Source organism: Alicyclobacillus sendaiensis NBRC 100866, from assembly GCF_001552675.1.
Classification (GTDB): domain Bacteria; phylum Bacillota; class Bacilli; order Alicyclobacillales; family Alicyclobacillaceae; genus Alicyclobacillus; species Alicyclobacillus sendaiensis.
Genome location: NZ_BCRQ01000003.1, coordinates 1 through 57,671, shown reverse-complemented (window position 1 = coordinate 57,671; position 57,671 = coordinate 1). Strand labels below are relative to the sequence as shown.

Annotated in this window: 49 protein-coding genes and 1 pseudogene (1 of these 50 running past the window's edge); 36 read left to right on the top strand and 14 right to left on the bottom strand. The window is 64.9% G+C overall.

The window, feature by feature from the left end; translation table 11 throughout:
- The 3 genes from AS26_RS01275 to AS26_RS01265 all read left to right on the top strand — a co-directional run.
- Positions 1-768: the 3' portion of a M14 family metallopeptidase gene (locus AS26_RS01275; protein ID WP_245629541.1), read on the top strand. It extends 915 nt beyond the left edge of the window; 768 of the gene's 1,683 nt are visible here — the last part of the coding sequence; the start codon falls outside the window, past its left edge; it ends in the stop codon at positions 766-768.
- A gap of 487 nt (positions 769-1,255) precedes the next feature.
- Entirely contained in the window at positions 1,256-2,449 is a 1,194-nt protein-coding gene (locus AS26_RS01270) for a glycosyltransferase family 4 protein (RefSeq protein ID WP_062305494.1), read from the top strand.
- Positions 2,430-3,641: a hypothetical protein gene (locus AS26_RS01265; RefSeq protein WP_062305493.1), complete on the top strand. Its 1,212-nt coding sequence runs from the start codon at positions 2,430-2,432 to the stop codon at positions 3,639-3,641. The genes AS26_RS01270 and AS26_RS01265 overlap by 20 nt, the downstream gene beginning before the upstream one ends.
- 19 nt (positions 3,642-3,660) lie before the next feature.
- On the opposite strand, the gene AS26_RS01260 is transcribed toward AS26_RS01265, so the two are convergent.
- Positions 3,661-4,125 carry a hypothetical protein gene (locus AS26_RS01260; protein WP_062305532.1) on the bottom strand — a complete coding sequence of 155 codons (465 nt, stop codon included), beginning with the start codon at positions 4,123-4,125 and terminating at the stop codon, positions 3,661-3,663.
- A gap of 156 nt (positions 4,126-4,281) precedes the next feature.
- Between AS26_RS01260 and AS26_RS01255 the strand changes: the two genes are divergently transcribed.
- The 4 genes from AS26_RS01255 to AS26_RS01240 all read left to right on the top strand — a co-directional run bounded on the left by AS26_RS01255 (position 4,282) and on the right by AS26_RS01240 (position 9,859).
- Positions 4,282-5,130, top strand: a complete 849-nt coding sequence (locus AS26_RS01255; RefSeq protein WP_062305492.1) for an NAD-dependent epimerase/dehydratase family protein — start codon at positions 4,282-4,284, stop codon at positions 5,128-5,130.
- Between the two features lie 84 nt (positions 5,131-5,214).
- Positions 5,215-7,419 (top strand): alpha-galactosidase, encoded by a 2,205-nt coding sequence (locus tag AS26_RS01250; RefSeq protein ID WP_062305490.1) that lies wholly within the window; start codon positions 5,215-5,217, stop codon positions 7,417-7,419.
- Positions 7,416-8,540: a Gfo/Idh/MocA family protein gene (locus tag AS26_RS01245; RefSeq protein WP_062305489.1), complete on the top strand. Its 1,125-nt coding sequence runs from the start codon at positions 7,416-7,418 to the stop codon at positions 8,538-8,540. Before AS26_RS01250 ends, AS26_RS01245 begins: the two co-directional genes overlap by 4 nt.
- Positions 8,537-9,859: a sedoheptulokinase gene (locus AS26_RS01240; RefSeq protein WP_062305487.1), complete on the top strand. Its 1,323-nt coding sequence runs from the start codon at positions 8,537-8,539 to the stop codon at positions 9,857-9,859. The genes AS26_RS01245 and AS26_RS01240 overlap by 4 nt, the downstream gene beginning before the upstream one ends.
- Positions 9,860-9,926: 67 nt before the next feature.
- On the opposite strand, the gene AS26_RS01235 is transcribed toward AS26_RS01240, so the two are convergent.
- Both AS26_RS01235 and AS26_RS01230 read right to left on the bottom strand, forming a co-directional pair.
- Positions 9,927-10,883, bottom strand: coding sequence for a glycoside hydrolase family 113 (locus AS26_RS01235; protein WP_062305485.1), 957 nt, complete (start codon positions 10,881-10,883; stop codon positions 9,927-9,929).
- A 23-nt stretch (positions 10,884-10,906) separates the two neighbouring features.
- On the bottom strand, positions 10,907-11,365 hold the full coding sequence (locus tag AS26_RS01230; protein WP_062305484.1) for a VOC family protein: 459 nt from the start codon (positions 11,363-11,365) through the stop codon (positions 10,907-10,909).
- Positions 11,366-11,536: 171 nt separating this feature from the next.
- On the opposite strand from AS26_RS01230, the gene AS26_RS01225 reads away from it, so the two are divergent.
- Positions 11,537-19,690 (top strand): GH36-type glycosyl hydrolase domain-containing protein, encoded by an 8,154-nt coding sequence (locus tag AS26_RS01225; RefSeq protein ID WP_062305482.1) that lies wholly within the window; start codon positions 11,537-11,539, stop codon positions 19,688-19,690.
- 142 nt (positions 19,691-19,832) lie between these two features.
- Positions 19,833-21,203, top strand: coding sequence for an MFS transporter (locus AS26_RS01220; RefSeq protein WP_062305480.1), 1,371 nt, complete (start codon positions 19,833-19,835; stop codon positions 21,201-21,203).
- A 97-nt stretch (positions 21,204-21,300) separates the two neighbouring features.
- On the opposite strand, the gene AS26_RS01215 is transcribed toward AS26_RS01220, so the two are convergent.
- On the bottom strand, positions 21,301-22,683 hold the full coding sequence (locus AS26_RS01215; RefSeq protein WP_245629540.1) for an MFS transporter: 1,383 nt from the start codon (positions 22,681-22,683) through the stop codon (positions 21,301-21,303).
- Positions 22,684-22,893: 210 nt separating this feature from the next.
- Here AS26_RS01215 and mmgD point away from each other — a divergent pair, with 210 nt between their 5' ends.
- The 4 genes from mmgD (at position 22,894) to ilvA (ending at position 27,752) form a co-directional block, all read left to right on the top strand.
- The gene (gene mmgD, locus AS26_RS01210) at positions 22,894-24,006 is read left to right on the top strand and encodes a citrate synthase (RefSeq protein ID WP_062305477.1); all 1,113 of its coding nucleotides are present in this window, start codon (positions 22,894-22,896) and stop codon (positions 24,004-24,006) included.
- Between the two features lie 89 nt (positions 24,007-24,095).
- Complete coding sequence (locus AS26_RS01205; protein WP_062305475.1) at positions 24,096-25,541, top strand: bifunctional 2-methylcitrate dehydratase/aconitate hydratase; 1,446 nt, start codon at positions 24,096-24,098, stop codon at positions 25,539-25,541.
- Positions 25,542-25,556: 15 nt separating this feature from the next.
- On the top strand, positions 25,557-26,477 hold the full coding sequence (gene prpB, locus AS26_RS01200) for a methylisocitrate lyase (RefSeq protein ID WP_062305473.1): 921 nt from the start codon (positions 25,557-25,559) through the stop codon (positions 26,475-26,477).
- Positions 26,478-26,528: 51 nt separating this feature from the next.
- A complete protein-coding gene (gene ilvA, locus AS26_RS01195) occupies positions 26,529-27,752 on the top strand; it encodes a threonine ammonia-lyase (protein WP_062305472.1) in 1,224 nt (407 codons plus the stop codon).
- 405 nt (positions 27,753-28,157) lie between these two features.
- On the opposite strand, the gene AS26_RS01190 is transcribed toward ilvA, so the two are convergent.
- Positions 28,158-28,754 (bottom strand): hypothetical protein, encoded by a 597-nt coding sequence (locus AS26_RS01190; RefSeq protein WP_245629539.1) that lies wholly within the window; start codon positions 28,752-28,754, stop codon positions 28,158-28,160.
- A gap of 225 nt (positions 28,755-28,979) precedes the next feature.
- Between AS26_RS01190 and AS26_RS01185 the strand changes: the two genes are divergently transcribed.
- Complete coding sequence (locus tag AS26_RS01185; protein WP_062305468.1) at positions 28,980-31,010, top strand: ATP-dependent Clp protease ATP-binding subunit; 2,031 nt, start codon at positions 28,980-28,982, stop codon at positions 31,008-31,010.
- A gap of 73 nt (positions 31,011-31,083) precedes the next feature.
- Here AS26_RS01185 and AS26_RS01180 read toward each other — a convergent pair whose 3' ends face one another.
- Complete coding sequence (locus AS26_RS01180; protein WP_062305467.1) at positions 31,084-31,434, bottom strand: hypothetical protein; 351 nt, start codon at positions 31,432-31,434, stop codon at positions 31,084-31,086.
- 379 nt (positions 31,435-31,813) lie between these two features.
- Between AS26_RS01180 and AS26_RS01175 the strand changes: the two genes are divergently transcribed.
- Positions 31,814-33,094: a hypothetical protein gene (locus AS26_RS01175; RefSeq protein WP_373278127.1), complete on the top strand. Its 1,281-nt coding sequence runs from the start codon at positions 31,814-31,816 to the stop codon at positions 33,092-33,094.
- On the opposite strand, the gene AS26_RS01170 is transcribed toward AS26_RS01175, so the two are convergent.
- A complete protein-coding gene (locus AS26_RS01170; RefSeq protein ID WP_062305463.1) occupies positions 33,073-33,846 on the bottom strand; it encodes a Crp/Fnr family transcriptional regulator in 774 nt (257 codons plus the stop codon). The two genes, AS26_RS01175 and AS26_RS01170, sit on opposite strands and share 22 nt — an antisense overlap.
- Before the next feature lie 222 nt (positions 33,847-34,068).
- Here AS26_RS01170 and AS26_RS01165 point away from each other — a divergent pair, with 222 nt between their 5' ends.
- The 13 genes and pseudogenes from AS26_RS01165 (at position 34,069) to AS26_RS01105 (ending at position 44,815) form a co-directional block, all read left to right on the top strand.
- Positions 34,069-34,941 carry a polysaccharide deacetylase family protein gene (locus AS26_RS01165; protein WP_062305462.1) on the top strand — a complete coding sequence of 291 codons (873 nt, stop codon included), beginning with the start codon at positions 34,069-34,071 and terminating at the stop codon, positions 34,939-34,941.
- A gap of 36 nt (positions 34,942-34,977) precedes the next feature.
- Entirely contained in the window at positions 34,978-35,535 is a 558-nt protein-coding gene (locus AS26_RS01160; protein WP_062305460.1) for a tetratricopeptide repeat protein, read from the top strand.
- 178 nt (positions 35,536-35,713) lie between these two features.
- Positions 35,714-36,322: a TetR/AcrR family transcriptional regulator gene (locus AS26_RS01155; protein ID WP_062305458.1), complete on the top strand. Its 609-nt coding sequence runs from the start codon at positions 35,714-35,716 to the stop codon at positions 36,320-36,322.
- A 43-nt stretch (positions 36,323-36,365) separates the two neighbouring features.
- Complete coding sequence (gene paaA / locus AS26_RS01150; RefSeq protein ID WP_062305457.1) at positions 36,366-37,301, top strand: 1,2-phenylacetyl-CoA epoxidase subunit PaaA; 936 nt, start codon at positions 36,366-36,368, stop codon at positions 37,299-37,301.
- 11 nt (positions 37,302-37,312) lie between these two features.
- Entirely contained in the window at positions 37,313-37,690 is a 378-nt protein-coding gene (locus tag AS26_RS01145; RefSeq protein WP_062305530.1) for a phenylacetic acid degradation protein, read from the top strand.
- 5 nt (positions 37,691-37,695) lie between these two features.
- Positions 37,696-38,484 (top strand): 1,2-phenylacetyl-CoA epoxidase subunit PaaC, encoded by a 789-nt coding sequence (gene paaC / locus AS26_RS01140; RefSeq protein WP_062305455.1) that lies wholly within the window; start codon positions 37,696-37,698, stop codon positions 38,482-38,484.
- A gap of 12 nt (positions 38,485-38,496) precedes the next feature.
- Positions 38,497-38,961: a 1,2-phenylacetyl-CoA epoxidase subunit PaaD gene (gene paaD, locus AS26_RS01135; RefSeq protein WP_062305453.1), complete on the top strand. Its 465-nt coding sequence runs from the start codon at positions 38,497-38,499 to the stop codon at positions 38,959-38,961.
- Between the two features lie 75 nt (positions 38,962-39,036).
- Positions 39,037-40,379, top strand: a pseudogene (locus tag AS26_RS01130) (phenylacetate--CoA ligase family protein).
- Between the two features lie 54 nt (positions 40,380-40,433).
- Entirely contained in the window at positions 40,434-40,742 is a 309-nt protein-coding gene (locus tag AS26_RS01125; protein ID WP_062305452.1) for an EthD family reductase, read from the top strand.
- A gap of 23 nt (positions 40,743-40,765) precedes the next feature.
- The gene (locus tag AS26_RS01120; RefSeq protein WP_062305529.1) at positions 40,766-41,158 is read left to right on the top strand and encodes a thioesterase family protein; all 393 of its coding nucleotides are present in this window, start codon (positions 40,766-40,768) and stop codon (positions 41,156-41,158) included.
- 182 nt (positions 41,159-41,340) lie between these two features.
- Positions 41,341-42,114 (top strand): enoyl-CoA hydratase-related protein, encoded by a 774-nt coding sequence (locus tag AS26_RS01115; RefSeq protein ID WP_062305450.1) that lies wholly within the window; start codon positions 41,341-41,343, stop codon positions 42,112-42,114.
- A gap of 42 nt (positions 42,115-42,156) precedes the next feature.
- The gene (locus AS26_RS01110) at positions 42,157-43,353 is read left to right on the top strand and encodes a thiolase family protein (RefSeq protein WP_062305449.1); all 1,197 of its coding nucleotides are present in this window, start codon (positions 42,157-42,159) and stop codon (positions 43,351-43,353) included.
- Between the two features lie 160 nt (positions 43,354-43,513).
- Positions 43,514-44,815, top strand: a complete 1,302-nt coding sequence (locus AS26_RS01105) for a DNA recombination protein RmuC (RefSeq protein ID WP_062305447.1) — start codon at positions 43,514-43,516, stop codon at positions 44,813-44,815.
- A gap of 38 nt (positions 44,816-44,853) precedes the next feature.
- Here the strand turns inward: AS26_RS01105 and AS26_RS01100 are convergent, their stop codons facing one another.
- From AS26_RS01100 to AS26_RS01090, 3 genes are all read right to left on the bottom strand, one after another.
- Entirely contained in the window at positions 44,854-45,054 is a 201-nt protein-coding gene (locus AS26_RS01100) for a YjzC family protein (protein WP_083515940.1), read from the bottom strand.
- 63 nt (positions 45,055-45,117) lie between these two features.
- Complete coding sequence (locus AS26_RS01095) at positions 45,118-45,792, bottom strand: LrgB family protein (protein ID WP_062305441.1); 675 nt, start codon at positions 45,790-45,792, stop codon at positions 45,118-45,120.
- Positions 45,789-46,229, bottom strand: coding sequence for a CidA/LrgA family protein (locus AS26_RS01090; RefSeq protein ID WP_083515939.1), 441 nt, complete (start codon positions 46,227-46,229; stop codon positions 45,789-45,791). Before AS26_RS01090 ends, AS26_RS01095 begins: the two co-directional genes overlap by 4 nt.
- Positions 46,230-46,352: 123 nt before the next feature.
- Between AS26_RS01090 and AS26_RS01085 the strand changes: the two genes are divergently transcribed.
- On the top strand, positions 46,353-47,249 hold the full coding sequence (locus AS26_RS01085; protein WP_062305438.1) for a LysR family transcriptional regulator: 897 nt from the start codon (positions 46,353-46,355) through the stop codon (positions 47,247-47,249).
- 12 nt (positions 47,250-47,261) lie between these two features.
- On the opposite strand, the gene AS26_RS01080 is transcribed toward AS26_RS01085, so the two are convergent.
- Positions 47,262-47,738 carry a PaaI family thioesterase gene (locus tag AS26_RS01080; protein ID WP_062305436.1) on the bottom strand — a complete coding sequence of 159 codons (477 nt, stop codon included), beginning with the start codon at positions 47,736-47,738 and terminating at the stop codon, positions 47,262-47,264.
- Between the two features lies 1 nt (position 47,739).
- Positions 47,740-48,393 (bottom strand): FMN-binding negative transcriptional regulator, encoded by a 654-nt coding sequence (locus AS26_RS01075; RefSeq protein ID WP_062305435.1) that lies wholly within the window; start codon positions 48,391-48,393, stop codon positions 47,740-47,742.
- A gap of 179 nt (positions 48,394-48,572) precedes the next feature.
- On the opposite strand from AS26_RS01075, the gene AS26_RS01070 reads away from it, so the two are divergent.
- The 7 genes from AS26_RS01070 to AS26_RS01040 all read left to right on the top strand — a co-directional run bounded on the left by AS26_RS01070 (position 48,573) and on the right by AS26_RS01040 (position 56,013).
- Complete coding sequence (locus AS26_RS01070; protein ID WP_169793461.1) at positions 48,573-49,412, top strand: aminotransferase class I/II-fold pyridoxal phosphate-dependent enzyme; 840 nt, start codon at positions 48,573-48,575, stop codon at positions 49,410-49,412.
- Positions 49,413-49,424: 12 nt separating this feature from the next.
- Entirely contained in the window at positions 49,425-50,537 is a 1,113-nt protein-coding gene (gene pdhA, locus AS26_RS01065; protein ID WP_062305433.1) for a pyruvate dehydrogenase (acetyl-transferring) E1 component subunit alpha, read from the top strand.
- Positions 50,534-51,517 (top strand): alpha-ketoacid dehydrogenase subunit beta, encoded by a 984-nt coding sequence (locus tag AS26_RS01060; RefSeq protein WP_062305431.1) that lies wholly within the window; start codon positions 50,534-50,536, stop codon positions 51,515-51,517. Before pdhA ends, AS26_RS01060 begins: the two co-directional genes overlap by 4 nt.
- 13 nt (positions 51,518-51,530) lie before the next feature.
- A complete protein-coding gene (locus tag AS26_RS01055; RefSeq protein WP_062305429.1) occupies positions 51,531-52,889 on the top strand; it encodes a dihydrolipoamide acetyltransferase family protein in 1,359 nt (452 codons plus the stop codon).
- Positions 52,890-52,901: 12 nt separating this feature from the next.
- The gene (locus AS26_RS01050; protein ID WP_062305427.1) at positions 52,902-53,669 is read left to right on the top strand and encodes an enoyl-CoA hydratase-related protein; all 768 of its coding nucleotides are present in this window, start codon (positions 52,902-52,904) and stop codon (positions 53,667-53,669) included.
- Positions 53,670-53,820: 151 nt separating this feature from the next.
- A complete protein-coding gene (gene rarD, locus AS26_RS01045; protein ID WP_062305426.1) occupies positions 53,821-54,744 on the top strand; it encodes an EamA family transporter RarD in 924 nt (307 codons plus the stop codon).
- 18 nt (positions 54,745-54,762) lie between these two features.
- Positions 54,763-56,013 (top strand): MFS transporter, encoded by a 1,251-nt coding sequence (locus tag AS26_RS01040; RefSeq protein WP_245629544.1) that lies wholly within the window; start codon positions 54,763-54,765, stop codon positions 56,011-56,013.
- A 36-nt stretch (positions 56,014-56,049) separates the two neighbouring features.
- Here the strand turns inward: AS26_RS01040 and AS26_RS01035 are convergent, their stop codons facing one another.
- Both AS26_RS01035 and AS26_RS01030 read right to left on the bottom strand, forming a co-directional pair.
- On the bottom strand, positions 56,050-56,451 hold the full coding sequence (locus AS26_RS01035; protein WP_062305424.1) for a (R)-mandelonitrile lyase: 402 nt from the start codon (positions 56,449-56,451) through the stop codon (positions 56,050-56,052).
- A 19-nt stretch (positions 56,452-56,470) separates the two neighbouring features.
- Positions 56,471-57,493 (bottom strand): zinc-dependent alcohol dehydrogenase family protein, encoded by a 1,023-nt coding sequence (locus AS26_RS01030; protein WP_062305422.1) that lies wholly within the window; start codon positions 57,491-57,493, stop codon positions 56,471-56,473.
- Between the last annotated feature and the right edge of the window lie 178 nt (positions 57,494-57,671).

Genomic DNA, 57,671 nt, shown 5'->3' with positions numbered 1-57,671 from the left:
TTCTCGGGCTCCAACTACGAGAAGTTCGCGACCGGCCACGAGACGGTTTTGATGCCCGGTGCAGCGGACGACTGGATGTACGACCACCTGGGCGTGCTGAGCTTCACGGTGGAGCTCTGGGATCTGCGCCGCCGGGCGGGAGCGCGAGGATATGGCGAGATCGGCATGCGCAAAATGCTTGCGCTCACCGCGGAGGAGCGGCTGGAGGACGAGCGCAAGGTCATTGACTACGTGGCTCGCGAGTTTCCGGAGGCGTACACGCCGTGGACGCCGTTTGACCACCCCGACTTCGGGCGCGTCGAGATCGGCGGGATGGATCCGAAGTTTGTGGTTCAGAATCCGCCGCCCGCTCTGCTTGAGGAAGAGTGCGATCGCGTCGCCAGGTTCCTCACGAGGCTGGGGCTTTCGACGGCGCGCCTGGTGGTGGCGGGCCTGTCCGTCGAACCGGTGGCGGAAGGCGTGTACCGCGTCGTCGCGGAGGTGGCGAACGCGGGCTTTTTGCCGACGACGAGCACGAAGAAGGGGCGCGATCTCGCGCTCGGCGGCATCCGGGCCGAACTGCACGGGGCATCGGAGGTCCTGGCTGGCACGTCGCCGTGTGAGCTCTGTCACCTGGATGGCTATGGGTTTCACGGCGCGTGGCGGCTTCCCGTTCATCAGCGCGCGCACGTGGAGTGGGTGATTCGTGGCGCGCCTGGCGATCTCGTCGAGGTCCAGTTCCACGCTCCGCGCGCCGGGCGCGCGGCGGCGAGCGCCGCGCTGCCGTGACGGGTGAGCCGCGCGATGTCGAATGGAATCTATATGCTTCTCTTGGCGCGGAATGGAGCGGTTTGCGCCGGCGAGCCGCTCCGTTCTGCAATTCTAGTGGATATTTCCTATGGATTCTGATAAAATGAAGGAAGAGGTAGGGAGAAAACCGATGTGCGGTTGGGCCCTGCTGAAAACGTGGAGTGGGTATGCCAGAATGCGCCGTGCGGCGAGCCGCGTACGGGCTGGCTCGATGATGCGGCAAACGTGGGGGGTGGGAGCGGCGTTGCGACAAGTGGTCAGTGGGATTACAATATTAGCAGCCGACTTCAACGAGTGCTAACAGGGTGTTGCCCTCTCGTACTCCATGACGTTCCACCGCGGTGTGTCCGTGATCTGCTCTCCCTGCGCTTCTTTTACACATCCTAGTCGCAGGTACTCGCGCACAGTCACTTGTCGGAATTCGTCGCGAATTGGAGCCAGACAGCACACAGGAGGTGGCGCGTGCATGACGTTGGAAATCGGATATGTCAGCACCTATGTCCCCCGCAAATGCGGACTTGCCACATACACCCACCATTTGCGCCAGAGCGTTCGCCGTGCGGCGGGATCGTCCGCGGCCGACCAGGTCATCGCCATGTTGGGCCCGGATGAGGACGTGAAGAACTACAACCGCTCGTACTGGTTTTTGCGCCGCGACGAGCGCCGGGATTACGCGCGCATCGCTCGGCGGGTGAACGAAAGCCGAATCGGTGTCGTCTCGCTGCAGCACGAGTTCGGCATCTTTGGCGGCGAAGCAGGGGCGTACATCCTCGACTTCATCGACGCGCTTCACAAACCGCTCGTGACGACATTTCACACCGTATTTCGAAAGCCCATGTCGCCGTATCGAGAAGTGCAGAAGGAAATTGCCGAGCGAAGCGACCGCATCGTCGTGATGAATCGCCAGGCCATCGAGTATCTCGTCGAAGCATTCGGCATCTCGCCGTCGAAAATCCATTATCTCCCTCACGGGACCCCGGTGCGGTCCGTGACGCCGCGCGCCGAGTTGCGCAAGCGGTTTGGTTGGCAGGACCGGGCCGTGATCGTCACATTTGGGCTCTTGGGTCCGAGCAAGGGCATTGAGTTCATGTTGGATGCGATGCCGGACATCGTGCGCGAGGTTCCGAACGCGCTCTATGTCATTGCCGGCCAAACTCACCCAGAAATTGTCAAGCGCGAAGGTGAGGCGTACCGCGAATCGCTGGTTCGGCGGATTCACGCGCTCGGCATCGACGATCACGTCGTCATGCTGAACCGATACATGTCCGAGGCGGACATCGTGGATCTCATCACGGCGGCGGATCTCTACGTGACGCCGTATCCGAATATGGAGCAGATCACGAGCGGGACGTTGGCCTACGCGGTCGGCATGGGGCAGGTCGTGCTGACGACGCCGTACGCGTACGCGCGCGACCTGCTCAAGGACGTGCCGGAGCTGCTCGTGCCGTATGGGGACACGCGCGCGTGGGCGGAGCGGGCCGTGGAGGTCCTGACGAATCCCGAGAAGCGCGCGAAGTACGCCGAGCGGATCTCGGCCATTGGCGCAGACATGACGTGGCCGCGCGTGGGCGAGCGCCATTGGCAGTTGTTCCACGATGTCGCCCTGCAGGCTCGCCGTCGCGCATCGGGGGTGAAGGGATTTGCGGTCATCGCACACTGATGGGCTGCCGGTTTCCCTGGATCACCTGCGCAGGATGACCGACGACACAGGGCTCATTGAGCACGCGATTGGCCGCATTCCTCGCCGCCAGGAAGGATACTCCACGGACGACAACGCGCGGGCTCTCTGGCTCGCGTACGAGTGGCTCCACTACGCCCGCGAGCGGGGCCTGGAGGCGGAGGCGGCCGATCTCGCGCGGCTCATCGACATCTACTTCGCGTTCTTGGCCTGGGTTCAGAAGCCAGACGGCTGGTTCCACAACAATGTGTCGTATGATCGCCGCTTTGAGCTGGAGTTGCCGTCGGACGACTGTCAGGGGCGCTCCGTATACGCGCTCGCGGCAGGGATGTGCGAGGAGCGAGATCCGGCGCGCCTGACGGCCTACGCGCAAGTGCTTCGCAGGGGACTCGAGGCGGCTTTCGGCCTGACGCACACGCGCGGCGTCGCCCACGTGGTGGCAGCAGCTGCAAGGCTGTTGCGCCACGCCGAGGCCGCGGAGCTTTCCGAAGGCGCGGCGCCCGAGTTCTGGGCCTTTGTGCGTCAGCGCCTGCCGGGCGTCATGGAACGCGGTGCGCGCGATCTCGTGTCGAGGTTCGAAGTGCACGCCCGCGCCGATTGGCCTTGGTTTGAGGAGCGCATGACGTACGACAACGCAGTCATGCCGTGGGCGCTCTTCGAGGCCTATGCGATCACCGGCGAGGCCCGATGGAGAGACGTCGCGGAAACCTCGCTGCACGGACTCCTCGCCCGCATGCGCGCGCCCGAGGGGTGGCTTCGGCCCATCGGCAACCGCGGCTTCGCGGCGCCCGGGTTCACAGCCGTGTGGGACCAGCAGCCGCTCGAGATCGCGGGGCTCGCCGTGGCGTGCGAGTCGGCCTGGCGGGCGACGGGCGACGCGGCTTATCGGCGGCTTGTGGCCGAGTGCCAGCGCTGGTTTTACGGTGAGAACGACAAAGGGGTGCCCATGGCCGATCCGGCCGACGGCAGTTGCTGCGACGGCCTGACGCCGCAGGGGCCCAACCTGAACCGCGGTGCGGAGTCCACGTGGTCGTACCTGATCACCGAGATTCACGTCGAGCGGACATTTGCCGGGGATCTCGACGCCGCACGCGCGTTTGGCGCGTGGGTGGGCGTTCCGCGCCACGCCCTCGCCTCCGCGCGGGACAGACGGGCGTTTGGCGGTCACCGGTGACATGGCGCGCCGGCCGGCCTCACAGCGGAGCGAGGCCGGCGTTTCCATTATCCTTCATGCGCTGATACCAGCCCAGAAAAGCGTTCTCGACGGCGGTTCGCATCTTGGGCTCGGAAAACTCGCCGTGGTAGAGCTTCTCCTCGTCCCGCCAATCGGCCCAGAGGCCGTTTTCATCTGGGGCCTGCGTCCAAAAGTCGTCCTTCGCTCGAACGTCGAACACCCCGTTCTTGTATTTCGCCACCACTTTGAAGCGCGGGCTGTAGAAGTGCGAGTTGAGAAAGGCCACCACGAGCTCGACAGACTCGGTGGTCACGACCTTCGCCTCGAGGGCGGAATCGCCTTCGTGAATGGCCTTGGCGATGTCGTTGAACAGCCGAACGGCCTCTTCTTTGCATTCGGTGTCGCTCATCACGACGTGCGTCTTGACGTTTGTCTCGTCCCCGCGCTCGCGGATGCGCGTCATCTCACGGTGAAACGCGTCCATCCCATCGCACTCCTTCCGCACGCTCTTGAACACATCCTCTCCTCGATTGGGCGTTTCATGCGCGTCCGCGCGTCCACACTTGGTGTACAATGAAGGCGTTGTCATTCGCTTTGCAGACATGATGGCATTTCAGTCGTGAACAGGAGGTATGTCCCCATGCGCGTGGTCATCACCGGAGGAAGCGGCCTGCTCGGCCCATGGGTCATTCGCGAGTTTTTGAGCGCGGGCTACGACGTGTTGAACGTCGATACGCGCCCGCCCGCAGAGGAGCTGTGCCCCACGCTCCTCGCCGACCTCACGGACCTTGGCGATTGTTATCAGGTCCTTCAGGGCGCCGACGCCTTGGTCCACCTCGCCGCACTGCCGCGCGTCGGCATCCGCACGGATGCGGCCACGTTCGCCCTCAACACCGTGTCGACGTACAACGTGCTCGAGGCGGCGGGATCGCTCGGCATTCGGAAGGCCGTCATCACGTCCAGTGAATCTTCGTATGGACTCGTGTTCGCCAAACATCCGTTTGCGCCGAAGTACGTGCCTGTCGACGAGGAGCATCCTCAGCTCCCACAGGACGCCTATGGCCTGTCGAAGGTGGTCAACGAGCTGACCGCGGAGACGCTCCACCGGCGCTACGGCATGCAGATTGTGTCGTTCCGGCTCGGCAACGTCATTGCGCCAGAGATGTACAGAAACTTTCCTGACTTCATCAAAAAGCCGGAGGTGCGCAAGAATATCCTCTGGTCGTACATCGATGCGCGCGACGCGGCGGTGGCGTACCGGCTGGCCGTGGAGAAGGACGGCCTCGGATGCGTCAAGCTCAACATCGCCGCCGATTGGACCAGCATGGATTTGACGAACGGCGAACTGCTCGCGGCGTGCTACCCCGAGGTCACCGACATTCGCGTAAATCCAAACGGCTACGAGACCCTCCTCGCCAACCGCAAGGCGAAGGAGATGCTTGGCTGGCAACCCATCTACCACTGGCGGGATGAGGTCGCAAAGCTGTGAGGGGCCATCCCGCCCACCGCAAGCATGCGCCCCACGGCATGCCCACAGGGCTAGGCTGTTTCGACGTGGAAAGGAAGACCTTCGATGCCCATCCTCTTTGACGCGAATGAGCGCCTGTTTCACCTGACGACGCCGAGATCGAGCTACGCCATGCGCGTCCGTCAGGACGGACTCCTGGAACACCTCTACTGGGGCGCAAGGCTCAACGACGCCTTGGATCTGCTCCGCCTCGCCCGCGCGAGCGAGCGGCTCGACGCGCGTCCGGCGCACATGCGCGCCGCCGACGTCGGCTCGCTTCGGCTCGAGTACCCCGCGTATGGGACGGGTGATCACCGCGATCCCGCCTACGAGGTCCTGCAGCCTTCGGGCAGCCATGCGTCCCAGCTCGTGTACGAGTCGCACCGGATCCTGCCTGGCAAGCCGCCCCTTCCGGGCCTGCCCTCGTTTTACGTCGAATCCGATTTCGAAGCCGACACGCTCGAGATTTCCTTGGTCGATCCCGCCATCTCGCTGCGCGTCATCCTCTCCTACACCGTCTACCGCGACTTCGATCTCCTCTGCCGGCACGCGCGCTTCGAGAACGCCGGGGCAGAGGTGCTCGTCCTGCGCCGGGCGCTTTCCGCGTCGGTCGATCTCGACCTCAAGCACGCGGATTTCGTCCAACTGTCCGGCGCCTGGATCCGGGAGCGGTTCATCGAGCGGACGCCGGTGTCACCCGGGCGGCACGAGATCATGAGCCGCGCCGGCTTAAGCGGGCACAAGCACAATCCCTTCTTCGCCCTGGCGGCGCCCGGTGCGAGCGAATCGAGCGGCGAGGTTCGCGCGTTCGCCCTCGTGTACAGCGGCAATTTTCTCGGCGCGTGCGAGATGGAGCCGATGCGGCAGAGCGTGCGGGCGCAAATCGGCATTCATCCCGCCGACTTCTCCTGGCGCCTCGAGCCCGGCGAGCGGTTCGTCGCGCCCGAGGCCGCGCTCGTCTACTCGGACGAGGGTTTCGGCGCCATGTCGCGCACGTTTCACCGCGCCATACGAAAGCGGTTGTGCCGAGGGACGCATCGCGACGCCGTTCGCCCCGTGCTCCTCAACAGCTGGGAAGCGACGTATTTCCAGTTTGACGAGGGCGATCTCGTCGAGATCGCAGAGCAGGCGCGCGATCTCGGCGTGGAGCTGTTCGTGCTCGACGACGGCTGGTTCGGCCAGCGCGACGATGACACCACGTCGCTCGGCGACTGGTGGCCGCACCCGCGCAAGCTGCCGGGCGGTCTTCGTCGGCTGGCGGATCGCATTCACGCGCTTGGGCTTCGCTTCGGCATCTGGATGGAGCCGGAGATGGTGTCGCCGAAGAGCGAGCTGTACCGCGAGCACCCGGACTGGTGTCTGCACGTGGCGGATCGGCCGAGATCGGAGCGAAGGCATCAGCTGATGCTCGATCTCACGCGCGAGGACGTGCGCGCCTTCGTGGTGGACGCCGTGTCCCGCGTGATTCAAGAAGGGGCCGTCGATTACGTCAAGTGGGACATGAACCGGCCGATGACAGAGGTCGGATCGGCCGCGCTTCCGCCCGAGCGCCAGCGCGAGGTCGCGCACCGCTACGTGCTCGGGCTGTACGAGGTCCTCGAGGCGCTCACCCGCCGGTTCCCGCACGTGCTCTTCGAAAACTGCGCCTCGGGCGGGGGCCGGTTCGATCTCGGCATGCTCCACTACATGCCGCAGACCTGGACGAGCGACAACACGGATGCTGTCTCCCGCCTCAAGATCCAGCACGGCACCAGTCTCGTCTATCCGCCCATCGCGATGGGCGCGCACGTGTCCGCCGTGCCGAATCACCAGATGGGCCGCGTCACGCCGTTCGCCCTGCGCGCGGGCGTCGCGATGTGTGGCAATTTCGGCTTTGAGCTTGATCCGCGCCGGCTCTCGGACGACGAGCGGCGCGAGGCGCGTCAGGCGGTGGAGCGGTACAAGGAGGTTCGGAAGCTTGTGCAGTTCGGCGACTTTCACCGGCTGCTCTCGCCGTTTGACGGGCCGGAGGCGGCCTGGATGTTTGCGGCCGAGGACGGCAGCGAGGCCCTCGTCGCCTACTTCTGCACGTATCCGGATCCCATGGAGCCGGCTGCGCGCCTCGTCCTGCGCGGGTTGCGGCCTGAGGCGCGCTATGTCTGCGAGGCGCTTGGCGAAAGCTTCCGCGGCGACGCGCTGATGCACCACGGCCTCATCGTCCCGCGCCAGGTGGGCGACGGGCAAGCGGTCTGGCTTCATCTCAAGCAAATCGGGGAGGGTGACGGGGCATGATTCGAGTTGGTGTGATGGGCTGTGGCGTCATCAGCGAGGTGTATCTCAAGAACCTTCAACTCTTCGGCATTCCGGTGGCGGCCGTGGCGGATCTCGATCAGGCGCGGGCCGCCGCCCGGGCCGAGCAGTTTCAGGTCCCGGCGGTCGCGCCCGACGAACTCCTCGCGCATCCTGAGGTGGATCTCGTCCTGAACCTCACGGTCCCGAAGGCGCACGCCGACCTTGCGCGCCAGGCCTTGGAGCACGGCAAGCACGTGCACACGGAGAAACCTCTCGCGCTTCGCGCTGAGGACGCCAAGGCGCTTGTCGATCTCGCCCGCGCTCGCGGGCTCCGCCTTGGATCCGCGCCTGACACGTTCCTCGGCAGCCACCTCCAGACCGCGCGGAAACTCCTGGACGACGGCTGGATTGGCGAGCCCATCGGCGCGACGGCTTTCATGATGAGCCACGGGCCGGAGCGCTGGCACCCAAATCCGGACTTCTTCTACCAGGCGGGGGGCGGCCCGATGTTCGATATGGGCCCGTACTACCTCACGGCGCTCGTGCACCTGATGGGCCCCGTCCGCCGCGTCGCCGGGACCGCCCAAACCACCTTCTCCACGCGCGTGATCGGTTCCCCAAATCGATTTGGGGAACGCATCCCGGTGGAGATCCCGACGCACGTGCAGGCCCTGCTCGAGTTCGAGCGCGGGGCCACGGGCTTGCTTGTCACCACGTTCGACGTGTGGCACTCCGAGCTGCCACGCATCGAGATTTACGGCACGGAAGGGACGCTCGCCGTGCCAGATCCCAACTACTTTGAGGGCACGGTGCGCGTGCGCCGCCGCGGCGCCGAGGCGTGGTCGCCCGCGCCGGCGCTCTTCGGCTTCGCGGAGAACCGGCGCGGCCTCGCGGTGGCCGACATGGCGCTCGCCATCCGCGACCATCGGCCGCACCGCGCGTCGGGGGATCTCGCCCTGCACGTCGTCGAGATCATGGAGGCCGTCCACCTTTCGGCGCGCGAGGGGCGTCACGTCGAAATCGCCTCGCGGCCGGATCGGCCAGAGCCGTGGCCCATCGGCTACGACGAGACTGCGCTTCAGCTCGACCTCTGCTCCCAGTGCGAGCGGGATAAGTCATGAAGGCGCTTGGCATCGATCTCGGCACGACCTCCATCGCCGCGGTGGTGTACGACGCCGCGGCGAGCCGCGTCCTGTGGTGGCAGTCTCAGCCGCACGGCGCCCAATTGCCGGCGGATCACCCGCTCGCGTCGCTGCAGGACGCGGTGCGCATGTTCGCCCTGGCCGAGCGCATGGTGGAAGCGGGGCTTGCCGAGCATCCCGACGTGGCCGCCATCGGGGTCACGGGCCAGATGCACGGCGTGGTGTATCTGGACGCGAAGCTTGATCCCGTGAGCCCGCTCTTCACGTGGCAGGATGGGCGCGCAGGTGAAGCGGCAGAGGCCGGCGAGACGTTCGCGGCGCGCCTGTCTCGCCTGACGGGCACACCTGTGCATCCCGGCTACGGCCTTGCGACGCACGCCTGGCTCCTGCACCACGGCCTCGTGCCGCAAGGCGCGCGCAGGCTTGCCACGCTGCCGGACGCGTTTGCCGCCCGACTCGCAGGATGTTCGCGCCCTCGCGCGCACGCGTCCCTCGCGCACAGCATGGGCGGCTTTGACCTCGCGAACGGGGCGTTTGCTGCGGAGGGCCTGCAGGCGTCAGGGATCGATCTCGGCCTTCTGCCCGAAGTGGCTCCGGATCTGGCCGTGCTGGGCGAGCACCGCGGCATTCCCGTCGCCGTGGCGCTGGGGGATCATCAGGCGAGCTTCCTCGGCGCGGTGGGCGCGGCAGAGGGGGGCGTGCTCGTGAACATCGGCACGGGCGCTCAGGTGTCCGTCTGCGTGCGGGGACGGCCCGAGCTGCCGCCTGGCGCCGAACTGCGGCCGTTTTTGGGGGATCTGTACCTCGCGACTGTCGCGACGCTGGCGGGCGGCGCGGCGTACGCCCTTGTGGCCGCGTTTTTCGATCGCGTCGTCCGGCTGTATGGCATCGAGTCCCCGCGCTCGGCGTACGAGGTGCTCGACGAGGCCATCGCGGCGTGGCGCCAATCGGGCGGCGGGCCGTTTCCCCGCGTGCGCCCGACGTTTTTTGGCTCGCGGTGGGGCGACGGCGGCGCGCGGGTCGAAGGGTGGACCGCCTCGGGCATGACGCCTGAGGCCTTCGCCTGGGGCGTGCTGCGCGGCGTGGCGGAAGAGCTCCACGAGGGCTATGGCCGCCTCGCGCCGCGCGCGTCTGAGGGTGCCGGCGCGCTCGCGGGGGCGGGCAACGCGCTTCGCGTCAACCGGCACCTGCGCGACGCGGTGGAAGCGGTGTTTGGGCACCCTGTGCGGCTCGCACCTCACCCGGAGGAGGCGGCGCAGGGGGCGGCGCGCTGGGCGGCGATGGCCGTGACGGCGTGACGCAACGCGCTCCCAGTGGGATGGGCGGCAAATGCGCCCATCCTTGGCTTTTCAGGGCACCGCTGCCTCATGCGCGCGCGGCGAAGGCCCGCCAGACGACAGCCTCGGCCGGCTTGCCGTAGATGCAGTAGCTTCCATCCTCGCCGGCTTTGTCGCGCGGGTACAGCTTCCACGGCCATTCCCACAACATGTAGCCCTTGAACCACGGCTCGTCGGGCATGGCGGAGAACATGGCTTCGTAAAACCGCGCCTGCTCGTCGAGATCGACCGCGCCCGGATGCCGGTAGTCCCACGGGCACGCCCCGGAACCCGCGCGGCTCGGGCAACCCACCTCCATGAAGAAGAGCGGCTTCCCGTGCGCCTCGGCCACCTCGCGGAGCACCGGCACGCGTTCGCGCCAGCGGTCGATGGGGTAGTACGCGCTCGAGGAGATGAGGTCCACGGCGTCCCAAAACCGCACGTGCTCCTCGCGCCCATGATTGCAGTTGTACGTCACGAGGCCGCCGTACTCGCTCCGCACGCAGGCAATCACGTCGCGCCACATGGCCTCGTGCGGCTCGGCGGTGGTCATCTCGCAGCCGACGCAGAACATCTCGCAACCCGTGCGCGTGGCGAGGCGCGCGTAGTGGGCCATCATGTCGGCGTAGGACTCAAACCACGCACGCCAGGACGCGAGATCCGGTTGGCGCGCGTCCCCGAAGGCGATTTCGCCCCGCCAGGTCCCGTCTCGGCAGTTAACCGTGGGCTTCAGGCATACCTTGAGCCCGAGTTGGTGGGCGAGATCGGCCATCGCCGCAATTTCGTCGTCGCTCACCGTGGCAGGCGGCCCAAAGTCAATGGCCGGATGACCCGGGTGCTCCATGAGGCCTGCGAAGGCGAGCGTCACCCAGTTGAAGGGCTCGTCGGCGAGCGCCCGCATCGACGCGCGCGCCTCATCGGTGCCCCACGTCCCGTGCTCGCCGACAAAGCCAAACGTCATGCCGCGGATGAAGTCGATGTCGAATGCGCTTTCGATCCGTTCCACGCGAAGCTCACCCCCGAGGTGCCTCACCGGCGGTCGTTTTCCAACAGTTCGATCACGGCTCGCGCGGACGATGCGCCGTCGAAATAGGCGTACCGGCCTCCGGTGTATTCGCCGCGCTGGATGAGCCGCAGTCCCGCTTGGGTCAGTGCCTCGGTGTGCGCGGCCATGTCGTTGACTTCAAATGCGACGTGATGCACGCCCTCGCCGTGTTCATCGAGCCAAGCGCGCCAGGTGCTCGGTTGGTCGTCGGGCTCGATGAGCTCGATGTCGAGGTTCTCGAGGCGGAAAAACGCGAGCTTGGCCCTCGCCGGGGTCGGCTGTCCCTCGTATTCGGTCCGCGCTTCCTCGTACGCCTCGGTCCAGTGCCACTTCGGCACCTCGCAGCCGAGGAGTCTCGCCCAGGCGGCGCTCGCCGCTTCAATGTCGCGCACGACGATGCCAATTTGTGCGACGCGCCGCGTCCCCAGTGGATACGCTTCCATACGCCTTCCTCCCAAAACGTTTTGACACCATCTTACCACGTCCATCGCCGTCTGTGTCGCGGCGAACCGATTTATAATCCAGACTTCAAACGGGAATGGTTACATATGCTGCCGTTTTATCTGTTCGGGCGGATGGCCGATCCGAGACTCACGGCGGCACGAGGAGGACCTATGGCGTTCGACACCGAGCTCGAGAGGCGCGCGCGTGCATTCGCGCTGACGCAAGACATCAGTTCGACGCGCGGCGGGGGGGCCGATCTCTGGCCCGTCCTGCGCCGAAAGGTGGCCGAGGTGCGGAATCTCGCCGCGAGGCTCGAGCGAGAGCCTGCGGCGTGTTCGGAACCTGCGCACGAGTGGTTGATCGATCACGCCGCCTATCTCGAACTGCAGGCGATGTTGGCGGAGCGACTGTGGCCGAACGCCGTGCTGCGGAAGTTACCCAGGATGGCCGAGAACGGAGAGCCGCGCGTGGTGGCCCTCGCCGCGGCCTATCTCGATGTGACGCGCGGACGCGTGGAACCCGACACGCTCATCCGCTTTGTGGAAGCTTACCAAGACGTGCAGGTGCTCACGACCCTCGAGTGCCATCAGTTGGCGAACGCCTTGCGCGTGGCCATGCTCACGCGGCTCGCCGAAGCGAGCGATGAAATCGCCCACCGGTACGAGGCGTGCCGCGCCGTGGCACAACTGCTCGACGAGATCGAGCGGGGGGATGGGCCCGAAGCCGTGCGACGCGCCATCGACCGCTTTGCCAAGGGGCGCGCGCTTGGCGCGGTGGAAGTGGTGCACCTCGTGCATCACCTGTCCGAGTGGGAGCCGGACAGCCACGAACTGCGCGAATGGCTCGCGGCGCACGTCGCCCATTCCTCCGACAGCATCGAGCGATTGACGACGTACGAAGCCGAGTGGCACGCCGAAATCCAGGTGCTCATCGGCAATCTGGTGCAGAGCCTGCACGCCTTGGAGCGCATGTCCTGGCAGCCCGTTTCCACCCGCATCTCCCGCGTCGAGTCCTGCCTGCGGGAAGAGCCTACGGGCGACTATCTGCGGCTCGATCCGACGAGCCAACAGGTGCTCACGCATCAGGTCAGCTGGCTCAGCGAGGCCTTCCGCCTGCCCGAGGCGATGATCGCGGAGACCGCCGTGTCGCTCGCGCGCGAGGCCTGGGAAAAGGCCGGATCGCCCACATTCGCGAGCGACCTGCCGCGCGAGGCGTTTGTCGCGTATTATCTGTGCGATCCCGACGGGATGCACGCCCTTCATCAGTCGCTCAAGGAGCGCGCGAAGCCGAGGCCTGTGCCACAGATTGCGCTCCGCCGCCGTCCCCTGCGCACGTATCTCCTTGCGGCCGCGCTGTTGTTCGCGGTCATCCTGTGGGCGGTGCTCGAGGGGATGACGGGCGGGTTTCGCGCGCCTCTGGGGGCGACTCTCGCCCTTGCCGTCCTGCTCGCCCTTCCCGTCAGCGAGTGGGTCCTTTCGCTCGTGCACGAGGGGATCCGCCGCGCCGTTCGGCCCGTGCCTCTCCTGCGCCTCGACTTCAGCGAGGGGATCCCAGGGGACGCGCGCACCTTAATCGCGCTCCCCGTCATCTGGGCGAGCGAGTCCGACGTCGACGAGGCGTTTGACAAAATCGAGCTTCACTATCTGACGCAGCGAGGCGACAACGTGTACTTCGCGGTCCTCTCGGACTTCCGGGACGCCGATGCGCCACATCTGCCGGAGGACGAGGCGCTCCTCGCCCGGGCGCGCGAGCGCCTCGAGGCGCTTCGGCGCAGGTATGGAGCGGCGCGCTTCTTTTGGTTCCACCGAAGGCGCGTCCTGAACCCCGCCGACGGGGTCTACATGGGCTGGGAGCGGAAGCGGGGGAAGCTCGTCGAACTGGTCGAACTCATGCGCGGCGCGCGGAACACCACCTTCTTTGTCGAAGATGGCCCGCTCGACGCGCTGTCGACCGTTCGCTACCTGTTTACCGCCGATCTCGACACCGAGCTTCCCATCGGCACCGTGCAGCGCCTCGTCGGCACGATGCACCTGCGCTACAACCGGCCGCGCCTCAACGCCCGCGGGACGCGGGTCGAGCAAGGCTACGGCGTGCTCCAGCCGGCCGTGGCCGTGAGCCCGCGCTCCACACTTGTCTCCCGCTTCGCGCGCCTGTGGTCGGGCGAGACGGGCGTGGATCCTTACGCGTTTGCCATCTCCAACCCGTACCAGGACTGGTTCGGGCGCGGCCTGTTCGTCGGCAAGGGGCTCATCGACGTCGATACGTTTCACGCCGTGCTGTGCCATCGCATCCCGGACAACCGCGTTCTGAGCCACGACATCCTCGAAGGCGGGTTTTTGCGCGCGGGGCTCGTCGCGGACGTGGAGGTGGTGGAAAGCCAGCCTGCGACGCTTCGCGCCTACATGCGCCGCGCCCACCGGTGGGTGCGCGGAGACTGGCAGCTGACGTATTGGCTGCGCCGGGTGTGTCGAGATCGGCACGGCCAACCGCGGCCCATCGATCTGTGCGGCTTCACCCGCTGGAACATCGTCGATCACGTCCGGCACAGCCTGGTCCATCCGGCGCTCGTGCTGCTCGTGGGCGTCGGCAGCGCGGGACTGTTGCCCGGTTCTGCCTACGCGTATGGGGCGGTGGTGCTCATCACCGTTTTTTTGCCCTTTCTTCGCCAACTGGACGCCATTCGGCCCGGCGAATGGTCGTGGAGGTCCGCCGCGACGGCCCTCGGGCAGAGCCTCGTCATGCTCGTGACGCTGCCGTTCATGGCCGTGGTCGAGGTGGACGCCAGCCTGCGCGCGCTCTATCGGATGCTCGTCACGAGGCGACGGCTCCTCGAGTGGATCCCGTCCGCTCACGCGGATCGCGCGGACGGATCGCCCGCTCCTCTTCTCTACGAGCCGGCCGGTTACGCGGTTGCGTTGGCGTGTTCGGTGCCGGGTCTCTTCGGCACATGGGCACAGGTCCTGACGAGCGCCCTCGCGCTCCTGGTGTGGTTGCCCGCGCATGGTGTGGCGCGATTTCTCGCCCAGCCTCTAGATCCGACGCGCGTGGAACCGCACCCCGAGCTTGCCGCGCACCTTCGCGAAGTGGCCGCGGCCATGTGGCAGTTTTACGAGCGGTACGTCGGCGAGGAGGATCACCACCTGCCGCCGGACAACGTGCAGCTTGAGCCGGTGGAGCGCGTTGCGCACCGCACGTCGCCGACCAACATCGGGCTCTACCTCCTGTGCGTCGCCGCGGCTGCAGATCTGGAAATCATCTCGAAGGAATCCGCCGTGCACCGCCTGGAGCAAACCATGGCGACGCTCAGGTCCCTGGATCGGTGGCACGGCCACCTGTTCAACTGGTACGACACGCGCACGCTCCGGCCCCTTCCGCCGAGGTACGTCTCCACCGTGGACTCTGGCAACCTGGTCTGCGCGATGCTCGCCCTGAGCCAGGCGCTTCGCGAATGGGCTTCTGCCGGCGCGGACGTCGCGCCGCGCGCGCATCGCCTCGCGGACGAGTTGGAGGCGTTCGCGCGAGAGACGGACTTCCAGCCGCTGTACCGCCCGGAACTCCGGCTGTTTTCGCTCGGTTTTCACGCGGATCGGAACGAGCTCGAGAACATCGTGTACGATCTCCTCGCGTCCGAGGCGCGCCAGGCGAGCTTCTTTGCCGTGGCGACCGGCCAGGTGCCCGCGTCTCACTGGTTTGCGCTGTCCCGCACCATGACGCGCGTGGGCCGCCATCAGCCGCTCCTGTCCTGGTCCGGAACGATGTTCGAGTACCTGATGCCCGCGCTTCTGATGCGCCACCTGCCCGGGACGCTGTGGGAGGAGACGTATCGCGGCGTCGTCTCGAGACAAATCGCCTACGCGCAAGAGCGCGGCGTCCCGTTCGGGATTTCCGAGAGCGGGTTCTACGCGTTCGATCGCGACTTCAACTATCAGTACCGGGCGTTTGGCGTGCCGGGGCTCGGGCTTGACCGCGGCCTCGAGCGCAACCTCGTCGTGGCGCCGTACGCGACGATGCTCGCGCTCCCCTTCGCCCCGGGACAGGTGGCCGAGGCGCTCCGGCAATTGCGGACACTCGGGGCTTTGGGCCCGTACGGCTATTACGAGGCCGTCGACTTCACGGCGAGCCGGCTTCCGCCAGGCGAACGCCACAGGGTGGTGCAGAGCTTCATGGCGCACCACCAGGGCATGGCGTTCATCGCCATCGCCAACTACCTGCACCACAACCTGTGGGTGGAGCGGTTTCACCGGCTGCCGCTCGTGCGGGCGGCCGAATACATGCTGTACGAGCGCATGCCGAAGCGCCCGGCGCTGCTCCTGAAACCCGTCCACGCCGCGCACGCGCCGAGCTTTGACCAACCGGTCTACGCGCGCAGGCGAAGCGGCGACGAGCTGGCCTGGAACGCCATCTCCAACGGGAGCCTGACGAGTTTCGCCGACACGCGCGGGGAGGGCGGGATCGCCTGGCGCGGCATCGCCGTCACGCGCTTTCGGCCGGATCCACACCTGCCGTATCGGGGACCGGTCATGTACGTGCGAGACGTCGATCGCGGCGGCATGTTCCGCACCACTCTGCACGGCGGCGCGGGGCACATCGAGGCGGAGTTTCGGCCGGACAAGTCGACGTTTCGGCGCGTGGTCGACGGTATCGAGAGCGAGTGGTCCGTGCTCGTGGCGCCGGATCGAGACGTGGAGATCCGGCGGCTCGTGCTCCAGAACCTCGGGGAAGACGTCCGCCGGCTCGAGGTGACGTACTTCGCCGAACTCGCGCTCGCGAAGCCTTCCGCGGACATCGCGCACCCGTCGTTCCAGCGCCTGTTCGTCGAGACCGGGTGGGACGAGGCGCGCCAGGTGCTCTGGGCCCGGCGCAGGCCCGAATCGGACGACGAGCCGGGCGTGTACGCGGCGTTTCACCTGGTGGCGGACGACGAGGGGGCGCCCATCGAGTGGGACTCCCACCGCGCGCGGTTTGTCGGGCGGGGCGGCAGCCTGGCCGCGCCGCGGGGGCTCTGGCACCGCCTGCGCGGTGAAGCCGGCTCGGTGGCCGATCCGGCCGCCATCCTGCGCACGACCGTGGTCCTCGCGCTCGGGCAAAAGCGCGCGCTCTATGTCATCACCGCGCTCGGCGAGGCGCAAGACGAGGTCGTGGAGCGCGCGTTCGAAATGCGCCACCCCGCGGCCCGATCGCGCGCGGCGCAGCTCGCCTGGATGCGCGCGCAGATCGATCTCCGCCAGTTACACCTTTCGCCCGACGACGTCGAGGACGCCATGGAACTCCTGTCGCGGTTTCTGTCCCGTCACGCGCTTTCGCCCGAGCGCAGGGCGGCCATCCTGCAGAACGAGCTCGGCCAGTCCGGGCTCTGGGCGCACGGGATCTCGGGCGACAGGCCGATTGTCGCCGTGCGGCTCGCCTCCCCGGCCGAAGTCCCGTTTGTCGCGAAGCTCGCCCGGCTCACCCAGTACCTCGGTCACATGGGCTTCGCGAGCGATCTCGTCGTGATCGACGAGACCCTATCCAGCTATCGAGACGAGATGCGCGAGCGGATCCGGAGCGAGATGGCTCGCCGAGGTGTGCACGACGCGGCGCTCGCGGTGGTGAAGGCGGATCAGCTGTCGAGCGCCGAGCGCACGCTCGTCGAGGCCGTCGCCGTGGCTACGCTGCGCGCCGGTGGGCCAAGCGTCGGCGCGCAACTGACGGGCGGGAGGACGCGGCGCGAAGAGCCGGTGAGAATGGCGTCGGATCGCCTGGAGCCGGAGCCAGAGCGCGAGCCACGCGACGCCGGGCCGGTGGAGGGAGAGTTTGCGAACGGCTACGGGGCGTTTGTCGATAGCGGCCGCGCGTACCGCATGCGCGTGACGCGCTCCCTGCGGCCCCCGCGCCCGTGGGCCAACGTGCTTGCCAATCCCCATTTTGGCGCGCTCGTGACGGAACTTGGCACCGGCTACACCTGGTGGCGCAACAGCCGCGAATGGAAGCTCACGCCCTGGCACAACGATGCCGCCTTTGATCCACCCGGCGAGGCTGTGTATCTCGCCGATCTCGACCGCGGCATCGTCGCGAGCGCCACGCCGTCGCCCGCCGGCGATGAGGGTGCGTACGAGGTGACGCACCGGCCGGGCGTCACGTCCTTTGAGAGCGATTTTGGGGGCGTCCTCGTCGCCCTCGAGGTGTTCGTGGATCGCGCGGAGCCCGTCAAGTGGATGCGGGTGCGCCTTCGCAATCCAAGCGATGTGCGGCGACGCATGCGGGTGGCGCCTTACGCCGAATGGGTGCTCGGCGTGGAGCCGTTTGCGACGGCGCCCCTCGTCGTGGTGCGAAAGATCCGCGGTGTGGACGCCGTCGCGGCGGAAAACCGGTATCAGGAGGCGTTTCGCGGCGCGGTGGGCTTTCTGGCCGTGGGCGGCGACGGCCAGACCACCGGCTGGCTCGGCGACAAGACGCGCTTCCTCGGCGGCGGATCGTACGCTCGGCCCGACGCGCTGCTCGCCGGGGACGGGTGGCGCGGGGAAGACGGTCCCACCCAGGCGCCCTGTGCCGCCCTCGCGCGCGATCTCGACCTCGGGCCGCACGAGCAGGCGGAGGTCATCATCCTCCTCGGCGCAGCGCAGGGCGAGCGCGAGGCGGCGCGCCTCGCGCGCCTAGCCCATCAAGCCGCGGCGGACCGCGCGCTGCGCGAGGTGACCGAGTTCTGGTCAGACCTTGTCACGCGCGTCCAGGTGCGCACGCCGGACCGCGCCTTCGACATCCTGATGAACGGCTGGCTCGTGTACCAGGCCCTCGCCTGCCGCCTCTGGGCCCGCACGGCGTTCTACCAGGCCGGCGGCGCGTTTGGCTTCCGCGATCAGCTGCAGGACGCCCTGGCGCTGCTTCACGCCTGTCCCGACGCCCTGCGCCATCAGATCCTGCGTGCGGCGCGCCACCAGTACCTCGAAGGCGACGTGCAGCACTGGTGGCATGAGGAGCTTGGAAAAGGCATTCGCACCCGCTTCTCGGACGACTTGCTCTGGCTGCCGTACGCGGTCTCGCGCTACATCGAGGCGACGGGCGATAGGGCCATCCTCGACGAGCGCGTTCCGTATCTCGTGAGCGCGCCCCTTGCAGGCGGGGAACTGGAGCGATACGAGGACTGCGTCTGGAGTCAGACGGAAGGCACGCTGGCGGAGCACGTGGCGCGGGCCGTCGAACGCGCGCTTCACTTCGGCGATCACGGCCTGCCGCTCATCGGCATCGGCGACTGGAACGACGGCCTGAGCCGAGTCGGCGCCAAGGGCCGGGGGGAGAGCGTGTGGCTGGCGTGGTTTTTGGCCGATGTGCTGCGGCGCGTGGCCGAGATCGACCACCCGTCGCTCGCTTCCTACCGCGGCCGCTGGCTCGCGATGCGCGAGAAGCTGTTCGAAGCGGCCAATGAGTCGGCATGGGACGGACAGTGGTATCGGCGCGCCATCACGGACGACGGGCTGTGGCTGGGCTCGGCCGCCTCGCCCGCGTGCCGGATCGACGCCATCGCGCAGTCCTGGGCGGTCATCTCGGGCGGCGCCCCGCCGGATCGGGCCGTGCGCGCCATGGAGTCGTTCGACAGGGAACTCGTGGATCGACGCCTGGGCGTGGCACATCTGCTGCAGCCGGCGTTTCGAGACCTGCGCCCGAGCCCTGGCTACATCCAGGGCTATCCGCCGGGCATTCGCGAAAACGGCGGGCAGTACACGCACGGGGTCATCTGGAGCGTCATCGCGTGGACGAAGCTTGGGCGGGGAGAGGAGGCGTATGAGCTCTTCTCCATGCTGAACCCGATTCATCACGCCGACACCCCGCGCGAAGTGGAACGGTATGGAAACGAACCGTACGTCATGTCGGCGGACATCTACACGGCCGAGCCGAACGTGGGGCAGGGCGGCTGGTCGTGGTACACAGGCGCGGCCTCGTGGATGTACCAGGCGGGACTGGAGGCCATCCTCGGCGTGCGGCGGCGGGGGAGCAAGCTCATCGTGGAACCGTGCATTCCCAAGCACTGGCCTGGCTTTGAGGTGCGGTATCGCCACGGTTCGACGCTGTACCGGATTCGCGTCGAACGGGTGGCACAGGGTGAGGGCACGCGCGCGCAAGAGCTCACGGTCGACGGGGTGGGTGTGGCCGAGATCGACCTCGTCGACGACGGGCGGGAACACGACGTCCTCGTGCGATGGAGCGGCGGGAAGGCCCAAGACCGCGGCACGGCGGCCGACAAGGAACCCGTCGAGATTCGCGAGTGGGTTCGGCAGCTGCGCGCGTCGAGCACTACGCATGCGCTGCCCGCCACCGCGACGTTTCGAAACGGGCCATCGGATGTTTGATCGCGCAGGAGGCCATGGACCTCCTGCCGCGCCTGATGGTGTGTCTTTGCCGTTTCTTTACATGGTGGCAAGAGGTCGTTCACGCGCCATTTACAAACCGGTTCTACCATGGAGGTGACACGAGTACAGGGAGGCGTTTCCTATGGCCACCGTCGGCGCAGACCGCACTTCCATGTTTGCACCCCTCGACCGATCGCGGTGGAACGCGTTCCACTGGAAATCGGTTGTGACGACCGGCATGGGTGTCTTCACGGACGGCTATGACCTCTCGTCCATCGGTATCGTCCTGCCTTTCATTCTCGCCTCGTTCGGCCAGAAAAGTTTGACCAGTTGGCAGAGCTCGCTGTTGACAGGGAGCGCACTGGTGGGCGCGGCCATCGGCGCGCTTGTGTTCGGGCCGCTCGCCAACCGAGGGCGCAAGCGGTTCTACGGGTTGGACGTCCTGGTGCTCACCATCGCCGCGTTGGCTCAGGCGTTTGCGCAGAACATCGATCAGCTCATCGCGATTCGCTTTCTCCTCGGGTTTGGCGTCGGGGCCGACTACGTGCTGTCGCCGGTGATCATGGGCGAAAACGCGAATGCGCGCGATCGCGGCAAGAGCCTGGCGCTCGGCTTTGGGTTGACCTGGGGCATCGGTGCGGCGGTTGCGGGCCTCGCGACCATGGTGTTGAATGCGTGCGGCGTTCCCGCCGATTGGGTGTGGCGCATCGTCCTCGGGCTTGGCGCGATTCCTTCCGCATCGGTGATCTACCTGCGGCGCCGCTTGCCGGAGACACCTCGCTACCTGGCGCGCGTGGAGGGGAGCAGCGCGGCGTATGAACGCGTGGTCGAGGCTGTGGTGGGACAGCCTGCTGCCATCGCGCCCGTGAAGCGAGACGACACGTCCGCGGCCGTCTATTTCAAGACGCACGCGAAGCGCATCGTTACGGCGTGCCTGCTCTGGTTTTTGTTCGATCTCGTCGCATACTCCAGCATTCTATTCGGTCCGAATTTAATCGCCAAGAGCTTGGGCGTTTCCTCGGGGTTGTTCCAGGTGGTCATGGAGCTCGCGTTCACCGTCCCCGGCGCCTTGGTGGGCTTGGCGCTCATCGATCGCGCTGGGCGCAAGCCTATGCAGATCATCGGGTTTCTCGGTATGGGCGCGAGCCTCGTCCTGTTCAGCTTGCTGCGAGGGCATTTTGTCGGTCCGTGGGTTGGCCTCATGCTGTATGGCGCGCAGAATTTCATGTCGCAGATGGGGCCCGGTTCCGTGTCCGCCTCTGGCATGCTCGGCGTGGAACTGGTGCCGACGAAAATTCGCGGCACCGTTCAAGGATGGACGGTGGCGTCTGGGCGCGTGGGCGCGGCCATCACGGCCTTCGTCTTCCCGCCGCTCTTCGCCAGGGTGGGTGAAGGAACCGCCATCCTCCTCTTGGGCGCGTTGTGTGCCATCGCGTCCATCTGCACTTGGGTCCTGCTCCCTGAAACCAAGGCGCTTCCTCTGGAAGAAGCCGCGGAGGAGTCCGTCGCGTAACGAAACGGCTTGCATCGCAATGAAGATGGCAAGGGCGGCCGATGCCCTTGCCATCTTTGCGCTTCCAGCCTTTCCATCCATTCGCGTTCACAGCCATTTACATGCCGACATTCGGCCCTTCGTTCTGCACAATGACGCGCTCGTTGACATCCTCCAGTGCGCGTCCCGTCGTCTTGGGGCCAAGGACCCCCACGTCAATCATGAGGAGCACCATGGCGCCAGCTACCACCGAGAACATGGCCGTGGCCCCATGCGCGTGCAAGACGGGCAACAGGATGAACGGCATCAGGCCGCTCATCAGGCGGCTCAGGCTGTACGCCGTGCCGACAGCCGTGGCGCGCACGGAGGTGGGGTAAATTTCGGCCTGAAAGATGTGATAGCCGTTCGAGAAAATGTTGCTCGATAACGTGTACAAAAAGCCAAACAGCATGATCAGCGCCGGCTGCGTGGTCATGCCAAAGAGGATGCCGAACACGGCCATGCAAAACGCGGAGCCCACCACAATCCACTTACGTTCCATCCGCTCCACAATGGGCACCGACAGCAGCGAGCCAATCGGATAGCCGATGAAACTCACCGCCGCGTAGGTGAGCGATGTGGTGATGGTCAAACCCTTGCTCGCCAAGACCAGCGGAACCAACGTGCCGAAGCCGTAGTAGCCGAAGGTTTGGAGGATTTGAAAAATCCACAGCATGACGGTTCGCTTAGCGTACGTCGGCGTGAACAGCGTGGAGAGCGGCACGCGCCGCGGCTCTACCGCGTCCCTGACAGGCGCTTGGTTCGCGGGTTCGTGTGGCGCCTCGGCCAGGAAGCGCGCGAGAATCCGCTCGGCTTCTTGATGGCGGCCCACCGATTCCAGCCAGCGGGGCGATTCTGGAAGGATTTGCTGAAGCGACCACACGATGATGGCGCCGAGGGAGCCAATCACAAACAGCCAGCGCCAGCCCGCCATGAGGAAGTGCGTGGTCACGAGGGCACGCGCCAAAAACCCTTCCACCGGCGTCGCACAGAATTCCAGCGTGTAGGTCCACGCCATGATCCGCCCGCGATTGTGCGCCGGGAAGATCTCGCTCAGGTACACGTCGCAAAGCGGCAGCAGCGCCCCGATGCCAAGTCCGGCGAGAAACCGGAAGACAATCAGGAAGGAGACGTTGGGGCTAAAGGCCGCGATGAAGGTGAAGACGGAATAAGTCGACAAAATGCCCAGAAATGCCGCCTTGCGTCCGACGCGATCCGCCAGCGCGTTGAAGCCGATACTGCCGATGAACATGCCGAGAAATGCGGATGAGAGCAGAAGCGCCTGCTCGGACTTGGGAATGTGGAACGCGCTGGTGAGGACGGTTCCGAGCACGCCCGAGAGGTAAATGTCGAACAGGTCGAAGAACAAGCTGATGCCGACGATCACGGCGATGCGCTTGTGCCACCTCGTGAGGGGCATCTGGTTGAGGCGCGCGGCCACCATGGGTGTGGACAAGACCATCCCTCGCTTTCTGACGATTGCCCGCCCGCGTGCATCACCTCCCTGGGCAGGTCTTGCGGGCGCTTACATGCTTTCATTATACAACCGTCGAATTTCTCTGAACACACTGCCAAGCCGCCTTGCTGGCCTAGTTCCTGTATAATGAGGTTATGTAACCGCTATCGAAATGAGGCGCGGCAGCAGCTTCGCGCCTGACGAGGAGGCTCGCCCATGTCCGAAGCGTACAGACCCGGTTTGGAAAACGTGATCGCGTGTGAGACCGAGATCTCATTCCTGGACGTCGATCACGAAGAGATTGTCCTGCGCGGATACGACCTCATCGATCTCGCCAAGAAAGTGTCGTATATTGATCTCATTGGCCTGCTGATTGACAAGCGCTTGCCTAACGACGAGGAGCGGCAGGCGATTGAGCGCGCGCTGAGGTCGTACCGCCAGGTGCCGCTGAACATCTGGGCCATCCTCAAGCAGTTGCCGCCGACCACGCATCCCATGGACATGTTGCGCACGGGCGTGTCGGCCCTGTCGGGATTTGATCCCAATCTGGATGATCAGTCTCCCGCCGCGAATCGGGAGCGCGCGATGCGCCTTTTGGCCCAGGTGCCGCAGATTGTCGCGGCAAGCCATCACATCGCGCACGGCGCGGACCCGATTCCGCCCAAGGAGGAGCTGTCGTATGTCGCGAATGGCCTCTATATGATCACCGGCCGCGAGCCAAACGCCGATGAGGTCAAGTACTTTGACCAGGTGCTCATGGTCTACTGCGAGCACGAACTGCCGAACTCCACCTTCGCGGCGCGCGTCATCACGTCGACGCTGTCGGACATGTACGGCGCGCTCACAGGTGCGGTGGCGTCGCTGAAGGGGCCGCTGCACGGCGGCGCAAACGAGGCGGTCATGGAGATGCTCCTCGAAGCCGAGACCGTGGAGGGCTTTGAGCGGCTGATCCGGGAGAAGCTTGCGAACAAGGAGAAGATCATGGGATTCGGCCATCGCGTGTACATGCGTAAGATGGATCCTCGCGCGCAGATGATGAAGGAAGCGCTGCAGGAGATGGCCGGATCGAATCCCGAAGCCAAGAAGTGGCTTGCCATGTGCGTGGCAGGCGAGACCATCATGCGGGAGGAGAAGGGGCTCTACCCGAACCTCGACTACTACGCGGCGCCGGTCATGTACATGCTCGGCATTCCGGTCCCGCTCTTCACGCCGGTGTTTTTCGCGGCGCGCGTCGTGGGGCTTTCGGCGCACGTCATGGAGCAGTTGGCAAATAACCGCATTTTCCGCCCGCGCGTGCTGTACACAGGGCCGCGCGGCCTGAAGGCGTAAGTCGGCGCAGCAACTGGCGCCTGCATCCTCGAACGTGTGAGCGGGCGGCGCTGCCGCCCGGTACTTTGCTGTGTGCAGGGGGAAAGACGATGAGTGCAACCGTGGATCGCCAGGGCGGACGCCCGTTTGACGACGTGATGGTCCAGATGACGGATTACGTGATGAAGCCGGAGGTCGCGAGTGACGAGGCGCTTCACATCGCGCGCCATGTGCTCATGGACACGCTCGGCGTGGGGCTGCTTGCGCTGTCGTTTCCGGAGTGCGCGAAGCACATCGGGCCGTACGTGCCCGGGGCCTCCATGCCAGGGGGCGTGCGCGTGCCGGGCACGAAGTACGAGCTCGATCCCGTCCAGGCCGCGTTCAACATCGGCGCGATGATCCGTTGGCTCGATTACAACGACACCTGGCTCGCCATGGAGTGGGGGCATCCGTCGGACAACCTGGGCGGCATTTTGGCCGTCGCGGACTACGTGAGCCGGGAGGCGCGCAGGAAGGGACAGAAGCCCTTGACGGTGCGCGAGCTCCTCGAGCGGATGGTGCAGGGGCACGAGATTCAAGGCGTGCTGGCGCTTGAAAACAGCCTGAATCGCCGCGGGCTCGATCACGTCCTGTTTGTCAAAGTGGCGTCGACGGCGGTCACCACCGCCATGCTCGGCGGATCGCGCGAACAAATTCTGAACGCCATCTCGAACGCCTGGATCGACAACGCGCCGCTCCGCACGTATCGCCACGCGCCGAACACGGGGTCGCGCAAGTCGTGGGCGGCGGGCGACGCGACGAGCCGCGCCGTGTGGCTCGCGTTCATGGCGCTGCGCGACGAGATGGGCTACCCGAGCGCGCTGACCGCGCCGCAGTGGGGCTTCAACGACGTCGTCATGGGCGGCAAGCCCATCGTGCTCGCGCGGCCGCTCGGCTCGTACGTGATGGAGAACGTGCTCCTGAAGATTTCCTTCCCCGCAGAATTCCACGCGCAGACGGCGGTGGAATGCGCGTTCCAGTTGCATCCGCTCGTGAAAGATCGGCTGGACGAGATTGAGCGCATCGTCATCACCACGCACGAGTCCGCCATCCGGATCATCGACAAGAAGGGGCCGCTTCACAATCCGGCGGATCGGGACCACTGTATCCAATACATGGTCGCCGTGGGGCTCATCTACGGCGATCTGCGGGCGGAGCACTACGAGGACGAGACGGCGAGCGACCCGCGCATCGACGCGTTGCGGGAGAAGATGGAGGTCGTGGAGGATCCGCGATACAGCAAGGACTATCTGGATCCCGACAAGCGCTCCATTGCGAACGCCGTTCAGATCTTCTTCCGGGACGGATCGCACACCGACAAGGTCGAGGTGGAGTATCCCATCGGCCACCGCCGCCGCCGTGCGGAAGGGCTGCCGAAGGTCATTGAAAAGTTCCGCGCGAACCTGTTGACGCGCTTCCCGGAGAAGCGCGCGGAGCGCATTCTCGATCTGTGCCTCGACGAAAAGCGCCTGCATGAGACGCCGGTCGACGAGTTCATGGATCTGTTCGTCATCTGAAGGGGGGCGTGCACGTTGGCGTGGCTCGTGGAAGAGCAACCAAGTCAGGAGGCGTTGGCCCGCCGGTTTCTCGAGCGCATCCAGCAGCCGCAGATTCTCAAAATCCCCGGCGCGCACGACGGGCTGACGGCGCGCATCGCGAAGCAGGCCGGGTTTGAGGCCATCTATCTGTCCGGCGCGGCGTACACGGCGAGCCGCGGCCTGCCCGATCTCGGCATCGTCTACTCGAACGAAGTGGCCGAGCGCGCGGCCGATCTCGTCCGGGCGTCCGGCCTGCCCGTGCTCGTCGACATCGACACCGGGTACGGCGGCGTGCTCAACGTTGCGCGCACCGCGAAGGAGATGGTCGAGGCGCGCGTGGCGGCCGTGCAGATTGAAGATCAGGTGATGCCGAAGAAGTGCGGGCATTTGAACGGCAAGAAGCTCGTGGAGCCCTCGGAGATGGTGGAGAAGATCCGCATGCTGAAAACGGTGGCGCCGACGCTCGTCGTGGTGGCGCGATCCGACGCCAAAAGCGTGGAGGGCCTGGAGGCGCTCGTGGAGAGGGCCAACCGGTACGTCGCGGCGGGCGCGGACGCCTTGTTCCCGGAGGCCTTGACGACCGAAGAGGAGTTTCGTTATGTTGCGGAGCGGGTTCCGGTTCCCCTGCTCGCGAACATGACGGAATTTGGCAGGACGCCGTACTACACGGCGGACCAGTTCGAGTCGTGGGGTTACCGCATGGTCATCTACCCCGTGACGAGCGTCCGCGTCGCGGCAAAGGCCATCGAGCGCGTGTTCGAGGCCATCCAACGCGAGGGCACACAGAAGTCGTTCCTGTCGGAGATGCAGTCGCGCGAGGAGCTGTATCAGACCATCCGCTACTTCGACTACGAAGCGCTCGACGAGCACATCGCCAAGACGGTGCTCGAGGATTCGATGAAGCGCGCGGACTAGATACGACGAGGCGGGCCGTCGTGGCCCGCCCTTTTTGGGGAGGAAACGCGGTTGCAGGATCGGTCGCTACCCACCTTGCAGGACATCGAGCGGGCGAGAGAGAGAATACGAGGGAGCGTGCTGTACACGCCACTCGACTACTCGGAGACGTTTTCGCGCCTCTCCGATAACGAGGTCTACCTCAAACTGGAGAACCTCCAGAAGACGGGATCGTTCAAGTTGCGCGGTGCGCTGAACAAGATCACGGCGCTTGCGGAGTCGGGCGTGCTGACCGGCGTCGTCGCGGCGTCCGCGGGCAATCACGCCCAGGGCGTCGCCTACGCGGCGCGAGGGCGCGGCGTCCCGTGCACCATCGTCATGCCCGAAGGCGCGAGCCTTGCCAAAATCATGGCCACGCAGCGATACGGGGCGCGCGTGGTGCTGTATGGCGACGACTACGACGCCGCGTACGGTCACGCGAGCGAGATCGCCATGCGCGAGGGGCTGACCTACATCCACGCGTTTGACGATCCCGACATCATTGCCGGCCAGGGCACCATTGGGCTTGAGATCGCGGAACAGCTGCCGGATGTGCGCGCCGTGATGGTGCCGATGGGCGGCGGGGGACTCGCGGCGGGCATTGCGATTGCGCTCAAGTCCCTGCGGCCGGATGTCAAAATCTACGGCGTCCAGGCCAAGGCGGTGCCCGCGTTTCGCCGCGCGCTCGATCTCGGCGCCATCGAGACGGTGCCGGGCGAGCCGACCATCGCAGACGGCATCGCGGTCCGGCGTCCCGGCGTGCTGACGTTTGAAGCCGCGAAGCGGTACATCGACGACATCGTCGTGGTGGAGGAGGACGAGATCGCCCGCGCGATGATCCTGCTCATGGAGCGGTCGAAGCTCGTGGTGGAAGGTGCGGCCGCGACGACCATTGCGGCGATTCTGGGGAAAAAGGTCCCATCTGGGCTTGGCAAGGTGGTGGCGGTGCTGTCCGGCGGCAACGTGGACGTGGTCGTGTTGTCCCGGATCATCGAACACGGGCTCGTGGAATCGGGCCGGTACCTGCGCCTCGCCGTGACCATTCAGGACCGCGTGGGCGCGCTGAGGGATCTGCTCGACATCGTCGCGCGGCTGCGCGCGAACGTGCTCACGGTGCACCATCAGCGCGTCGGCTCCCACATCCACCTCGGGCAGACGGAGGTCGAGATCGACCTCGAGACGCGCGATCACGCCCATATCCAGCTCATCTGCGACACACTGCGCCAGGCGGGGTACGAGCCGGTCATCCGGGATTGAGGGCCGGCTCGACCCGAGGGCGGGGTGGCGAAACGCGCGGTCCCTTGGCGGCGCCATGACCCATCGGCATCCTTGTTGCGGTAGAGTGTTCACAACTGAAGGGGTGCAGGCGTGTCCAAGCCCGAGCGCACAAGCGACGTTCGCCACACTTACAGGGAATATGTGGGGGTGGGCCGGAGCACTGGGAACTCATTGAAGGCGTGGCGTAATACTGGATTGTGGAGCCAGAAGAGCCCCGTGCACGTGTACCACGCGAACCATGGGGCATTGCGTTGGCAGATGTCGAAACGCGCAGGCGACCGTCTCTCTCCCCAAGTCTTTCCCGATCTCGCCATCGCGGTCGGCGTCCTTTTCGGTTCATGACCTCATGAGAAGGTGGCGATGCGCATCAAAAGAGGGCCGGGTTTACACCCAGCCCCCACCATTGTTGTTGGAGTCGTCAAACGGCCCGTTGTCGTACGGCTCATTCTGAAAGCCGTCGTCGCGGAAATCCACCTGGTTGTCCCAGGGCTGCGCGGCGTTCCAGTCCTGCATCGCTCCCGGATCCACCGGATTGCCGTTTGGATCGTAAACGCCGCCGTGATCCATCATCATCTGCTGCTGCAACTGTTCGATCTCGTCCTGCTGAATGATGTTTTGCTGCAGGAGCGCGTCGATCATCTGCTGATCTTCCATCTGGCGAAACATCTCGTACTGCATGGCGTCAATTCGGCCCTGTTCGAAGAGCCACGACAAGAGCGCACCCGCGGCCATGCCGCCCAAGAACGACCCGGCGCCGCCAAACCCCGGGCGATAGCCGGCGTAGGGCGGTGTGACGTCGTACGTCGGACCATAGTTCGGGCCGTAACCGGACTGAAACGGACCTTGGTTGTACGGGCCGCTCTGATACGACTGGAACGGGCCGCGGCGGTACACGGGACCGCTCTGCGAGCGGCGCGCAAACAGGAGCACCAACAGGATGACAATCACGACGAGCAGAAGGATGACCAACAATCGGCTCACCTCGCCTGAGTGGTACCCTTATCATAGCGCGATTTTCTCGCTTCAAACCACCGCGCATGCGAAAAAAGTGTTGCAATTGGCGAGCGACGTGCTATAATTGGTCAAGGAAGGACAAAGTCAAGCTTTGCGTTGCCTTAAGGTCAAAGTTAGTCAAAGTCATCGAAGGCGACCCGCCCGCAGTTTCGCGCTGCGGCGGTCCGTGTCGCCGACGTGGAGGTGGCCATCATGCCATTCATTCATCCGGACTTCATTCTGGGAGGGAACTTCCCGTTTGACGATTTGTTCCGCCCGATGAGCGGAGGGTCCCTGGGACAGCCCGTGCAGACGCTGCCCGGTGGGGGCAAAAGCGGCGGCGTGCTCGAGCAGTTTGGCCGAAATCTGACCGAGCTCGCGAGGGCCGGGAAGATCGATCCGCTCATCGGCCGGGAGGACGAGATCGAGCGCACGCTCGAAATCCTGAATCGGCGCAACAAAAATAACCCCGTCCTCATCGGTGAGCCGGGCGTCGGGAAGACGGCCATCGTCGAAGGCATCGCCCTGCGCATCGCCGAAGGACGCGTGCCAAAGAAGCTTTTGGGCAAGACCATCTACGCGCTCGACGTCGCCTCGCTGGTGGCGGATACCGGCATCCGAGGCCAATTCGAAAGCCGCATGAAGCAACTCATTGCCGAGCTGGAGGGTCGCCCTGATGTCATCGCGTTCATCGACGAGATCCACCTGTTGGTCGGGGCCGGCGCCTCGCAGGGCGGGCTCGACGCCGGGAATATCCTGAAACCCGCGTTGGCGCGCGGCGACATTCAGGTCATTGGGGCCACGACGCTCGATGAGTACCGGCAAATCGAGAAAGATCCGGCCCTGGAGCGGCGATTCCAGCCTGTGATGGTCGAGGAGCCGTCCGTCGAAGAGGCGGTGCGCATCCTCGAGGGGCTCAAGCCGCGGTACGAGGCGTACCACGGCGTGCGCTACACGGACGGGGCCATCCGGGCCTGCGTGGCGCTGTCTCACCGGTACATTGGCGATCGCTTCCTGCCCGACAAGGCCATCGACCTGATGGACGAGGCCGGATCGAAGGCCAACCTGCAGGCCGGAGGAGACCGGGCGAGCATTGAGCAGCGCCTCGCCGCTCTCGCAAAAGAAAAGGAGACAGCGATTCGGCAGGAGGCCTACGAGCGCGCGGCCGCGTTGAAAGCGGAAGAGGAGAAGCTTCGCGCGGAACTCGCTCATGCGCCGAGCGCGTCCGAGGTCCCCGTGGTCGATGAGGAGCAGATTGCGGCGATTGTCGAAGCCAAGACGGGCATCCCGGTCACGCGGATGCAGGCCGACGAGCAGGCCAAGCTCAAGAATCTGGAGGCCGATCTCGCCGCCGTCGTGATCGGCCAGGACGAGGCCGTGCGCCAGGTGGCGCGGGCCATTCGCCGCAGCCGCCTGGGGCTGCGCAGGGGCGACCGGCCCATCGGCAGCTTCCTCTTCGTCGGACCGACGGGCGTGGGGAAGACGGAGATGGCCCGGAGGCTCGCCGAGTTGCTCTTCGGGTCGAAGGACGCGATGATCCGGCTTGACATGAGCGAGTACATGGAGAAGCACTCGGTGTCGAAGCTCATCGGTGCGCCGCCGGGGTACGTCGGCTACGAGCAGGCGGGCCAGTTGACGGAGCAGGTTCGCCGCCACCCGTATAGCCTGATTCTGGTGGACGAGATCGAAAAGGCGCACCCGGACGTGCAGCACATCTTCCTCCAGATCATGGAGGATGGGCGGCTGACCGACAGCCAGGGAAGAACGGTGAGCTTCAAAGACACGCTCATCATCATGACCTCAAACGCGGGCGAGATCGAGCGGAAGAGCCACGTCGGCTTCACGACCAAGCCCGACGAGGAGTCGACCGCACAGGCCGATCTCGGCGATCTCTCGGCGTACTTCAAGCCGGAGTTTCTGAATCGATTCGACGCGATTGTCCGGTTCCGCCCGCTGGGGCAGGCCGAGATGCAGCGCATTGTCGAGTTGATGCTCGGCGAGGTGCGCGAGCTGCTTGCGGAGCGAGGCGTGGGGTTGTCGTGGAGCGAGGAGGCGGTGAATTGGCTCGCGAAGCGCGGCTATCACCCCGCTTTCGGCGCGCGGCCTCTCCGCCGCACCATCCAGACGCACGTGGAAGATGCGATTGCGGACCGGCTGATGGAGGAAGAGGTGCGCGAAGTGCGGCTGGACGTCGAGGGAGACGCGCTGGTCGTGCGGACGCAAGACGTCGTGTCTGCCGCATGAGGCGGGCGGTTCAACGCAGGTGAACGAAGGGCGCGGGACCTAAGTGCTGGGTTCCCGCGCCCTTTCATTCTGACTACCAGAAGAAGAGCCCGAACAGCGCGTAGATGATGAGAAAGGGCACGGCCCACCGCACCCACGCGCCCCCGTACCCGTATCCCGGGCCAAGCGCGCCATAGGGAGAGACGCCGAATCCCGGTCCACCCACGGGGCCTGGGCGGAAACCTCCGTATGCGAGGGCGGGATCGAGGTCGGCCGGATCGCCCTCGGCGAGAATGAGGGACGGCACGGCCTGGGAGCGGGGCGACAACACAATCACACGGCCGTCCGCCGTTACCTGCTCGATCAGACCTTGGTGCTGCCCGTACGGGGTGCGAAACGTCACCCAGCGCCCGACGAGGCGCTCGCATTCAGCTCTTGTGCACATCGTTTCACCCCCCAACCTAGTCGTACGTTATGATGGGAAGCGCTGGGGTGTCGCGGTGGATGTACGGGGATACGACAGCGGGCGTGAAACGTCCGAAGAATGGCCTCGGCACTCTATTTCTTCTCAGCCCTCGACGTGGCTCGTGCTGTGTTGGGTTCTTGGCGTTGCGGAGCATGACTTTGGATCGTCGCGAGGTGCGCGCGGAGCCAAAGGTGATAGGGCCGAAAAGACAATAAAAGGATGATCGTGCCGGGTGGATCACGGACTCCGACTGGATTATGTGCCATCGTGATAGCAGATCACTCATTTTCCAGCTGAGAGGTGCGATATGAAACCCGGACGCTTCACGACTGTCGTGGCTTCGACGCTCGTCGCCTCAATGAGTGCGGTCATGCCATGTTCGTTCGCTGACGCGACGGCCCGAGCGCCTGGTCATCCCATTGTGTTGGGGGAGCGCAAATTTCCGTATCCTTATCAGGCCATGTTGGCCATCTCGTCTGATGCGGACAGTGAAACCCTGCGAAAATTCAACCTGGTGCATGAATTCATCAACACAACGGCAGACACCCCTCTTGGGAAAGGTCTCGGCTTGGATTTCGCAGACTCATTTTTCATGTACAACGGAACCGATATGCCGGGAGATGTCGACATTGGGCATGAGCCAATGTCAGACGAAATGTCCTGGTATCGCGGCACAAGTGATGAGCTGTATGATGCCGCGGCGATCAATCACTACATTCACGTTGGCTGGATCGACACGATGCACACGTTTGGAGATTTTTCGATGAAGAATCCGCACAATACCCGCTTCTCGAGAGCCTTGGCTCGTCGAGCGCTATCGGAACTGATCTCCAATGGGGACCGATTGATGGTATGGACCGATCATGGAAATCAGTCCAACGTGGATAATTTTGGGAGCTACGGCGACGGCGCCTTTTACTCGTATCAGCAAGGAGCGAATCCTTGGTCGCCTTACTATCACACGGACCTGACCATCCCATATGGCATACGATTTGTTTGGCCAGATACGTCTAGCGACCAATTCGGAATGAGCTCGATGATTTACCCCATCAAGTTGCCCGATGGTCGCCGTGTGTGGGGCTTTTGGAGATACACAAGCGAAGGAGAGACCTCCTCAGGTGCGCAAAAATGGAATTGGACGCCTTACCACTTGGATGAACAGCTCTCCCAGTCTCATCTGGATGAGCTCGTTCGCAATCACGAGTATTCCATTATTGCACAGCACCTGTGTGGCACGACGTATCCCGGGGTTCTTCCTAAGAACGCGGTACAAGCATTGACGCGTCTTGCCGGCTACTATCGAAACGGAGAGATTTTGGTCACGAGAACGAGCAGATTGCTTATTTATAATGTTTCCCAACAGTACGTGTCGTATCGCGTGACATACGATTCGCAAAAAGCTTATATAGACATCCTAACCATTCGTGATCCTGTTTTTGGAACTCATGTTCCTTCGCTGGATGAAGTTCGCGGATTAACGTTCTACACGACCGACCCGCAACGAACCGTCCTTGAGATCGGGAACCAACCTGTCCCGAATGACCTCGTTCAAGACAACCCGACGGATGGGCATGCGCCAAGCATCGAGATCAAGTGGTGGTCGGTGGATACGACGAATTATGCGGTTGGGTCCCATTGACCGCGATCGTCAATGCCCGACGGAGTCTGCTTCATGCTGAAATAACTAGGGTGCCACGTCCGATCAACGCTTGCGCTGTACGCGTGGTCGGCCAATCGGCTGAGTCGCTCGATATCGAGTAGCGATATCTGATTGCGTCCCAAACGAATCAGGTTCATCTGCTCCAGTTCCTGAAGCGCTCGTGATACGGATTCACGATGTACACCGAGCGCTTCAGCGATTTCTTGTTGGGTCACTTTCAAATGTTGAGTTTGACCTTCCGAGTAGAGTGCATTCATATACAAGTCTACTAGGTAGTTTGAGATTTTTTCCGTCGAGGTGCAAAAGGCAAGATACCGAATCTTGCGATCCGCCTGGGTTAAACGTTCGACCACCACGGCGAACAAACGGCGCCACAACTTGGGGTATGCAAACAGTAGTTGCTCTAACAGGTTGGGCTGTATCACCCATAAGACGGCATCGGTGGCGGCCATCACACTTGCCGTTCGTTTCATTTCTTGATAGACGGCCTCCGCTTCTCCTACGCATTGTCCTGGATATTGATAACCTAATGTGAAAATACGGTCATCTCGTTGCGTAAAGATGCGAAGCGTCCCGTGCTTCACGACATACATTTCATGCTGGTCTTCCCCTTCGTGATACAACACCTTGCCTCGAGGAAAATACTTGCAAAAGCATTGCTCTAGGCGCTTTCGGTCTCGATCGTGGAATTGAATGTCGCGAAAGAGCGGCGTTTCAGCCAGATCCACCATGAACTATCCTTCCTCGCCCATGATCGGCTTGGTATGACAAACTTCGATCTCATTTTAGGAAATCCATTCCTTTTGTCAAAGTTGAACGTCACGAATGGACGTGGGAGTGAAAACTTATGGAAGACGGTGTGGGGTCGATCACAGATAGAAAGGGGCATGCCGATCTACTGTAGTGTCGAATATGCTTGAGACGGAGCGAGCAGGACCAGGAGGAGTCTAAGGATGCGCAAGAAGGGCCGGCTGCGACGGGTCATTGGATGGGTGCTGGTGGCTAGTTTGGCGTGGACGAGGTCCAGTGATGTCTTGGCATCGGACTCTTTTACAGGTGGACACATCGTCGACACCAAGTGGCCTGAGGATCCGAGAAATTACGAGGTATCGAATCGTAAGGTGGGAAATTTAGGTGTTCTCGTGCCGATTCTCGAATATCATGCGGCGAATGATGTTCCTGGAGACGAAGCCACCCTTCGAAGGGGCCAGTTGCAGCAGGAACTATACTGGCTGAAAACGCACGACTTTCACACCATCAATTTTGGGCAACTGTATGCTGCGTTTTATTATGGATACAAGCTGCCTTATCGCCCAATTTTGCTGACATTCGACGACGGTTACGAGAGTTTCTACACAGATGTCTTTCCACTGCTTGAAAGGTATCATTTTCAAGCGACATGTTTCATCATCGCCGGTTATGTGCATACGTGGATGAACACGAAGGCGGAGTTTCCCACCATGACCGAGGCTCAGTTGAAGCAATTGCAAGCCAGTGGCTTGGTCGATATCGAGGGTCATAGCTATTCGCATCCCTATCTGACCTCCGTGTCGCCGAGTCGGATGGAACAGGAAGTGCGCGAGTCGGCGGACATCCTGTCGAAGATGGTGGGGCATCCGATATGGGTGTTTTGCTACCCGTACGGAGCCTACAACGCAGCCGTAATTCACGCAGTCCAGGAGAGCGGTTATGCTTTAGCCACAACGCAGAACGAGGGCTACGCAAGACTTTCGCAAGGTCCATTCACGCTGGATCGCATACCGATCTTGCGTGATACGTCGTTTGCAGAGTTTCAATCTCTGTTGGCGCCGTCTTTGCAAAACTGAGGAGAGGCGACGCGTTGGTGTGAGAGGAGGCTTGCTGTGTTTGCGGCAATGGAACATGTTGCACATCGGACTCCGGAGCCCTCTGCCGAGGTGAGGTACTGGTATCATCAGGGCGCTCTCGCCTTTTCACAACACCGCTACCTCGTGGCCCTTGACGATGAAGACAAGGCGATCTCGGCGGACCCGACATTCGAACCGGCGTACGTCGTGAAGGGAATCGCGCTGGCGTATGCTTACGATGACACTTACGATGCGGCGATGCGAATCTTGCGCAAAGCGGTGCAAATGAATCCTCGTGATGGCTATGGCTGGTTCAACATGGGTCTGTGCAATGAACGGTACGGCTTTTACAGCGAAGGTGTGGCCGCCTATGATCATGCAATCGGCCTGCATCAACGCGCGTGGTGGTTGCCGTGGGCTTATTATGGAATTGCTTGCATCTACGGACGCGAGGGCAATGCAAATTTGGCGGTGAAATACTTAAAGGATGCCTTGAAGTACGATCCTAAGGCCATCCTGAGCGCTGCGCGCAGTGAAGAGGATTTTGCGCCGATTCGCGATAGCTCAGCATTTCAGTCCGTCATCGACTCGTGACGAGGGGATTCGAATGGATATCAAATATTTCAGAAATCCTTTACATGCCCTGCCCGCCGATTCGATCAAAAATAGATTCCGAGGCGCATCGGTCGCTTGCGAAGCGACTCGATGCGCCGTATAATGACGTTAATCAAGCAAGCGCTTGCTTTATAGTTCTGCAGGAGGGGAGACGAGCATGCCGAGGCCGAGTCAGAAAGATCAAATTCTCGCCGCGGCGAGGAGGCTGTTCAGCGAAAAGGGGTACCACGGCACCACCATTCGCGAGATCGCGGTCGAGGCAGGGGTACTCTCGGGCAGCCTGTACGCACACATTGAATCCAAAGAAGACTTACTATTCGAAATCGCCGACGAAGGCGCTGAAGCGTTTTTGTTGGCCGCTCGCGCCGTAGAGTCCAAATGGCAGCATCCCGTGGATCGCCTGCGGGAGGGACTCCGGGCACACATCCGCGTGGTGGCGGATCAACAGGAGTCGGCTAAGGTGTTCTTTCACGAATGGCGCGCGCTCTCCGATGATCGGCGCAAGGTCATTCAATCCAAGCGGGATCGTTACGAAGTGCATTGGCGCCGATGGATTGAAGAGGGCATGGCACAGGGCGCCGTGCGGGAGGCAGACCCGAAGTTCGTGCGATTGTGCCTGCTTTCGGTCGCCAACTGGGTGTATCAATGGTATCGGCCCGGTGGGGAGTTCACGCCGGAGGACATCGCCGAGCACTTCTGGACGCTTTTGTTCAATGGAATTGGCGTCGATCGGCCCGCCGCGTGCGAGCTGCTGGGCGAGGCGTGACGCGAGAAACACGGCCGCATTCAACACAAGGGAGGCGGACGAGATGCCGGAGGCTCGCAGGGAAGCGTTTATGGCGCGAATTCGGCGCGGAGAGAAGATCGAGGCACACGACTGGATGCCCGACGATTATCGGCTGTTGTTGCTGCGCCTCATTCACATGCACGCTGTGAGCGAGATCATGGGCGCGTATCCGGAGAAGGAGTGGGTTCCCAAGGCGCCGACGTTGCGCCGGAAGATGTCGCTCATGGCCAAGGTCCAAGACGAGATCGGGCATGGGCAATTGCTGTTGCGGGTGGCTGAGGACCTCGCGGCGCCGCTCGGGCGGGATCGGATGGAGCTCATGGACGATGTCATTACGGGCCGCGTCAAGTTTCACAACGTATTCCACATGGAGGCGCCGACGTGGGCCGACGCTGGCATCATTGGGTGGCTGGTGGATGGCGCGGCCATCATCACGCAGACGGCGCTGCTCGATTGCTCGTACGCGCCCTACGCACGGGTCTTGAAGCGCATCTGCGCGGAAGAGAGCTTCCATATGCAGCACGGAGAGTCCATCATCCTATCGCTGGCGGAGGGCGAGCCATGGCAGCGGGAGATGTTGCAGGAAGCCCTCAACCGCTGGTGGGAGGCCATCCTGTTCTTCTTCGGCCCGCCCGTGGTCACCGATGCAGCCCGCCGCATGATGGAATATCGCATCCGTTCGCGCACGAACGAAGAACTGCGTCAAAAGTTCCTCACGCGCTACGTGCCGCGCATTCGGGCGGTGGGACTCGAGATTCCGGACTCGGCGCTTCGGTTTGACGAAGAGGCGGGGCTGTGGCGATACACGGAGCCCGACTGGGAGCGTTGGTCGCGGGTTGTGCGCGAGAACATCGGGCCGAAGTCGCAGGAGCGTATCGCGCTGCGCCGCATGGCGCACCAAGATCAGGCATGGGTCCGCGAGGCGCTTGTCCGGGCGCGCACGGCGGCTGTGGTGTAGGGGGGATGGAGATGGCGATGACCCAGGTGGAGAAAGACCAAGTGTACGAGCGCGCGCGACACACGTCCTACGACGTCTACGAGATCTTTGTCCAGGCCTCCGATCTCGACCCGCACGTCCACGTCGGGAGCCTCCTCGCGCCGTCGCCCGAATGGGCGCTCCAGCTCGCCCGCGAGAACTTCCTGCGGCGCGCGGACGCCATCAACATTTGGGCCGTGCGTCGGTCCGACGTGCACGCCACGCCGGACGATCCCGACTGGTTCGCCCGCGAGTTTGACCGGAAGTATCGGGATGTGTCCGGATACGCCGACAACGCGCGGCGATGGAAGCGCTTCAAGGCGCAGGCCATGAACATCGACGACGTGATCGCGGACGTGCGAAAGGAGTGAGCCTTGTGGCGATAGAGGCTGACGCGCGAGTGCGAGATGCCATCCTCGGCGGCCTCGCGCTGCAACTCGCGGATGAAGAGCTGTTCCTCGGCCACCGGGACTCGGAATGGCTGGGCCTCGCGCCCGAGGTGGAGGAGGACGTGGCGTTTGCCTCCATCGCGCAGGACGAGGTGCGCCATGCTTCGTTCTGGTACGAGTTGGCCGAGGCGTGCGGTTTCGGTCAGGCTGATGCGCTCGCGTTCGATCGCGCCCCGTCCGAGAGGAGGCACGCGGCCCTGTGTGCGCGGCCGAACGGCGATTGGGCGTACACGGTGCTCCGCCACTACCTGTACGACGCGTGGGATGCCGTTCGCCTCGCGGCCCTGGCGGAGTCGGGCGACGAGGTCTGGGCCAGCGGAGCCCGGCGGATGCTGCGCGAGGAACACTACCATCATCTGCACATGGAAAGATGGGTCGTCGATCTCGGCCGCGCCGGCGGCGAGGCGGCGGCGAGGCTTCGCGGCGCGTTTGCGGCGCTGCTCCCCGATCTACCGGATCTCGTGGCCTTTGCCGTAGATCCGCAGGCGCTCGTCGATCTCGGCATCCTGTCGCGGCCCCTCGCGGACTTGCGCCGCGCGTTCGTGGCGCGCGTCGAAGCGACGCTCTCGAGGGCAGGGTTGCCCGCGGAGGAGATCGCGGCCAGGCTCGCCGCGCATCCGCGGGAAGGCGCGCGCCAAACGGCTCCTGACCACGACGCGGCGGCGCTGCTCGAGACCATGAACGGCGTGCGCAGCCTCGGCGCGGCCGTCTGGTGAGGGGGGATTCGCGTGACCACTCGCTCGTTGTCCGAGGAGGATATCTGGCAAGTGCTCGCCGGCGTGCCGGATCCCGAGCTGCTCGTCGTGAGCGTTGTGGATCTCGGCATGGTCAAATCCGTGTCCGTGGACGATCGCGGCGCGCGAGTGGAACTCATTCCCACGTTCCTCGGCTGCCCAGCGCTGGGCTGGATTGCGGAGAAGGTGCGGGCGGCCCTGGCGGAGCGCGGGGTCGCGGCTGATGTGGCGTTCGCGCTCGACGTCGTGTGGGATCCGAGCCGCATTGCACCAGACGGGATTGAGAAGCTGCGCGCGATGGGGGTCGCCGTGCCGGCAAAGGGCGATGCCGCGCCTGTCGTGTGCCCGTACTGCGGGGCGCGCGACACGGACATCGAGAGCTTGTTCGGCCCGACGCCGTGTCGCGCGGTGTACTACTGCCGCGCATGCCGCCAGCCGTTCGAGGCGATGAAGCCGTAGGCCCGGCGGGCGAGCGCAACGGATGGAAGCGCTTGCATGGTGTCGGCCGCATGCGCCGACGGGGATAGGAGGCGAATGCAGGTGGCTAGCATGTATCAGCCCGAAGTGGAGACCATGTCTCGCGCCGCGCTCGAGGCGCTCCAACTCGAGCGGCTGCGCGCCGTGTTGGATCGCGTCTACGCCAAGGTGCCGTTTTACCGCGCTCGTTTCGACGAGGCGGGCGTCAAGCCATCCGACCTGCGCACCCTCGCCGATTTGGCGCGCTTTCCGTTCACGCGCAAGCAGGATCTGCGCGATCACTATCCGCTGGGCCTTTTGGCCGTGGACCCACGGGAGGTGGCGCGCATCCACGGATCGTCGGGCACGAAGGGCAAGCCGACGCTCGTCGCCTATACCAAGGGCGATCTCGACCGCTGGAGCGAAGTGGTCGCGCGGGCCATCGTCACGGCGGGCGGCAAGCCGGGGGACGTCTTTCACGTCATTTACGGCTACGGCCTGTTCACGGGCGGGCTCGGTTTCCACTACGGCGCGGAGCGCCTCGGGATGACCGTGGTGCCCGTCTCGGGCGGTCAGACGGCTCGTCAGGCCACCCTGATGGAGGACTTGCGCCCGCGCGGGATCGCCGGCACGCCGTCGTATTGCCTGACCATCGCGGAGCACATGCGCGCGGAGGGCAAAGATCCGCGCAAGGTCGGGATCCAGTACGGGATCTTCGGCGCCGAGCCCTGGACGGAGGAGATGCGGCAGAAACTCGAGGACGCCTACGGGCTCAAGGCGATGGACGTGTACGGGCTGTCGGAGGTCATCGGGCCTGGCGTCGGGATCGAGTGCATCGAGGCGCAGGAAGGGCTGCATATCGCCGAGGATCACTTCCTCGTCGAGGTCATCCACCCCGACACGCTCGAACCCCTGCCGCCGGGCACGTATGGCGAGCTGGTGTTCACCACGCTCACCAAAGAGGCGATGCCGGTCATCCGGTACCGCACGGGCGACATCGCGGCGCTCATCCCCGAGCCGTGCCGGTGTGGCCGCACGCACGCGCGCATGACGCGCATCAAAGGGCGGATCGACGATATGCTCATTGTGCGGGGCGTGAACGTGTTTCCGTCGGAAATTGAGAAATTGAGGCGGTCCTCCTTGCGATGGAGGGGCTGTCTCCACACTATCAAATTGTCGTGGAGCGCGAGGGTGGATTGGACCGGCTGACGGTGCTCGTGGAGCTGGACTTGGTCTTTGCTCGTCAGGCGAGCCATCCGGACGCGTCCGGCGTCGAGCAGGCTCTGTGCGCCCGCGCCGCTTCGCGGTTGCGGGACGTCCTGGGGCTCAGCACGGAGGTGCGCGCCGTCCCGGCGGGGAGCTTGCCGCGCAGCGAGGGCAAGGCGGTGCGGGTGGTCGATCGCCGACACGTCTACGCGTGACACGTGTGACATCCCAGGTGCCGCATTCCTACGTGAGAAAGGGAGCGTTGAGGTATGATCAAGCTGATTGCGCTGTACAAAAAGCCCGCGGACGTGGAGGCGTTCGAAGCGCATTATCGCGAGGTGCATCTGCCGCTGGTGCAAAAGGTGCCTGGGCTCGTGCGCGCCGAGGTGACCCGCATTCAGTCGGACGCCATGGGCGGGGAGGCGCCCTACTATCTCATGGCAGAAATGTATTTCGAAAACGAAGAGACGTTCAAGCAGGCCATGAAGTCGCCGGAGAACAAGGCTGCGGCGAAGGACGTCATGAGCTTTGCGGGCGACATCGTCACGATGATGGTGGGCCGGATCGACGAGGGGTGATGCTCGAGGCGGAGGTGAGGGCGATGCGCGAAGGGCTGTTGCCAGGCCAGCGGAAGTCATGGGAGATCACCGTGACCGAGGACATGTGTCCTTCGTTCCTCGGAAAGCGCGTTCATCCCGTGCTGTCGACGGCGACCATGATTTCGTACATGGAATGGGTGGCTCGGCGAACCATCCTCGACTACCTCGAAGACGGCGAGGAGGGCATCGGCCACAGCGTGTCGGTTCGCCACCTGGCGCCTGCGCCCCTCGGCAAACGCGTGTCGTTTTACGCCGAGGTGACGCGCGTGGAGGGGCCGCGGGTGGATTGCCGCGTCTGGGCGGAACACGACAAGGCCCGGATCGGCGAAGGTGAAGTCGTGCAGTACATTTTGCCGAAGGAGAAGATCGAGGCGCGCATTCGGGCCATGGCGTGATCAACGAGCGAGGATTCGAGAAGGTGCTTGGCCACATCGAAGAGGCGCGCGCCCAAGGCGCACCGGTCGTCTGGTGATGTCCCAGGATGGCAGAAGCTGCGCTCCATCTGCGCGCAGCTTCTGGCCGCTCTCGCGGCGTTGCGCTATGATGAGATAGGGTACGCAGAAAGGAGCATCGGCGCATGCATGAAAGCGTTCGCGTGGAACACCAGGGGGCTGTGATGGTCGTCACTCTCAACCGGCCGGAAAAGGTGAACGCCTTGACCCGAGACACGCTGTTCGCCCTGCGGGAGGCGTTTCAGGCGGCGGGAGACGACGATGGCGTTCGGTCCGTGCTCTTGACGGGCGCGGGCCGCGGCTTCTGCGCGGGACAGGATTTGGATCTCGGCGGCGGTGACCCCGACTACGCCAAGGTCATCCGAGAGACGTACAATCCTCTCATCACCGCCATGACGCATCTGGAGAAACCCATCGTCTGCGCCGTCAACGGTGTCGCGGCAGGTGCCGGCGTCAGCCTTGCGCTCGCCTGTGATCTCCGCGTCGCCTCCGAATCGGCCGTCTTCATTCAGGCTTTTGTGAATATTGGACTCATTCCCGACTCCGGGGGAACCTGGTTCTTGCCGCGCATTGTCGGGCTCGGGCGCGCCATGGAACTAGCGATGCTGGGCGATCGCGTCGATGCCGCGCGCGCCTACGAGATCGGCCTCGTCAACCGCGTGGTGCCCGCGGATCAGCTGATGGCGGAGGCCATGGCGCTCGCGGACCGGCTCGCGTCGATGCCGACGCGCGCCATCGGCCTCATCAAGCGGGCGCACTACGAGGGCATGGAGCAGACGCTGGCGCAGTCGCTCGAGCTCGAGGCCGTCCTGCAGAAGGAGGCGGGCCAAACGGAGGATCACCAGGAAGGCGTGCGGGCGTTTTTGGAAAAGAGGCCGCCGCGATTTCAGGGCCGCTAGGCTCTGATTTCGCTGTATTTCTTCGGTGAAAGGAGATTTCACATGCGAAACGTGTGGATCGCCGAATATGTGCGCACGCCCATCGGCCGACAGGGCGGGGCGCTCAAGCGCGTTCGCCCGGACGATCTCGCTGCGCACGTGTTGAAGCACGTCTGTGAACGGGCCGGGATCGATCCGGGGCAGGTGGAGGAAGTCTATATGGGATGCGCCAACCAGGCGGGGGAGGACAACCGGAACGTGGCGCGCATGGCGGTGCTCCTCGCGGGCTTTCCCGAGCACGTGCCGGGCGTCACCGTCAACCGCCTGTGCGCCTCGGGGCTGGAGGCCGTGAATCAGGCGGCGAAGGCGATTGCGCTTGGCGAGATCGACATCGCCATCGCCGGGGGCGTGGAGAGCATGACGCGCGCGCCGCTCGTGTTTCCGAAGCCGGAGATGGAGTACGTGCGCGGCAACCAGCTGATGTGGGATACGACGCTCGGCTGGCGCATGCCGAACCCGCGCTTTCCGTATCCGCTCGAGAGCATGGGCGAGACGGCGGAAAACGTGGCGGAGCAGTTCGGTATCTCGCGTGAGGACCAGGACGCGTTTGCGCTCGCGAGCCAGCGAAAAGCGGCGAGGGCGCAGGCGGAGGGCATCTTCGCGGAGGAGATTGTGCCTGTCGTCGTGAAGGAGAAGAAGCAGGAGACAGTGGTCGATCGCGACGAGCACCTTCGGCCGGACACCACCCTGGAGGGGCTCGCGAAGCTCAAGCCGGCCTTCCGCGAGGGCGGCACGGTGACGGCGGGCAACTCCTCGGGCATCAACGACGGCGCGGCGGCACTCGTGCTGGTGTCGGAGGAGAAGGGGCGAGAACTCGGCCTGAAGCCGCTCGCGCGCTGGGTGGCGAGCGCCACGGCGGGAGTCAGCCCGCGCGTGATGGGCATTGGCCCCGTGTACGCTGTGCGCAAGCTCCTCGCGAGGATGGGCGTTCGGGTGGACGAGATCGACTGGGTGGAGCTGAACGAGGCGTTTGCCGCGCAGTCGGTGGCGTGCATCCGCGAGCTGGGATTCGATCCCGCCAAGGTGAATCCGAATGGCGGCGCCATTGCGCTGGGGCATCCGCTCGGCTGCTCGGGGGCGCGCCTCGCGGGAACGCTCGCGAAGCAGATGGCGCGGACGGGCGCGCGTTACGGGATTGCCACCCTGTGCGTCGGCGTGGGGCAGGGCGTGGCGACGCTCCTCGAACGGGTGGAGGCGTGAGGTAACCCGCGCGGCGTTCGCGCGCTGCGCGCCGCACGGTCGTGCGCCGCAGCGTCGAACGAGGTACAATCGAGGCAGCGAGAACGGCCTCCGGCCGGGCGGGACAGGCGTTCCGCGGGCCGAGAGGCCGTTTTGACCTTGGAGGCTAGGAGGGCTCGCATTGCAAACGGTCGAGTTGGTGTTGCTTTTCGTGCTGTTGGGGTTTGCCGCATGGACGATTTGGCGAGTGGAGGGAACGCAGCGCAGCCAACAGCGGCTGCTCGCGGAGCTCGAGGGCTTCGAACGGGCGCTGAGAGACCTGCGCATGGACATGACGCAGGCGATTCAGGCTCAGAGCCAGGCGCAGATGAGCGCGCACGCGGAAGCGTCGCGCAGCCTGGCGCAGGCGCTCTCGCTGCAGCACCAGAATCTGCTGCACGCGCTCGGCGAGTGGAACGAGAAGGACTGGGCACAGCTCGAGTCGTTCAGCCAGCGGTTCAGCGAGTGGGCGCAGCACACGGCACGGCAACTCGAGGCCGTGCGCGACACCGTGGAACGCAGGCTCCAGTATCTTCAGGAGGAGAATCGCAAGGAGCTCGAGCGCATGCGCACGACGGTCGATGAAAAGCTGCACCAGACGCTCGAGCGCCGCCTGGGCGAGTCGTTCCAGCTCGTAAGTCAGCGCCTCGAGCAGGTGCATCAAGGGCTCGGCGAGATGCAGTCGCTCGCGGCAGGTGTGGGGGACTTGAAGCGCGTGCTCTCCAACGTCAAGGCGCGCGGCATCCTCGGGGAGGTTCAGTTGGAAAATCTCCTGGAACAGCTCATGAGCCCCGAGCAGTATGCGCGCAACGTCGCGGTCAAGCCGGGATCGGACGAGCGCGTCGACTTCGCCATCCGCCTTCCCGGGCGCGAGGGGGACGATCCCGTCTGGTTGCCCATCGACGCAAAGTTTCCGCTCGAGGATTACCAGCGGCTCGTGGAAGCTCAGGAAGCGGGCGATCAGGCTGCGTTTCTCGAAGCGGCGAAGGCGCTTGAGGCGCGGATCCGCGATGAGGCCAAGTCCATCCGCCAAAAGTACATCGCGCCGCCCCACACCACCGAGTTCGCGCTCCTCTTCCTCCCGATGGAAGGCCTCTTCGCCGAGGTTCTGCGCCGAAGCGGTCTGTGGGAGTCTTTGTCGCGCGAATACCGCGTCATGGTGACGGGCCCGACGACGCTCGCGGCGCTTTTGAACAGCCTGCAGATGGGCTTTCGCACGCTCGCGATTCAGAAGCGCTCGAGCGAGGTCTGGCAGTTGCTCGGCGCCATCCGAACGGAATTCGGCAAGTTTGGCGATCTGCTCGCGCGCACGCGCAAAAAACTGGAGGAGGCGTCCAACGCCATCGATCGCGCCGCGACGCGATCGCGCCAAATCGAACGCAAACTCGTCGCGGTGGAGGCGCAGCCGGAACTCCCCGACGCGTCCTGGGAGGAAGAGGCATAAACGAAAGGACAGCACGGGCGATATGCCCGCGCTGCGCGTCAGTGCTTGTGGCTCGTCTTGATGCGGCGCCATTTGCGGTCGTCATTGGTGGTCTCGGGGAATCGCTCGCCCTTGTGAAGGTACACGCGCTTCGGATGATGCAGGTCTTCGCTGTCCGGGTGCGCGCCGACTTCGATGTAGACGCCGTTGTTCGGCGCCTTGTACCCCGGCGTGAATTCGGATCGCTCGCCCACGGCCATCACCTCAGGCGTAGCATGTTCGAGGATGCGCCGGTCGATGCCCGGGGCTTGTTTCCTGAAGTGTCATCCGAGTGCATGGACAAGCGGCGGCGCGAGGCCGAGCGTGATAAAGGCCGCGACAATCATGGCGAGGCTCGAACACGTGCCTTCCATGGCGCCATATTCAAAGGCGCGCGCCGTGCCAATGCCGTGCGACCCCATGCCGAACAGCGCGCCGCGCGCGACGGGCGATTGGAGCCGCAACAGCCGCAGGAGCCACGGCCCCACGATGACGCCCGTGATGCCGGTCAAGATGACGAACACGGCCGTCAGCGTGGGGATGCCGCCGATGGCCTGCGCGATGTCCATCGCGATGGGCGTGGTGACGGATCGCGGCGCGATGCTCGTCACGACGACGTGATTCAGGCGCAGGAGCCTGGCCAACAGGACCGAACCCGTGATGCCTGTGGCGGAACCAAACGTCAAGCTCACCAAAAACTCCGGCCAGTGGGCCTTGAGGACGTGAAAGTGGCGGTGCAAAGGCACGGCGAAGGCCACGGTGGCCGGCCCGAGGAGCGCCGTCAGCCATCGGGCGGAGGCGTCGTACGCCGCGTACGAGGTATGGGTGAAGTGCAGGAATAAGACGAGCGCGATGAGCGACGTGATCATGGGATTGAGGAACACGACGTGAAAACGCCGGTACAGCGCCTTGCAGGCGGCGTAACACACCAGCGTGGACACGAGGCCAAGCCACGTCATGATGCACTCGCCTCCCGCGACGGGTCTTGCTCGAGCCGCGGCCTCCGGTTGCGCGCACGCCAGACGGCTTCGGCCACGCCTCCTGTGACGGTCATGACAAGCAGGGTTCCGACCACCACGACGGCGACGATCTTCCAACCGTCCTGACGCATGAGCGGTGCGTAGGTCATCACGCCGACCGACGAAGGAATGAAAAACAGAAGGAGCTCTCGAATGAGCAGATCCGCGCCGCGTTCGATCCAGCGCAATTTCACGACGCCCAATTGAAGCAGCGCAAATACAAGGGCCACACCCAGGATGCTGCCCGGGACGGGCAGGTGCAACCATCGCGCCACGGCGTTGCAAGCCAGTGTGACGGCGTAGAGCCCTGCTATTTGCACGAGCGCGACGGCGGTGGCCCTGAGACGAGCGGATAACGATTGCGCGAAGGACCGCACAAGGATCCCTCCCATCTGGCGCATGTCTTCGCTGATCTCAGGATACGCTGCGCAAAATAAGACGTCTAATATATAATTTTATCGTTAATGATATGTGTAACGAATGAAAATCCGAAGGAGCGGATGCCTACGGAACTGCGCCAGCTCGAATACTTCGTGGCTGTGGCCGAAGAGCTTCACTTTGGCAGGGCGGCTAGGCGCCTCGGCCTGACGCAGCCCCCGCTGAGTCAGCAGATTCAGAAGCTCGAGGACGAGATCGGCGTCACGTTGTTCGACAGGACGAACCGGCGGGTGCAGCTGACACACGCGGGCCGCGCGCTGCTCACCGAAGCTCGGAAGGTGTTGGCGCACGTGGAGACGGCGGTGAAAGCGGCCAGGGACGCGGCCGCGGGCCGGGTGGGGAGGCTCTCCATCGCCTTCGTGGGATCGGCGACGTACGGTTGGTTGCCGGCCGTCGTACGCGCCTACCAGGAACAGCATCCGGACGTCGAACTCGTCCTCAGGGAGATGCCCACGCCGGCGCAGATCGAAGCGCTCACCGCCGGCGAGGCGGACGTCGGTGTGCTTCGCTTGCCTGCGCAGCACCCCGATCTTCACGTCCGCCTCGTCGAGCGAGACGACTGCGTCGCCGTGGTCCCGAGCGAGCACCCGCTCGCGACGCGAGGCTCCTTGTTTCTGGTGGAACTCGCGGAGGAGCCGTTTGTGCTGGTGTCCCGAGGCATCTGGCCGGGCCTCTACGACGGGTTCATCACGCTCGCACGCGCGCTGGGGTTTGAACCGCGCGTGCGGCTTGAGGTGACCGAGGTGCAGACGGCTGTCGGACTGGTGGCGGCGGGACTCGGCGTCGGCATTGTGCCGAGCGCCGCAGAGCGCGTGCATCGGCCGGATGTCCGCTATCTGCGCATCGACGGCCAAGCGCCCACCGTGGAGCTCGGCGTGGCGTGGCGCCGCCGGGACACGTCTCCGCTCGTGGCCGCGTTTTTGGCCCTGGCCGAGTCGGCCCATGGTCAGCGCCTGTAGGGATTGCGCAGTTCACGAGCGGCGCATCGCATCCGGGACCGTCACGACGACCGCCCGCGCCTCGACGCACAAGACATCGTGGGCCCACACCTGGGTCTCGATCACGGCCTTCCGCTCCGTGGTCTCGACGACGCGCCCCACTGCGCGCAGGGGCAAGCCCATGGGGGTGGGCCTGCGGTATTCCACGTGCAGGGATGCCGTCACGCAGCGCGGCACGGGGGTCCCGTCGCCCAGTTGGCCGCCTCGAGCACGAAGAAGGGCGAGCGCCCCAGAGCCCGTGCTGTGACAGTCGACAAGGCAAGCGAGATACCCTCCGTACACAAACCCTGGCACGGCCGTGTGGATGGGTTCTGGCTGCGCTTCGGTCACCGTGACATCGCCATCCCAGCGCGTGCGGAAGTGATGGCCGTGCGCATTGAGCCGTCCGCATCCGTAGCACCAGGCAAAGTCGTCGGCATAATGGTCCTGAACGTAAGGAGAATGGTTCATCTCAGGAGGCTCCTTTCGGTTTGGAATCGCGCTCCGCAGCGTCGGCGGGCCTGGCGAGGACGAGCCGGCGCATCCAAGCGGCCAAGGCGCGAGCATCGGCGTCGTCCAGCGACTCAAGCGCTTCCACCACGCGCCTACGCACGTCGAGCGGCTTGTTCTGGCTGAGCTTCGCCGCGGCCTCGATGCGTTCGATATCGATGCGAAACGGGACGATACCGCGCATCAGGTTTCGATAGTACGGGCGATCGCGTTCGGCCGGCAGCGGGGACTGGGGATCGTACGCGAGGAGAAGGCGATCCAGAAGGTCCGCCGCGGCTTCCTCGTCTTCCATCACCTTTGCGCGGCCGTACACGTGCACGGCGACGTAGTTCCAGGTCGGCACCTGTTCAGCGAGGCCGTACCAGGCGGGTGAGATGTAGGCGTGCGGCCCCTGAAAGACGGCGAGGCACTGCGCCTCGTGAAGACACTTCGCCTGCGGATTGGCCCGCGCGAGGTGTCCGAAGAGCGCCGCCTCGGCGGGATCGTACACAAGGGGGGCGTGGGACGCCATGATGTCCTCGCCGACCGACGTGACGAGCAGCGCAAAGCTGTGCTCGCGAAGAACGGTTTCAATGAGCTGCGCGTCCTGAAGCTGAAAGAATTTTGGGATGTACATGGGCCACCTCCGCGCGGACACTCAGGCTCTGCTCGAGCGCCCTGCGATCTTCAGAATAACACGGAATGGAAGATCCGCCTGCGACCTCTCTTGACATTCTCGCATGGTCTGGTATGCTTACGATAGTCAAGCAAGCGCTTGTTTTGTAACCGGAGGTGTCTTCCGTGGGGACGGGGTTGATTTCCGCACGGGGTTCGCTCGGCCATGTCGCCCGCTACGCGCCCGGCAAGCCGATTGAAGAGGTCCAGCGCGAGTTGGGTTTGACGCACGTGGTCAAGTTGGCTTCCAATGAAAACGCTTACGGATGTTCGCCGAAGGCAGCGAAGGCGGTTGCGGAGGAGATGGCGAAAGCCGCGCTGTATCCTGAATCCGTCTCGCCTCGCCTTGCGGAGAAGCTCGTGTTCGTGTGCAACCCCAACAATCCCACGGGCACCATCGTCGGCGCTGACGCGCTCAGGCGCTTCATCGAGTGCGTGCCCGCTCGCGTCCTCGTGGTCGTCGACGAGGCGTATTACGAATACGTCACCTCTGCCGACTACCTTCAGACCATCCCACTCCTTGGCGCTCATCCGAACCTTGTCGTCCTGCGCACGTTCAGCAAGATCTACGGGCTCGCCGGGCTTCGCATCGGCTACGGCGCGATGCACCCGGACGTGGCCTCCGTACTACACAAGGTGAGAGGGCCTTTCAACACGAGCCGGTTGGCACAGGCGGCCGCGCTCGCGTCCCTTGACGATGCGGATTTCGCCGCGATGTGCCGCGAGCAAAACGCCCAGGAACGGGATCGCGTCGCGCGATCGCTTGCCGAGATGGGCCTACGCGTCTACCTGTCCGAAACCCATTTTCTCCTGTTCGAAGTGCCGGGATCAGGCGAAGAGGTGGCCCATCGTCTGCTTCGCCATGGTGTCATCGTCCGAGCCGGGGAAGGCCTCGGTGCCCCCGGGACCGTGCGGGTCTCGCTGGGCACGCCCGAGGAAAACGACGCATTTCTTCGCGCACTGACACATTCCATGGAATGAGGAGGGCTTCGCATGTTGGCGGAACATGATCGGGCCGAGCGGCTCATGGCTATCGCCAAGGCGGAAGGGCTGTACGAGGAGATTCACCTCCTGAAGGAGGACGGCACGCTCGCCGGATCCGTGGACGACATCTCGCCTGAGGTCATGGTGGCGATGTACCGACACATGGTGTTCGCCCGCGCGTTTGACCGGAAGGCCATCGCGCTCCAGCGCCAGGGCCGGATCGGCACGTACGCGCCGTTCGAGGGCCAGGAGGCCGCGCAGGTGGCGAGCGCCATGGCGCTCGCGCCCGAGGACTTCGTCTTCCCGTCCTATCGCGATCACGCCGCGACCATGGTGCTCGGGCAGTCGCCCGCGAACGTGCTGCTGTACTGGTCGGGGCGGGTCGAAGGCATCCGCAGCCCGGAGGGCCGACACATCCTTCCGCCCAGCGTGCCGATTGCGACGCACGTGTTGCACGCCGTCGGCGCCGCCTGGGCCAGCCGGCACCGGAAGGAGGCGGCCGTCAGCATCGCGTACTTCGGCGACGGCGCGACGAGCGAGGGCGACTTTCACGAGGCGCTCAATTTCGCGGGCGTCTTCCACCTGCCGGTCATCTTCTTCTGCCAAAACAACGGTTATGCCATCAGCGTGCCGTTCTCGCGCCAGTCGGCCTCGCGCACCATTGCGCAGCGGGCCATCGCCTACGACATCGTCGGCGTGCGCGTCGACGGCAACGACGCGTTCGCGGTGTACCGCGCGGTGAAGGAGGCGAGGGCGCGTGCGCTACACGGTCTCGGGCCGACGCTCATCGAGGCGGTGACCTTCCGCATGGGCGCGCACACGACGGCGGACGATCCGACGCGCTACCGCGATCAAAAGGCGGTCGTAGAAGCGTGGCAGAAGCGAGATCCCATCGCGCGCCTGCGCCTGTACCTCGAGTCGCAAAGGCTTTGGTCGGATGCCGACGAGGCGAAGCTCCAGGAGGAGGTCAGGGCGCGGGTAGAGGCGGCTGTGGACGAAGCGCTCTCCATTGCGCCGCCCGACATGGAGATGATGTTCGATCACGTCTACGCAGAAGCGCCCTGGCACCTCGCCGCCGAGCGCGAGGAGTACCGCCGGTCTCGTGAGGGGGTGTCCGTATGAGCAGGATGTTGAATCTGGTCCAGGCCATCAACGAGGCGCTGGACCTCAAGCTCGCGGACGATCCGCGCGTCGTGCTCCTCGGGGAGGACATCGGCAAAAACGGGGGCGTGTTTCGCGCGACCGACGGTCTTCTCGAGAAGTACGGCGAGGAGCGCGTGATCGACACGCCGCTTGCCGAATCGGCCATCATCGGCACCTCCGTCGGTATGGCGGTGAACGGCCTCATTCCCGTGCCGGAGATTCAGTTCTTGGCGTTCATCTTCCCTGCGCTGGATCAGCTGTTTTCGCACGTCGCCCGGATGAGGTACCGGTCGCAGGGCCAGTTCCCCGTGCCGATGACTATCCGCACGCCGTACGGCGCGGGCATCCATGGCCCGGAGCTCCACGCCGAGAGCGTGGAGAGCTTCTTCGCGCACACGCCGGGGCTGAAGGTGGTGGTGCCGAGCGGCCCGTATGACGCGAAGGGGCTCCTCATCTCCGCCATCGAAGATCCGGACCCCGTGGTGTTCCTGGAGCCCACCAAGCTGTACCGCGCCTTCCGCGAGGAGGTGCCCGAAGGGCTGTACCGCGTGCCCATCGGCAAAGCGAAGCGGGTGCGCGAGGGCGAAGACGTGTCGGTGTTCGCGTGGGGCTCGATGCTGCGCACGGCACTCAAGGTGGCAGACGCCCTCGAGCGCGAGCGCGGCTTCACCTGCGACGTGATCGACCTGCGCACGCTGTATCCGCTCGATCGCGACGCCATTGTCGAGTCGGTCCAGAAAACGGGGCGCGCGGTGGTGGTGCACGAGGCGCACAAGACGGCGGGGCTTGGGGCCGAGATTGTGTCGCTCATCAACGAGGAGGCGCTTCTCTACCTTCGGGCGCCCATCAAGCGGATTGCCGGGTTTGATGTGCCGGTCCCGTTCTTCGCGCTGGAGGACGAATACATGCCGACCGAAGCGCGGATTCGCGCCGGGATCGAAGAGACCATCATGTTCTGAGGCGGGAGACGATATGGAATTCAAACTGGCGGACATCGGCGAGGGCATTCACGAAGGCGAGATTTTGCGCTGGTTGGTGAACGAGGGCGATCGCGTCGATCAGGACGCGCCGCTCGTGGAGGTGCAGACGGACAAGGTGGCGGCGGAGCTGCCGTCTCCCGTGGCGGGCGTCGTGGAGCGCATCGTGGCGCGCGAAGGGCAGGTGGTGCCCGTGGGGACGGTGCTCGCAGTCATTCGCGAGGCGGGCGCCGATAAGGCGGCTTCGGTAGCTGCGGCGGCTTCGGCAGGTTCGGCGGCTGCGCCTGCGGCGAGTGTCGCGCAGACGGTCCGTCCAGAGCAGGCCTCGCCTCGCGGGCAACGTGAGCCGCAGCCTGAGCACACGGCTCGCGCGTCGGCCGCGCCTCAGGCGAGCCAAGCCGCGCCCAAAGAGGGGAGGCGGCGGGCGCTCGCCACGCCGCACGTGCGCGCACTGGCGCGGAAGCTTGGCGTGAACATCGACGAGATCGACGGGACGGGCCCCATCGGCCGGGTGACGGAGGAGGACGTGCGCCGCTTCGCGGAGGGCGGGCGCGAGCCCGGGGCCCAGCCCGCCCAAGCGAGCGCGGAGACGGGCGCCGGCGTTCAGGCGAAAGCCACGTCCCACGCGGCGACGCCCGGGCCGGCGGGCGATCTCGTCGACCAGGTGCCGCTGCGCGGGCTCAGGCGGCGCATCGCCGAGCACATGGTGCAGGCCAAGCGCATCATCCCACACGCGACGCACATCGACGAGATCGAGATGGACGGCATCGAGGCGCTCCGCGACCGGCTGCGGCCGTACGCGGAGGCGCGGGGCGTGAAGCTCACATCGCTCGCGTTCTTCGCGAAGGCGGCGGCCATCGCGCTGAAGGAGTTCCCGTACGTCAACGCGTCGGTCGACGAGGCGCAGGAGCACGTGCTGCTCAAGAGGTATTATCACATCGGCATCGCGGTCGACACGGAGCAGGGGCTCATCGTGCCCGTCGTGAAGCACGCGGACCAGAAGTCGGTCTTCGAGATTGCAGCGGAGGTGTCGGATCTCGCCCGGCGGGCGCGCGAAAACCGTTTGTCGCTCGACGAGGTGACGGGCAGCACGTTCACCATCTCGAACGCCGGCGCGCTCGGCGGGCTGTGCGCGACGCCCATCATCAACTACCCGGAGTCGGCCATTCTCGGCATTCACAAGATGGAGCCGCGTCCCGTCGTGCGCAACAACGAGATTGTCATTCGCAACATCGCCCACGTGTCCCTCTCGTTTGATCACCGCATCATCGACGGCGGCATGGCGATTCGCTTCACCAACCGCGTGCGCGAGCTGTTGGAGGAGCCGGATCGGCTGTGGGCGGAGCTTCGGTAGGGAGGTGCTCGCGTGGCGTACCTGTCCATTCGCGATGACGGGCCGGTTCGCGTGGTGCGCATCGCGCGCGACGAGCGGTTGAACGCGCTCAACCTCGAACTCGTGGACGAATTGGTCGCGGCCCTGGAGGCCGCGGACGCGGAAGAGCAGGTGCGAGCCATCGTCCTGACGGGCGGGGACAAGGCGTTTGCGGCGGGCGCGGATATCGCGGAGATGGCCGAGGCGAGCGCCGTGGAGATGAAGCTGCGCGATCAGTTCCGCGTCTGGGACCGCATCCGCGGCGTGCACAAGCCCGTGATTGCGGCGGTCCGCGGCTTTGCGCTCGGCGGCGGGTGCGAACTCGCCCTGGCGTGCGATCTCGTCATCGCGGGCGAGAGCGCGAAGTTCGGTCAGCCTGAAGTGAAGCTCGGGCTCATGCCGGGGGCGGGCGGCACACAGTGGCTGGCGCGCAGGCTGGGCAAGGCGCGGGCCCTTGAACTCCTTTGGCTCGGGGAGCCTATCTCGGCGAAGGAGGCGTTGGCGCTTGGGCTCGTGAACCGCGTCGTGCCGGACGAGGCGTGCCTGCAGGCGGCGGTGGATCTCGGCAAGCGCTTGGCCGAGATGCCGCCCGTGGCACTCCGGTGCATCAAGGAAGCCGTGTATCAGGCGATGGACACGGCGCTTGCTGACGGCCTCGAGGCGGAGCGGAACCTGTTTTATCTGCTCTTTGCGACGGAAGACGCGCGCGAAGGCATGCGCGCGTTCATGGAACGGCGAAAGCCCACGTTTCGCGGCCGCTAGTCAGGCGAACGGTTCGTTACACGGCCAGTCGGGTCCCGGAGACCGAGCCCGCCGCCCACGGGCGCGGCTGCGCGCAAAGGGGGGTGCGCGCACCGCCATGCTGCGCTATGATGAAGGACGTTGAACGAGACAGAAACGGAGTGGCGCAGCGGTGACGGATCGCAAAGGGCTGTGGTACGCGTTTTTGGCCTACGCGGGCTGGGGGCTTCTCCCCGCGTATTGGAACGTGTTCGAGCGGATGTCTCCGTATGAGCTCCTGTCGTATCGCATGGTGTTTTCGGCGCTGACCATCTGGATCTGGGTGGCGCTCGCGCGCCGCACGCGAAGCGTGGCGGGCGTGATGCGCGACGGACGCCGGGCGTGGCTCATGGTGCTCGGCTCGCTCATGATCACGGTCAACTGGCTGACGTTCATCGTCGCGGTGAACACCGGGCATGTGGTGGAATCGAGCCTCGGATACTACATCAACCCGATTGTGAACGTCGTGTTCGGACTCCTCCTCTTTCGCGAGCGGCTCGACGGCTGGCAGTGGGGGGCGCTCGTCGTCGCGTTGGCGGGCGTGGGCATCATGATCGGGGCCTACGGACAGGTGCCGTGGCTGGCGCTCGCGCTCGCCGGATCGTTCGGCCTGTACGGCGTGGTGAAAAAGCGCGTGGATGCAGACGCCGTGCAAAGCCTCACGTGGGAGACCACGCTCGCCCTGCCGCTGGCCGCTCTGTACCTGGCCGCGACGTTCGCCACGCATCGCGTGACGGTCACCGCGCTCGCGAGCTGGCAGATGGCGCTCCTCGTCTTGAGCGGCCTGTTCACGGCCGTACCGCTGCTTCTCTTCGCGATGGCGGCCAAGCGGTTGAGCCTCGCGACCCTCGGCATGGTGCAGTACATCTCGCCCACCCTGCAACTCGTCATTGGCCTCGCGGTCGATCACGAGGCCTTCACGCGGGCCGATGCCATCGGGTTTGCGTGCATCTGGCTGGCGCTCGCGCTCTACACCATCTCTCTGGTGCGAAACGAGCGGCGCCATCGCTATAGCCGAGCGCATGGCCGGGCGGTGAGCGAGGCCGCGAAAGGGTGAACGGAATCCTTGAGAACCATGCTTCGGGCGACGCTCCGTTCGGCCATGTTGGACATCACGCCGCTTCGCACGTCGCCCGCGTTTTTTCGGCTCTGGATGGGCAGCGGCATCTCGACCCTCGGGGGCACCATGACGCCCTTCGCGGTCATGCTGCAGGTGTATCGAGGTACGCACAGCACGCTCGACGTCGGGTTGACCGGCCTTACCAGCGCGCTTCCAGGCGCGCTGTTCGTGCTCCTCGGCGGAAGCGTGGGCGACCGCGTCGATCGCCGCAAGCTCGCTCTTCTCGCCACAAGCGGGCAGATGCTCGTGTCGGCGCTCCTCGCTGTGCAGGCGCTCATGGCCTGGTCCGCGCTGTGGCCCATCTACGCACTCTTGTGCGCGCAGTCGGTGCTCGGAGCCATCAACGCCCCAGCGCGCCGGACATTTGTGCCGCGCCTTCTGCCCAAGGAGCAGGTCAGAGCGGGGCAGACGCTCAACACCTTGGCCATTCGCTTTGGGGAGGTCGCTGGGCCTTCGCTTGCGGGCGTGATCGCCAGTTTCGCCGGGCTCGGGTGGTGTTACGCCTGCGACGCGGCGACCTTCCTCGCAGCGCTCTACGCCATCTATCGTCTGCCGCCCATGATGCCGGAGGGCCATGCCAAGCAGCGGGGCATGTTGGACGGCGTGATGGAGGGACTGCGCTTCTTAGGGCGATCCCGCGCCCTCCTCGGCGCCCTGTTGGCTGACCTCAGTGTCACCGTGCTCGGCGTGCCCACCGCGCTCCTGCCTGCGCTCGTCAGCGAGCGCTTCGGTGGCCGGTCGGAGACGCTCGGCCTGATGATGGGCGCGCCACCGGCATCGGCGGCCTGGTCATCCTTGCTCTGTCGGGCCCTGTGCGCCACATTCGGTCCGAAGGCAAAGCGATTCTGGTCGCCTGTGCGACCTGGGCCATCGCCGCGGTGGGACTCGGGCTCGCCCCCCTTCGTCTGGCTCTGTGTGGCCCTGCTGGGGCTCATGGGCGCGGCGGATTCCATCCTCGTGGTGATGCGCTCGACGCTCATCCAGCAAGGGACACCGGACGGCCTGCGCGGACGCATTTCCAGCGTGGATTACCTGGTGGGGACCGGCGGCCCGCAGCTCGGCAATCTCCGCGCAGGGCTCGTGGGGAGCGCGCTCCCGCCCGGTGCGGCCATCGCCGTCGGCGGGCTTTTCACGCTGGCCGCCATCTTTTGCGTCGGCTGGTTCGTCCCCGAGCTGCGGAGGGCGCGGGCCGAAGACGCCCCGTGATGCTTCGCGCCGATGCGCGTCGGGGCAGGGACCGACTCACGAGCCGCGCCGATATTCCTCGTCGGTGACGTGCTCCAGCCACTGAACGGGCGATCCGTCGAGCGCCTCCTGAATCGCCACGTGGCTCATGGCGTGTTCCGGCGAAGCGCCGTGCCAGTGGCGCTCGCCAGGCTCAAACCAGACGACGTCGCCCGGGTACACCTCCTGGACGGGCTCGCCTTCTCGCTGCACCCAGCCCACGCCCTCCAGGATGATGAGCATCTGGCCGAGCGGATGCGTGTGCCACGCCGTGCGCGCGCCGGGCTCGAAGCGCACCACCGCCGCGCCGACGCGCGCCGGGGCTTCGGCGTTGAAGGCGGGCGTGACTGACACGCGCCCCGTGAACGTCGCCTCCGGCCCGGCGTACGGTTTGCGATCTCGATTGCGCACGATTTTCATCCTGGCCTGGCGCCTCCTCTCAGGTCTCTGGCCACAACAACGCCTTAATGGCCCGGCGCTCGTGCATCGCTCGGTACCCTTCCGCCACCTGGTCGAGCGGCAGTTCCAGATCGAACACTTTCCCGGGCTGAATCTTCTTCTCCCACACCAACTGGATGAGATCGGGCAGGTACTTGCGGACGGGCGCCGGACCGCCGTGCAGGTGAATCTGTTTGTAGAAGAGCGTCCGCCCGTCCAGGGATACGCCGTGAGGCACCCCGACGAAGCTCATGTGGCCGCCCGGGCGCGTGCACTGAATCGCCTGCGACATGGACTCCTGCGTGCCGACGCACTCGAGCACCGACTCCGCGCCGAGGCCGTCCGTCATCTCGAGCACGCGCTTCGCGCCTTCCTCGCCGCGCTCTTCGACGATGTCGGTTGCGCCGAACTCCTTCGCCAGGGCCTGTCGCTTTTCGTGCCGGCTCATGATGATGATGCGGGAGGCGCCCATCTGTTTCGCCGCAATCACGGCGCACAGGCCCACGGCTCCATCCCCGACCACCACCGCGGTCTTGCCAGGCCGCACTTCCGCCGCGTCGGCAGCGAACCAGCCCGTGCCCATGACGTCCGACAGGGTGAGAAGGCTTGGGATCAGCTCGCGATCCGGCACGCCCGGCGTGGGAACCAGGGTTCCGTCCGCCCACGGAATTCGCACGTATGGCGCCTGCGCGCCGGGGATGCTGCGCCGATTCACGCACGACGACGGATAGCCCGCCTGGCACAGCGGACAGGTGCCGTCGGTGGCGAAGAACGAGCCAACGACGAATTGACCGGGCCGAATCCGTTCGACGGCCGGGCCGACTTCTTCCACGACGCCCACGTACTCATGTCCCATCGGGATGGGGCGTTCGATGGGATTCAGGCCGCGATACGTCCACAAATCGGAGCCGCAGACGCATGTCGCCACGATGCGGAGGATGGCGTCGGTCGGCTCTTCGATGCGCGGCGTATCCCGCTCTTCGAACCGCACGTCATAGGGGACGTGAATCACCGTGCCTTTCATGCACATGCCTCCTTGGGTTTCAGGATGATGGGTTTTCAGTTGCCCACTTATCATTGTTTCACACGCTTCGGCGTTTGGCGAAGAGATTTGTCGTCAACCACACGCCAAATGTGCAATTGTACACAGCCGAACCCAAACTGTCCCACACATCGGCGTGTGGGTGGTCAAGGAAAACCCG

Coding starts and splice junctions, on each gene's coding strand:
- paaA (WP_062305457.1), top strand. CDS start 36,366: ATGCCGGAGGCTCGCAGGGAAGCGTTTATGGCGCGAATTCGGCGCGGA.
- AS26_RS01175 (WP_373278127.1), top strand. CDS start 31,814: ATGAGTGCGGTCATGCCATGTTCGTTCGCTGACGCGACGGCCCGAGCG.
- AS26_RS01115 (WP_062305450.1), top strand. CDS start 41,341: ATGCATGAAAGCGTTCGCGTGGAACACCAGGGGGCTGTGATGGTCGTC.
- AS26_RS01180 (WP_062305467.1), bottom strand. CDS start 31,434: ATGTGCACAAGAGCTGAATGCGAGCGCCTCGTCGGGCGCTGGGTGACG.
- AS26_RS01120 (WP_062305529.1), top strand. CDS start 40,766: ATGCGCGAAGGGCTGTTGCCAGGCCAGCGGAAGTCATGGGAGATCACC.
- AS26_RS01060 (WP_062305431.1), top strand. CDS start 50,534: ATGAGCAGGATGTTGAATCTGGTCCAGGCCATCAACGAGGCGCTGGAC.
- AS26_RS01125 (WP_062305452.1), top strand. CDS start 40,434: ATGATCAAGCTGATTGCGCTGTACAAAAAGCCCGCGGACGTGGAGGCG.
- AS26_RS01215 (WP_245629540.1), bottom strand. CDS start 22,683: ATGGTCTTGTCCACACCCATGGTGGCCGCGCGCCTCAACCAGATGCCC.
- AS26_RS01085 (WP_062305438.1), top strand. CDS start 46,353: ATGCCTACGGAACTGCGCCAGCTCGAATACTTCGTGGCTGTGGCCGAA.
- AS26_RS01270 (WP_062305494.1), top strand. CDS start 1,256: ATGACGTTGGAAATCGGATATGTCAGCACCTATGTCCCCCGCAAATGC.
- AS26_RS01245 (WP_062305489.1), top strand. CDS start 7,416: ATGATTCGAGTTGGTGTGATGGGCTGTGGCGTCATCAGCGAGGTGTAT.
- AS26_RS01165 (WP_062305462.1), top strand. CDS start 34,069: ATGCGCAAGAAGGGCCGGCTGCGACGGGTCATTGGATGGGTGCTGGTG.
- AS26_RS01185 (WP_062305468.1), top strand. CDS start 28,980: ATGCCATTCATTCATCCGGACTTCATTCTGGGAGGGAACTTCCCGTTT.
- AS26_RS01095 (WP_062305441.1), bottom strand. CDS start 45,792: ATGACGTGGCTTGGCCTCGTGTCCACGCTGGTGTGTTACGCCGCCTGC.
- AS26_RS01250 (WP_062305490.1), top strand. CDS start 5,215: ATGCCCATCCTCTTTGACGCGAATGAGCGCCTGTTTCACCTGACGACG.
- AS26_RS01030 (WP_062305422.1), bottom strand. CDS start 57,493: ATGAAAGGCACGGTGATTCACGTCCCCTATGACGTGCGGTTCGAAGAG.
- AS26_RS01155 (WP_062305458.1), top strand. CDS start 35,714: ATGCCGAGGCCGAGTCAGAAAGATCAAATTCTCGCCGCGGCGAGGAGG.
- AS26_RS01220 (WP_062305480.1), top strand. CDS start 19,833: ATGGCCACCGTCGGCGCAGACCGCACTTCCATGTTTGCACCCCTCGAC.
- AS26_RS01260 (WP_062305532.1), bottom strand. CDS start 4,125: ATGGACGCGTTTCACCGTGAGATGACGCGCATCCGCGAGCGCGGGGAC.
- AS26_RS01225 (WP_062305482.1), top strand. CDS start 11,537: ATGGCGTTCGACACCGAGCTCGAGAGGCGCGCGCGTGCATTCGCGCTG.
- AS26_RS01110 (WP_062305449.1), top strand. CDS start 42,157: ATGCGAAACGTGTGGATCGCCGAATATGTGCGCACGCCCATCGGCCGA.
- mmgD (WP_062305477.1), top strand. CDS start 22,894: ATGTCCGAAGCGTACAGACCCGGTTTGGAAAACGTGATCGCGTGTGAG.
- AS26_RS01075 (WP_062305435.1), bottom strand. CDS start 48,393: ATGTACATCCCAAAATTCTTTCAGCTTCAGGACGCGCAGCTCATTGAA.
- AS26_RS01170 (WP_062305463.1), bottom strand. CDS start 33,846: ATGGTGGATCTGGCTGAAACGCCGCTCTTTCGCGACATTCAATTCCAC.
- AS26_RS01240 (WP_062305487.1), top strand. CDS start 8,537: ATGAAGGCGCTTGGCATCGATCTCGGCACGACCTCCATCGCCGCGGTG.
- AS26_RS01100 (WP_083515940.1), bottom strand. CDS start 45,054: ATGGCCGTGGGCGAGCGATCCGAATTCACGCCGGGGTACAAGGCGCCG.
- AS26_RS01035 (WP_062305424.1), bottom strand. CDS start 56,451: ATGAAAATCGTGCGCAATCGAGATCGCAAACCGTACGCCGGGCCGGAG.
- AS26_RS01230 (WP_062305484.1), bottom strand. CDS start 11,365: ATGGAAGCGTATCCACTGGGGACGCGGCGCGTCGCACAAATTGGCATC.
- AS26_RS01205 (WP_062305475.1), top strand. CDS start 24,096: ATGAGTGCAACCGTGGATCGCCAGGGCGGACGCCCGTTTGACGACGTG.
- pdhA (WP_062305433.1), top strand. CDS start 49,425: ATGTTGGCGGAACATGATCGGGCCGAGCGGCTCATGGCTATCGCCAAG.
- AS26_RS01145 (WP_062305530.1), top strand. CDS start 37,313: ATGGCGATGACCCAGGTGGAGAAAGACCAAGTGTACGAGCGCGCGCGA.
- AS26_RS01255 (WP_062305492.1), top strand. CDS start 4,282: ATGCGCGTGGTCATCACCGGAGGAAGCGGCCTGCTCGGCCCATGGGTC.
- AS26_RS01055 (WP_062305429.1), top strand. CDS start 51,531: ATGGAATTCAAACTGGCGGACATCGGCGAGGGCATTCACGAAGGCGAG.
- AS26_RS01080 (WP_062305436.1), bottom strand. CDS start 47,738: ATGAACCATTCTCCTTACGTTCAGGACCATTATGCCGACGACTTTGCC.
- AS26_RS01040 (WP_245629544.1), top strand. CDS start 54,763: ATGCTTCGGGCGACGCTCCGTTCGGCCATGTTGGACATCACGCCGCTT.